Origin of the sequence: Pseudomonas sp. 18058 (assembly GCF_902706155.1) — a bacterium.
In the GTDB taxonomy this organism is placed as follows: domain Bacteria; phylum Pseudomonadota; class Gammaproteobacteria; order Pseudomonadales; family Pseudomonadaceae; genus Aquipseudomonas; species Aquipseudomonas rustica.
Map to the genome: position 1 here is coordinate 1 of NZ_CACSJY010000019.1, position 55305 is coordinate 55305.

Genomic DNA, 55305 nt, shown 5'->3' on the forward strand with positions numbered 1-55305 from the left:
AATTCTTCAACAACTTCAACCACTTGCGCTTCAGATCTCTCGTCAGCGGGAGGCGAATTCTACAGCGTTACACGCTGCTGTCAACACCTCTTTTTCAACTTCCTTTTGGCTTCGATGAACTGAAGCACTTGCTGCCGAAAACTGCGTAACTCATTGAATCTCAAGGAGTTTTCCGTTTCGACTGCGCCGGAAGTGGGGCGAATTATAGACGTCTGGGATTTGCCGTCAACCATTAATTTCGCTTTTCTTTCAATCACTTGCAGATTGGTTAAATAACGACCAAATGCACCTATATAAAGGAAGCAAACGCGATCCCTTCTATATAGAAGGGATCTTTAGAGCACCCCAGCCGCCTTCAACTCAGCCACCGCACCCGCGCCCAAGCCCAGCACACCTTGAAGAACCTCCAGCGTATGCTCACCCAATAATGGAGGGGCGCGTCGATACTCAACCGGTGTCTGCGACATGCGGATAGGGCTGGCCACCTGCGGCACCATTCCCGCCAGTGCATGCGGCAACTCTATCGCCAGGCCACGCGCCTTTACCTGCGGATCGTCAAACACCTGCGATAGATCATTGATCGGCCCACAAGGCACGCCCGCCTGCTCCAACTCGGCAACCCACTCGGCAGTCGTCTTGAACACCGTCGCCTGGCGAATCAGCGGAATCAACACCGCCCGGTTCGCCACCCGCAGCTTATTAGTAGCGAAGCGCGGATCGTCAGCCCACTGTGGCTGCCCCGCCACTTCGGCAAACTTGCGGAACTGCCCGTCGTTACCCACGGTAAGAATGAAATCGCCGTCGGCCGTAGGAAAGTCCTGATAAGGCACGATGTTCGGATGCGCATTACCCAAACGCTTAGGCGCATTGCCCGTGGTCAGATAATTCATCGCCTGGTTCGCCAGACACGCAACCTGCACATCCAGCAACGCCATATCGATGTGTTGGCCACCACCGTCGTGATCGCGATGAGCCAACGCTGCAAGAATTGCCACCGTCGAATACAGACCGGTAAGAATATCCGTCAACGCCACACCGACCTTTACCGGCCCGGCACCCTCATCACCCTCGGGACGACCGGTCAGGCTCATCAGCCCGCCCAGCCCCTGAATCATGAAGTCATAGCCAGCGCGCTTGGCATACGGCCCGGTCTGGCCGAACCCGGTGATCGAGCAATAGATCAGGTTCGGATTGATCGCCTTCAGCGATTCATAGTCCAGCCCATACGCCGCCAGACCACCGACCTTGAAGTTCTCGATGAGGATGTCCGACTTCGCCGCCAGCTCGCGCACCAGCTTCTGCCCCTCAGGACGCGTGAAGTCGATAGTCACCGATTGCTTGTTGCGGTTGGCCGACAGGTAATAAGCCGCTTCCGAGGTGTTCTCGCCATATGCGTCTTTAAGGAAGGGCGGCCCCCAAGCGCGCGTGTCGTCACCATTACCCGGGCGCTCAACCTTGATCACTTCGGCGCCAAGGTCGGCGAGGATCTGCCCGGCCCACGGCCCGGCCAACACTCGCGATAAATCCAGTACCCGCAGATGCGACAGCGCGCCCATGGTCGCTCTCCTATTAATAGAACGCCTGCAGACCGGTTTGCGCACGACCCAAAATCAACGCGTGAACGTCATGAGTACCTTCATAGGTATTCACCACTTCCAGATTGACCAGGTGACGGGCCACGCCGAACTCGTCGGAGATACCGTTGCCGCCAAGCATGTCGCGCGCCATACGGGCGATGTCCAACGACTTGCCGCAAGAGTTGCGCTTCATGATCGAAGTGATTTCGACCGCAGCGGTACCTTCGTCCTTCATGCGACCCAGACGCAGGCAGCCTTGCAGCGCCAACGTGATCTCGGTCTGCATGTCGGCGAGTTTCTTCTGGATCAATTGAGTAGCGGCCAATGGGCGACCGAACTGTTGACGATCCAGCGTGTACTGGCGAGCGGTGTGCCAGCAGAACTCGGCAGCGCCCAGTGCGCCCCAGGAAATGCCATAGCGCGCAGAGTTAAGGCAGGTGAACGGGCCTTTCAGACCGCGCACGTCCGGGAAGATGTTTTCTTCCGGCACGAACACGTTGTCCATGACGATCTCACCGGTGATCGATGCACGCAGGCCGACCTTGCCGTGAATCGCCGGAGCGCTCAGGCCTTTCCAGCCCTTCTCCAGGACGAAGCCACGGATGTCGCCGGCATCGTCCTTACCCCAGACCACGAACACGTCGGCGATCGGGCTGTTAGTGATCCACATTTTCGCGCCGGTCAGGCTGTAGCCGCCTTCGACTTTGCGTGCACGGGTGATCATCGCGCCCGGGTCGGAACCGTGGTTTGGCTCGGTCAGGCCGAAGCAGCCGATCCATTCGCCGGACGCCAGTTTCGGCAGGTATTTCTGTTTCTGGGCTTCGGTGCCGAATTCGTTGATCGGCACCATCACCAGCGACGACTGCACACTCATCATCGAGCGATAGCCGGAATCGACCCGCTCCACTTCGCGAGCAATCAGGCCGTAGCTGACGTAGTTGAGGCCGCTGCCACCGTACTGCTCAGGGATAGTCGCGCCCAACAGGCCGACTTCGCCCATTTCGCGAAAGATCGCCGGATCAGTCTTCTCATGACGGAAAGCTTCAAGAACACGCGGCGCGAGCTTCTGCTGAGCGAACTGCTCGGCGGTGTCGCGGATCATGCGCTCTTCTTCGGTGAGCTGTTGATCCAGCAGCAGGGGATCGATCCAGTTGAAGCTAGCTTTACCGCCCATGAGTGTTTCCTCGTAAATCGGGTGAATTAACGTGGCATTGATCCTAGGCGCGGTTCGCCGTCGCGGCAAACGAGGATTTCGCATTCTGTTGTGCTAATTTCTCACTCCGAAACGTCGCGAAATGCCTTTTATGCGGCGCATTAGTGAGGTTGACGTACATGCGCAGGAAGATCCCCAGCACCACCGCCCTGATCAGCTTCGAAGCCGCCGCACGTCACGAAAGCTTTACCCGCGCCGCCGAAGAACTTTCCCTCACCCAGGGTGCCATTTGCCGACAGATCGCCAGCCTTGAGGAGTTCCTCAGTGTCGAACTGTTCCGCCGTTCGCGACGCGGGGTGAAGCTGACCGAGGCAGGACTTTCCTACAGCCGCCGAGTCGCGACGCAACTTGATGCGGTTGAGCGCGACACCCTCTCAGTGATGGGCCAGCAAGGCACCAATGTGATCGAACTGGCGGTGGTGCCGACGTTCGGCACGCAGTGGCTGCTGCCTCGCCTGAAGGATTTCCAGCTCAAGCACCCGGAAGTCACAGTCAACCTGACCAATCGCACGCGGCCCTTCCTGTTTGCCGACACTGAGTTCGATGCGGCGATCTACTTCGGCGATGCCGACTGGTCGGGTACCGAATCCCACAGGCTGATGGGTGAAAATCCGATGCCGGTGTGCAGCCCCGCCCTACTCGGCAACAAGACGCTTCTGACCGCCGACGAGATTGCCGAGCTGCCGCTACTGCAACAGACCACCCGCCCTTACGCCTGGCGACAGTGGTTCAACTCGCAACACCTGAATATCCCCCGCGACATGACAGGTCCGCGCTACGAGCTATTCTCCATGCTCGCCCAAGCGGCCATGCACGACATGGGGATTGCGCTGATTCCACCGTTCCTGATTCAGCGGGAATTGGCAGAGAAACGTTTGGTGATTGCTAACCCCCAGGCACTCTCCAGCATCAAGGCCTATTACTTGATGATTCCCGAACGAAAGGTCGAATCGGCGTCTCTGAAGGCTTTTCGTGACTGGCTGGTAAATCAGGCACAGAGCTACAGCCTTGAAGGCTAAAGGCTTTCAGCGTTTGCTGACCTCGTAGTCAGAAAAACAAAAGCCCTACAGATATAACTATTTGTCGCATATGCACAGACTGTATCCGAAAGTCGTACAGACGTCCTACAAGCGCCTGCCGACGTGGCTTTGAGCCTCCATTCACGACGCATTGCGGCCTATTCACGTCACCGATGAGAAATTTTTCCATATTGCGCCAGAATCCTTGCAGGGCACGGCCTGTAAGGGATTCGACCAGGCATGTGCGACATTCGGTCACGGCATGACTTGTAGTTAATTTTCCGTCACCCGTCATAATCCCTTGAAGGGCATAAAGTTCGCCTGCAAAATGCCGCGCCCCGCCCTGATTTGGCGGGATCGTGCTGATCGGCCGCCCCAGTCGCACCATCCGTAGTGCATGGGTTTACTCAATAAGATCACGCAGGAGATTTGACGTGCACATTGGTGTTCCTCTCGAAACCCAGACCGGTGAAACACGGGTTGCTGCAACCCCGGAAACCATTAAAAAGCTGATCAGCCAAGGTCATAAGGTCACTGTGCAAACCGGCGCCGGCGTTAAAGCCAGTGTGGTCGACAGTGCCTATGAAGCGGCAGGCGCAATCATTGGCAGTGCCAATGACGCGTTTGGCGCCGAGCTGATTCTCAAAGTGGTCGCGCCAAGCGATGCCGAACTGACGCTGATCAAGCGCGGTACGGTGTTGGTCGGCATGCTCAACCCGTTCAACAACGAAACCATCGCGAAGATGGCCGAGTGCGGCATTACCGCGTTCGCCCTCGAAGCGGCGCCGCGCACCTCGCGCGCGCAGAGTCTCGATGTGTTGTCGTCGCAAGCGAACATTGCCGGCTATAAGGCTGTGTTGCTGGCCGCTCACCACTACCCACGCTTCATGCCGATGCTGATGACCGCTGCGGGCACCGTGAAAGCGGCGCGCGTGCTGATTCTTGGCGCCGGTGTGGCCGGGTTGCAGGCGATCGCCACGGCGAAACGTCTGGGTGCGGTGATCGAGGCGTCTGACGTGCGTCCGGCGGTGAAAGAGCAGATCGAATCCCTCGGCGCCAAGTTCGTCGACGTGCCTTACGAAACCGATGAAGAGCGCGAATGCGCCGTCGGTGTCGGCGGTTACGCGCGGCCAATGCCAGCCAGCTGGATGCAGCGTCAGGCGCAGGCCGTACACGAACGCGCCAAGCAGGCTGACATCGTCATCACCACCGCACTGATTCCGGGCCGCAAGGCACCGACGCTGTTGAGCGCGGACACCGTGGCGCAGATGAAACCGGGTTCGGTGGTCATCGACCTCGCGGCGGCTCAGGGCGGCAACTGCCCGCTGACCGTGGCTGACCAGGTCGTGGTCGAGAATGGCGTGACCATTTGCGGCCCGACCAATCTGGCCGGCGAAGTCGCTGCAGACGCTTCGGCGCTGTACGCACGCAACCTGCTGGACTTCCTCAAGCTGGTCTTCACCAAAGAAGGCCAGTTCGACGTCAACCTCGAAGACGACATCGTCGCCGCGTGCCTGATGTGCCGCGACGGCCAAGTCATCCGCAAAAACGCCTAAGCAGGGATTCAGACGATGGAAGAGCTTATCTCCCCCGGTATCTACAACCTGATCATCTTCGTGCTGGCAATTTATGTCGGTTACCACGTGGTCTGGAACGTTACACCTGCGCTGCACACGCCGTTGATGGCGGTGACCAACGCGATCTCGGCGATCGTGATCGTCGGCGCCATGCTGGCGGCCGCACTGACCGTCACGCCGCTGGGCAAAACCATGGGCACCCTCGCCGTGGCACTGGCCGCGGTCAATGTCTTCGGTGGCTTCCTGGTCACCCGCCGCATGCTTGAGATGTTCAAGAAGAAAGCCCCGAAAGTAAAAGAAGAGGCGCCGAAGTAATGAGCATGAATCTCGTCACGACGCTCTACCTGATCGCGTCGATCTGCTTTATCCAGGCCCTCAAAGGCCTGTCGCACCCGACTACATCGCGGCGCGGCAACCTGTTCGGCATGCTCGGCATGGCGTTGGCCATCCTGACTACCGTCGGCCTCATTTATAAGTTGGGCGCTGAGCTCGCGACTGCCGGTATCGGTTACGTGATCGTTGGCCTGCTGGTCGGCGGCACCGCCGGTTCGATCATGGCCAAGCGCGTTGAAATGACCAAGATGCCGGAACTGGTCGCCTTCATGCACAGCATGATCGGCCTCGCGGCAGTCTTCATCGCCATCGCTGCGGTGGTTGAGCCGCAATCGCTGGGCATCGTTAAACAGTTGGGCGACTCGATCCCGGCGGGCAATCGTCTGGAGCTGTTCCTCGGCGCGGCGATCGGTGCAATCACCTTCTCCGGTTCGGTGATCGCGTTCGGCAAGTTGTCGGGCAAGTACAAGTTCCGCCTGTTCCAGGGCGCACCGGTACAGTTCACCGGTCAGCACAAGTTGAATGCGGTACTGGGCCTGGCGACACTGGCGCTCGGCCTGACCTTCATGTTCACCGGCAACCTCACCGCGTTCGCGCTGATGCTGGCGCTGGCGTTCGTGATGGGCGTGCTGATCATCATCCCGATTGGCGGTGCAGACATGCCGGTCGTGGTGTCGATGCTCAACAGCTACTCGGGCTGGGCGGCGGCAGGTATCGGCTTCTCGCTGAACAACTCGATGCTGATCATTGCCGGCTCGCTGGTGGGTTCGAGCGGTGCGATCCTCTCGTACATCATGTGCAAGGCGATGAACCGTTCCTTCTTTAATGTACTGCTCGGCGGTTTCGGCAACACAGCCGATGCAGGCCCTGCCGGTGCGAAAGAAGCCCGTCCGGTGAAATCCGGTTCGGCTGACGACGCGACTTTCCTGCTGACCAACGCCGACACCGTGATCATCGTGCCGGGTTATGGCTTGGCAGTAGCACGAGCACAACATGCGCTGAAAGAGCTGACCGAGAAGCTGACCCACCGTGGCGTGACCGTGAAGTACGCGATCCACCCGGTTGCCGGCCGTATGCCGGGGCACATGAACGTTCTGCTCGCCGAGGCCGAAGTGCCTTACGATCAGGTGTTCGAGATGGAAGACATCAACTCCGAGTTCGGCCAGGCCGACGTGGTGTTGGTGCTCGGCGCGAACGACGTGGTCAACCCGGCCGCGAAGAACGATCCGAAGTCGCCGATTGCCGGCATGCCGATACTCGAAGCGTTCAAGGCCAAGACCATCATCGTCAACAAGCGCTCGATGGCCAGCGGCTATGCCGGCCTGGACAACGAACTGTTCTATCTGGACAAGACCATGATGGTCTTCGGCGACGCGAAGAAAGTCATCGAAGACATGGTTAAAGCGGTCGAATAATTCCCCGCTGCAACACCGAACGCCCCGACTTGTCGGGGCGTTTTTGTTTGCGCAAACAGTCGGACAATTTGCCGCGTTGTTGCAGATCCAGTAACGGTGTTTTACTTGAAACCCGCTGAATAGACGCCTCGTTTGCGACCTTGGTAGCGGGACAGGCGCCCGTCAAATTCACTAGACTGCGCATCCTGCTACTCGCTTCCCGAGATAATAATCCATGTACCGTGACCGTATTCGCCTGCCTTCGTTGTTGGACAAAGTGATGAGCGCCGCCGACGCAGCCGCTCTGATTGAGGACGGCATGACCGTTGGCATGAGCGGTTTCACCCGTGCCGGCGAAGCCAAAGCCGTCCCTCACGCATTGGCCGAGCGCGCCAAGGTCACGCCGCTGAAGATCAGCCTGATGACCGGCGCCAGCCTGGGCAACGACCTCGACAAACAACTGACCGAGGCCGGCGTACTGTCGCGGCGCATGCCGTTCCAGGTCGACAGCACCTTGCGCAAGGCGATCAACGCCGGCCAGGTGATGTTCATCGATCAGCATCTGTCGGAAACCGTCGAGCAACTGCGCAATCAGCAACTGAAGCTGCCGGACATCGCGGTCATCGAAGCCGTGGCCATCACCGAACAGGGCCACATCGTGCCGACCACCTCGGTGGGCAACTCGGCGAGCTTCGCGATTTTCGCCAAACAGGTGATTGTCGAGATCAACCTGGCGCACAACGCCAACCTCGAAGGCCTGCACGATATCTATATCCCGACCTACCGCCCGACGCGCACTCCGATCCCGCTGGTAAAAGTCGACGACCGCATCGGCAGCACGGCGATTCCGATTCCGCCGGAGAAGATTGTCGCCATCGTTATTACCCAGCAGTCGGATTCGCCGTCCACCGTGTCAACGCCGGACGTCGATACCAACGCCATCGCCGAGCATCTGATCACCTTCTTCAAGCAGGAAGTCGACGCCGGGCGCATGACCAACAAGCTCGGCCCGTTGCAGGCGGGGATCGGCAACATTGCCAACGCAGTGATGTGCGGCCTGATTGACTCGCCGTTCGAAGACCTGACCATGTACTCCGAAGTGTTGCAGGATTCGACCTTCGACCTGATCGACGCCGGCAAGCTGAGCTTTGCTTCGGGCAGCTCGATCACCTTGTCGGAGCGCCGCAACAGCGACGTGTTCGGCAATCTCGAGAAGTACAAGGACAAACTGGTACTGCGTCCACAGGAGATCTCCAACCACCCGGAAGTGGTTCGTCGTCTGGGCATTATCGGGATCAATACGGCGCTGGAGTTCGACATCTACGGCAACGTCAATTCCACCCACGTCTGCGGTACGCGGATGATGAACGGCATCGGCGGTTCGGGCGACTTCGCGCGCAATGCGCACCTGGCGGTGTTCGTGACCAAGTCGATCGCCAAGGGCGGCGCAATTTCCAGCGTGGTGCCGATGGTCAGCCACGTTGACCACACCGAGCATGACGTCGACATTCTGGTGACCGAAGTCGGCCTGGCCGACCTGCGTGGCCTGGCGCCACGGGAGCGCGCGCGGGTCATCATCGACAACTGTGTGCACCCGGACTTCCGCCAGGCGCTCAACGATTACTTCACGGCGGCCTGTGCGATCGGTGGTCACACCCCGCACATCCTGCGTGAAGCGTTGAGCTGGCACATGAATCTGGAAGAAACCGGGCGCATGCTCGCGGTGTAATTCACACAGATAAACCGCTGATGCAAACACAGTTTGTGTCAGCGGACTCTCGCAAGTCCCCCGCGTTACAAAAACTGTACTGCTGTACTGGTCATTTCCTACAGTATTTGCCTACCTTTCCTGACGAATTGAGCAAAAACGCACTACTTAAGTGCGGACAGGTACAGTTTGCTCTATTTCGACCCGTACACCGCCTATAAACAGTTAACTGGTCACTCACAATACAGTTGAACTGTATCTAGAGAGACTAGGCAAACGAGAGGATCATGGGCACCAGTCAAACCACTACCTGATCCCGCCACAAGCGGAAGGATGTCAACCATGGAACGTACACTCAGTTCCGAACTGTTCTTCGAAGACAAAGCTGCAAAAAACCAGGCTTCCATGCCTCTGCGCGTTCTCGCCAACCTGATGTTGTGGCAGCGCCGCATCTCCAGCCGCCACCAATTGGCCCGTCTGGATTCGCGTTTGCTGGCAGACGCCGGTATCAGCGAAGCTCAACGCTACGAAGAGCTGAGCAAGCCGTTCTGGCGCTAAGCAGCGTCGCTGGCTCTGGTCGTTAGACCCACCGCCAGCAACCCGAATTGCACAAACAAAACCCGTAGTGGGAAACCACGACGGGTTTTGTCGTTTCAGCGCTCAGAAAAACCCAAACCAGTACAGTTCATATACGCTGAATAACAACCAGTACAATTGTAGGAGCTGCCGAAGTGCGATCTTTTGATCTTGAAAATCCAAAGATCGCAGCCTTCGGCAGCTCCTACAGGTTTTTCGTCTGGATGCTGGTTTGGCGAACGCATCTGCGCCTAATATCCACACAGAACGTGGCGAATGATGCGCAACAGGCGTCTGACTCCTCAGATACCGAGCCACCTCTCAATACGGTTTATTCACAGGAGTTACATCATGTCCCGTCTTCGCCTGCTCAGCGCTGCTGCCCTTTTGGCCGTTGCTGCCAACGCCAGCGCCACCAGTTTCATCGTTACCACTGACGCCGTCGTCGGTGCGCTGAAATCTTCGTCCGACGCCACTTCCGATGTGACCTCGTCGTTCCGTGACGACAAAATCGTCCTCGCTGCCCGTGATGACGCGGCCAGCTTCGTCGCTACCCAAGGCGATATCCGTGGCGTGAAACTGGAAAGCGCGCTGGATCACATCCGCCACCAGGCTCCACAACTGAACGCGACCGACGCAGAGCTGGCTCAGGCCATTCTGACGATCTAAGCGATTCGAGCATTGCGGGACACGCCAGCCGTGTCCCGATGTTTCGAGACTGGCTCTGGCCCGGGCATTGCGCTAGCCTTGCGGCTCGCTAACAGTTACCGAGTCCGATGCGTTTTCTTCCAAATCTGCTGATCCCTTCCGTATTGCTGAGCGCCTGTTGGGCGACGTCGGTCGATGCCTATGATGCTTTCAATGCGTCGACCCAAGGCATTGTCGTCAGTGGTTACGCCACCAGCATGGTGTCTTCCGCGCCTTTCGACCGTAAACTGCTGTTCGCCGCTCACGATGACGCGGCAGCGTTCGTGGCCACTGACGGCCAATTGCGTGGGGCGCAGCTGGAATCCGCGCTTAATTACCTGCGTAAAAAACGGCCGAAACTTCATGTCTCTGACCTTGAACTGGCAGAAGCAATTCTCGTCCAATAGTTAACCTAGCCCTTAGTTAACCTGTCCTTCCGGAGTCGTTCCATGCGTAGCCCGCTGATTGCTGCCGCCCTTGGCCTGTTTTTGTTGGCCGACGTGGCCCAGGCGCACACCCTGGTAGCCACCAGTAACATCATCGTTCGTGCCTCCCAGCGCACCATCGATTTCACCTCCGATACCACCACCTCGATCCGCGACTCGAAAATCATCCGCGAAGCGCATGATGACGCCGCCAGCTTCGTCGCCACCAACGGTGATATCCGTGGCGCGCACCTTGAAGCCGCCCTCAACACATTGCGCACGCGCGTCCCGGAAGCCCGCGACGCCAGTGATCAGGTACTCGCCGAAGCCATCCTCGCACTGTGAAGTCACTCGGCGCCTGGCTGCTGGCCGGCGCGTTGTTGCTACTTGGCAACAGCGCCCACGCCAGCCTGCAATTGCGGCTCAAGACCGACGGTCTGAGCCCCGCCCAACAACAGGCCAGCCAGGCGCTGATCGATGAGGCGATGCAAAAACTGCCGCCGAGCTTTATCGAGCGGCTGGATCGGCGCATCGATGTCGGCTGGACCGACGACATGCCTTCCAATGCCTACGGCCAGGCGACGCTGGTTGCCGAACTCGATCTGAACCGCAAACTGCTCGCCGGCCTCACCGATGGCAGCGCCGCGAAAGAGAAAACCAATCGCCCCCACGGCACTGTGCGCCAGGAATTGCTCGCCACGGTGCTGCACGAAATTACCCACATTTATGACCGCGCCCGCTTGTGGCCGGACGCCGAGCGCACGCTGATCCAGCGCTGCACCCGCCGCTTCAACAGCGCCGGGCTGATAGGCATCCCAGATGAATGCCGTGGCCAGAACGGCCGTCGCTTTACCCTCAGCGATGATCCGCGCTTGCTCGACCTCGCCGGTTGGCAGCAATACGTCGGCCGTCGCGGTGAGCGTGAGCAGCACAATCGGCAGATCGCCCGCAGCCCCGATCTCTACGAGATTTCCAGCCCGAAAGAGTTCGTCGCGGTCAACATGGAGTACTTCCTCCTCGACCCGAGCTACGCCTGCCGCCGCCCCGCGCTGTACCGCTATTACCAACAACATTTCGGCTGGGCGCCACCGGCCAAAGACACTTGCAGCAAGACCTTCGCGTTTTTGAACGCCGGTAACGACTTCGCCAAGCAGCCACTGGGGCACGTCGATCCGGAGCGGGTTTACGCGGTTGATTACTTGCTCGCAGAGGCCAATCAGAACTGGGTCAGCCGCTGGGGCCACAGCATGTTGCGGCTGGTAATCTGCGCGCCGGGCCGTCCGCGTGGGCCGGATTGCCGACTCGATCTCGATCAGCATCTGGTGTTGTCGTACCGCGCCTTTGTCGGCGATGTGCAGCTATCGAGCTGGGACGGACTGGTCGGCAAATACCCTTCGCGACTGTTTGTGCTGCCGCTCGCACAGGTGATCGACGAATACACCAAGACCGAATTACGCAGCCTCGCCTCCGTGCCGATCAACCTGACACGGGAAGAGATCGAAGGCGTGGTCGAACACGCTGCCGAGATGCATTGGAGCTACGACGGCAACTACTTTTTCCTCTCCAACAACTGCGCGGTGGAAGGTTTGAAACTGTTGCGCAGCGGCAGCGATAACAGCCAGTTCGTCGGACTCGACAGCATCATGCCCAACGGCTTGCTGGAAGTGATGAAGGGCCGCGGGTTGGCCGATACCAGCGTGTTGGATGATCCGAAAGAAGCACTGCGTCTGGGTTATCGTTTCGACTCGTTCCGCGATCGCTATCAGGCGATGTTTGATGTGTTGAAGAAGCAGCTGCCGATCAAACAGACCACCGTTGAGGAATGGCTGTCGCTCACCGCCGAAGAACGCCGCGAGTGGTTCGAGCGTGCGGATCTGCGCACCAGCGCCGCCTTGTTGTTGCTGGAGCAGGCGAGTTATCGACGTCAGTTGTTGCTGGCGCAGGATGAGGTCAAGCAGCGTTACCTCGGCGCGCGTGAGCTGGAGAACGGCGGCATGGACAAGGCCAACGCGACGCTGCAGGAAATCCTCGCCAACAGTGGTTTCCTCAGTCGTCCGGCGGAGCTTCTTGATAGTCGTGGTTATGGGTTGCCACAGCCGAGCGAGTTCAAGCGACTGGAAGATGAAAGCAGCCAGCGGCAGAAGAAGTTGCTGGTGCTGTCGGGTGATCTGGATGCCGAAGTGCGCAAGTTGCTGGAGCCGAAGCGCGCTGCCGAGATTGCCGCGAGTGAGGAGAATGTGAAGCAGATTGGTGCGCATTTGCGCAAATTGCACAAGGCATCGGGTGGACTTGAATTGCCTTGAAAGCAAAAGATCGCAGCCTGCGGCAGCTCCTACAGGGATTTGTGGATATTCCTGTAGGAGCTGCCGCAGGCTGCGATCTTTTGACTGACTAACGATTAATACAGCACGCCATCGAGGATTTCGTAAACGATCCCGGTGCCCACCGCGATCAGCACGATATCGCCGCCAGTCCGGCGCCATTCGTAGCCCGGATACACCGGCAAGCGACCCAACGCACGACTGTCCAGACGCTCGCCGTAATAGCCGTGCGGCAGCGGCCGGCCACGCTCCAGATGAATCCCCGGAGGCGGCGGTGCACCGCGCACAAAGTAGCCATGATTGTCACGAATGGTCTGGCGCACCGGGCCGAAGTCGTGCGGTGGCGGGCCGCCACGGTGATCGTTCTGCGGGCCACGGTGATCGTCGCGATGATCATCACCATGGTTATCGTAATGGCCCTGCTGCGAGCCGCCTTGGTCGTGATCATCGCGCTGATCGGCGCTGGCCAGCAGCGGTGTCGCACTGATCAACAGCACGCCCAATCCGGCTATCAGACGTTTCGGCATTTTCATCGGGTCTTTCCTCACGGCACAAACAGCAAAAAGGGCTGCAGAACGATGTTCTGAAGCCCTCGGTCTTGCTGGATTAGTCTGCGCTTTGAGGTGCTAATTCCTCTGTATCAGGAACTTTACCTTCAGCTGACGCGAGCCTTACGCACGCCTTCGGACAGCGCTGAGCACAGGCCTAACACACCGTCGATGGCTTGCGCAGGAGTGGTCGCGTTGGCGATGTGATCGATCAGCGCCGAGCCCACCACCACACCATCAGCCAGACGCGCGATGGCCGCCGCTTGCTCCGGCGTACGGATGCCGAAACCAATGCTGATTGGCAGATCGGTGTGGCGACGCAGACGGGTCACCGCCTCTTCGACGTGCTCCAGCGTTGCAGCGCCAGCACCGGTCACACCGGCCACCGACACGTAGTAAACAAAACCGGAGCTGCCATTGAGCACTCGCGGCAGACGCGCATCGTCAGTGGTCGGCGTGGTCAGACGGATAAAGTCCAGACCGGCAGCCTGCGCCGGGTCGCAGAGTTCTGCGTTGTGCTCAGGCGGCATGTCGACCACGATCAGGCCATCGACGCCGGCCTCTTTCGCATCAGCGATGAAGCGCTCAACGCCATACATGTGGATCGGGTTGAAGTAACCCATCAGCACCAGCGGCGTGTCGCTGTTGCCTTCGCGGAATTCGCGAACCATTTGCAGGGTTTTCACCAGGTTCTGTTTGGCGCCCAAGGCACGGATGTTCGCCAACTGGATCGCCGGGCCGTCGGCCATCGGGTCGGTGAACGGCATGCCCAACTCGATCACGTCGGCGCCGGCACCCGGCAAACCTTTGAGGATCGCCAGCGAAGTGTCGTAGTCCGGATCACCGGCGGTGACGAAGGTCACCAGCGCGGCGCGGTTCTGTTCTTTGAGGTCGGCAAAACGGGTTTGCAGGCGGCTCATCAGTGTTTCTCCTGCTTTGACTGTTCCATGTGATGCATGACGGTCTGCATGTCTTTGTCGCCACGGCCCGACAGGTTGACCACCATCAGGTGATCCTTCGGCAGCTTCGGTGCGCGTTTGAACACTTCGGCCAAGGCGTGGGCGCTTTCCAGTGCAGGAATAATCCCTTCCAGGCGGCAGCATTTGTGGAACGCATCCAGCGCTTCGTCGTCGGTCACCGAGGTGTACTGAACGCGGCCGATGTCATGCAACCACGCGTGTTCCGGGCCGATACCCGGGTAGTCGAGACCGGCGGAAATCGAGTGGGCGTCGATGATCTGGCCATCGTCGTCCTGCAACAGGAAAGTACGGTTGCCGTGCAACACACCCGGAACGCCGCCATTCAGGCTCGCCGCGTGCTTGCCGGTTTCGATGCCGTAACCGGCGGCTTCAACCCCGATGATCTCAACGCTCTTGTCGTCGAGGAACGGGTGGAACAGGCCCATCGCGTTGGAACCACCACCGATGCACGCCACCAGGCTGTCCGGCAGACGACCTTCCTGCGCTTGCAACTGATCGCGGGTTTCCTTGCCGATCACGGCCTGGAAGTCGCGAACCATCGCTGGGTATGGATGCGGGCCGGCCACGGTGCCGATCAGGTAGAAGGTGTTGTCGACGTTGGTCACCCAGTCACGCAAGGCTTCGTTCATCGCGTCTTTCAGGGTGCCAGTGCCGGCAACAACCGGAATCACTTCAGCGCCCAGCAGTTTCATGCGGAAGACGTTGGCCTGCTGACGTTCGATGTCAGTGGTGCCCATGTAGATCACGCAATCCAGACCGAAACGTGCGGCGACGGTGGCAGTGGCCACGCCGTGCATGCCAGCGCCGGTCTCAGCGATGATGCGTTTCTTGCCCATGCGCCGCGCCAGCAGAATCTGGCCGATGCAGTTGTTGATCTTGTGCGCGCCGGTGTGGTTCAGCTCTTCGCGCTTGAGATAAATCTTCGCGCCGCCGCAGAATTCAGTGAGGCGCTCAGCGAAATACAGAGGGCTCGGACGTCCGACGTAGTCACGCTGGAAGTAGGCCAATTCTTCTTTGAATGCCGGATCTTCCTTGGCCGCTTCGTATTCGCGGGCCAGATCGAGGATCAACGGCATCAGGGTTTCCGCCACGTAGCGGCCACCGAACGAGCCGAACAGGCCGTTATCGTCCGGGCCGTTACGCAGATCAGAGGTGTTCGAAGTCTGGGTCATGAGTCGCTCCAGGTGAATTCGGGTCAAAAGACAATGACGACCACTCTACCCCTGACCTACTACGCTGAAAACCGATAAGATCGCCACAACCTGTCAGGAAAACTCACAGATACCATGAGCCACGATCTTCCCCCGCTGAACGCCCTGCGCGCGTTTGAAGCCACCGCCCGTCTGAACAGTGTCAGTCAGGCCGCCGAGCAGCTACACGTTACTCACGGTGCGGTCAGTCGTCAGCTCAAAGTGCTCGAAGAACACTTGGGCGTCAGCTTGTTCGTCAAGGATGGTCGCGGCTTGAAACTCACAGATGCCGGCATGCGTTTGCGTGATGCCAGTGGCGAAGCTTTTGATCGGCTGCGCAGTGTTTGCGCCGAATTGACGCAAAGCACCGCCGATGCGCCGTTTGTACTCGGCTGTTCTGGAAGCTTGCTGGCGCGCTGGTTTATTCCACGTTTGGGGCGATTGAATGCTGATCTGCCGGATTTGCGCCTGCATCTGTCGGCGGGTGAAGGCGATCTCGATCCACGACGTCCGGGGCTGGATGCTTTGCTGCTGTTCGCCGAGCCGCCATGGCCGGCAGACATGCAGGTTTACGAACTAGCTGCAGAACGCATCGGCCCGGTGATGAGCCCCCTATTCAGCGGCTATCGGCGCCTGCAAGCCGCGCCAGCCTCGGCACTGCTCAATGAACCGCTGCTGCACACTACCTCGCGCCCACAAGCGTGGCCAAGCTGGGCACAGCAAAGCGACCTCGACGCAAAAGCGTTGAAGCTCGGGCAAGGTTTTGAGCATTTGTATTATTTACTGGAAGCCGCAGTGGCCGGTCTCGGTGTCGCCATCGCGCCGGAGCCGCTGGTGACGGAAGATTTGAAGGCCGGTCGCCTGGTTGCGCCGTGGGGCTTCAGTGAAACCCCGGCGCAACTGGCGTTGTGGCTACCCAAGCGCGCCGCAGACGGACGCGCTCGGCAACTGGCGCAATGGCTCAAGAACGAGCTGCGCCAGAGCGATCACTCGCCGCGCTTGAACAGCAAGTAAGCGGCCAGCAGACCGATCGCACCGACCGCGACACCGGCGGTCGTCCACGGATGTTCCTGCGCGTAATCGCGGGTGGCGATCCCGGTTTCGCGGGTTTTCACTTTGACTTCTTCATAGGCATCGCTGAGCAGGTGACGCGAATGTTTCAGCGCGCTTTCGGCATTGCTTTTCAGCGCCTTGAGGGTCTTGCGCGACTCGTCCGAAGCGTCGTCCTTCAGGCTTTCCAACGACTTGAGCAGACTCTCGATCTCGGCTTCCATGCTTTGCAACGAGGCTTTACGTAAAGAGGTGTTGGCCATGGTGGCTCTCCTGCATTGGTGATGAGTGGCGTGTGTTGGTTGGGACTTCAGCGGTTCGAGAAAGTGCAGAAAATCTGAACTTCGCCTGCTCAGCGCCGCCGAAATCAACAGTGCAGATTCACTGCTAGTCTCAATCCCACACGCCAAGGAGTTCGTTATGAGTGACCATCACACGTACAAGAAAGTCGAGCTGGTCGGTTCGTCGACCACCAGCATCGAAGACGCTATCAACAACGCAATTGCCGAAGCCAACAAGACCATTCGCAACCTGGAATGGTTTGAAGTCACCGAAACCCGTGGTCATATCGAAAACGGTAAGGCTGCGCACTTTCAGGTGACGCTGAAAGTCGGCTTCAAGATTGCCAGCAGCTGAGTTTGGTCTAGTCTTCTGAACTTGCGCGCTGGCCGAGTGCCATAGGAATGGCAAAGCGCTATAGGGTGAGCGCATCGGGTGGATGACCCGATGCCCGCCTCTTTCAATCCGACCAGGGAGTGCGACCGATGAAGAAGTTTATGTTGGCGGTAGGTTTGTTGAGCCTTGCGGGTGGTGCGTTTGCTGCCGGTAAGCCATGTGAAGAGCTGAAAAGCGAGATTGCGGCGAAGATTGATGCCAAAGGTGCTTCCGGGTATTCGCTGGAGATTGTCGACAAGGGCGCAGATGCTGGCGCTAAAGTTGTTGGCACCTGCGAAGGTGGTACCAAGGAAATCGTCTACAAGCGCGGTTGATTGCGTGTGAAATACAAAAGCCGACGTGAATGCGTCGGCTTTTTTGTGGGCAACGGTTTTCCAATGTGGGAGCGGGCTTGCTCGCGAAGGGGGCGTGTCAGTCGACATTTTTTGTGCCTGACACGCCGCCTTCGCGAGCAAGCCCGCTCCCACAAGGGATCTAAGCAGAAACGTCAGCCCTTCATCACCTGCGCCAGCAGTTCGTACGAATGCACGCGATCAGCATGCTCATACAAATCGCTGGTAAAAATCAGCTCATCCGCCTGCGTCTGCTCAATCAGCACTTCCAGCTTCGCGCGGATCTTCTGCGGGCCACCCACCATCGCCAGCCCAAGGAAATCACCCACCGCCTCACGCTCATGCGGCAACCACAGGCCATCCATGGTTTTCACCGGCGGACGCTGCACCAGACTTTGCCCGCGCATCAGCGCCAGAATGCGCTGGTACACCGACGTCGCCAGATAATCCGCCTGCTCATCGGTATCTGCGGCCACCAATGGCACCCCGAGCATCACGTACGGCTTGTCGAGCACTGCCGACGGTTTGAAGTGATTGCGATAAACGCGGATCGCCTCATGCATGAAGCGCGGGGCGAAGTGCGAGGCGAAGGCGTACGGCAAACCGCGTTCACCGGCCAGTTGTGCACTGAACAGACTGGAACCGAGCAACCAGATCGGCACATTGGTGCCCGTGCCCGGCATCGCGATCACCCGTTGATCCGGGGTGCGCGGGCCGAGGAAGCGCGCCAGTTCGGCGACATCTTCGGGGAAATCATCAGAGCTGCCTGAACGCTCGCGGCGCAGCGCACGCGCGGTCATCTGATCGGAACCAGGCGCACGGCCCAGACCCAGATCAATCCGTCCCGGGTACAGGCTTTCCAGGGTGCCGAACTGCTCGGCGATCACCAGCGGCGCATGGTTGGGCAGCATCACGCCGCCGGAGCCGACGCGAATGGTCGACGTACCGCCGGCCAGATAGCCGAGCAGCACCGAGGTCGCCGAGCTGGCGATGCCGTCCATGTTGTGGTGTTCCGCCACCCAAAACCTTGTGTAGCCGAATTTCTCGACGTGCTGCGCCAGATCCAGCGAATTGCGCAGCGCTTGCGCCGGGCTGCCGCTTTCGCGCACTGGCACCAGATCGAGGGTGGAAAATTTTACGTCGGACAGTTGTTTCATAAACCTGCGTCTCCGAGTGAGGCGGCAGGTTTTTCTTAGCGAACGAAATCCTGCCAAATCGATAAGCGTGTTTCATGCAATGAGGGCATATACCCGAGTTTCAATAGCAGCGAAGATATTTCCTACTAAAAAAGTCAACGATTCAGACGGGCTGAACTTTGTTCCGACGTCTATCCTCAGAAGCCTTGCAAGCAAAAACCACGACGACGCGGCGTTTCCGCGTCAGATCTTGAGGAGGCAGACATGGCTATCGTGAAGAAAGCATCCGCACATTGGGCAGGCGATCTGAAAACCGGCATCGGCTCGATCTCCACCGAAACCGGTGTCCTCAGAGAAGCACCCTACGGCTTCAAGGCCCGCTTCGAGGGCGGCAAGGGCACCAACCCGGAAGAACTGATCGGCGCTGCACATGCCGGTTGTTTCTCCATGGCGTTCTCGATGATTCTCGGCGATGCGGGCCTGACGGCTGACAGCATCGATACTCAGGCTGAAGTGACCCTTGATCAAGTGGACGGCGGGTTTGCGATCACTGCGGTGAAGCTGATTCTCAAAGCGAAAATCCCTGGGGCGACCCAAGCGCAGTTTGATGAACTGAGCAAAAAGGCCAAGGAAGGGTGCCCGGTGTCGAAAGTGCTGAATGCGCAGATCAGCCTTGAGGCGACGTTGGTCAGCTGATTCGGAGTTAGCAGGTCTGACGCTATCGCGAGCAAGCTCGCTCCCACATTGGAATGCATTTCAAATGTGGGAGCGAGCCTGCTTGCGAAGGCCATTCACAAAACACCGCAGCACCTGGATCAGACTGCACATCTTGTGCGCAAAGTCAGAACTCGCTTCACCAAAATATGGTCGAATACGTGACAGCAGCTTCAGCGCACGCCCGTGCGCGCTGCCTCAGGGAGCTTCACTCATGAAACGTATTGGCTTGGCCATCCTCTGCAGTGCATTGGCCACTTCGGTTGTTGCGGCACCGAAAGACTGCGAAGAACTGAGAAAAGAAATCGAGATCAAGATCCAGGCCAAAGCCGTGCCCTCGTACACGCTGGAAATTGTCAGCAAGGAAGAGGCGGCCAAGCACGATATCGCCATGGTGGTGGGTTCGTGTGAGAACGGCACCAAAGCGATCATCTATCAGAAGAACGACTCCTGATAACGCTTACGGCACGCAGTTGATCTGCCGTTCTTCGGCAACGATCTGCCCCTGACGATTGATCAACCGGGCGCTTGGCGTGAAGGCCAGCGACCGTGCTTCGAGCCGGTAACGTTGCCCGGCTTCGAAGTGGTCATAGGGTACGGTCATGTAACACAGGCGTTCCTGCGGATCGGTATCCATGCCCTGACCGCCGCCGAAAATCTCGAAATCGAAACGCACCGTCAGTTCATGGCTGCCCGGCGTGACCTGGAAAAAACGCCCGTCGCGTAGACGCTGGTTATCCAGGCGTTCAGCCATCAACACTTTGCCGCCGGGTGTCGGCATCGAAAAGTCGACCCAGGCCATTTGCGGATCGACCGCTGGCAGCGGGCTCTGACAGCCGGCAAGCACACTTCCTACCAGCAACAACGTCAACCTGCGCATGATCAATGTCCTTTGATGTGGACAGCCAGCATACCGCCGATCAGGTCTTCTGGCAGCCCGCCGGTGTGCCCTGCCCGACGACTTTGCGCTGCTCGTCATAAAGTTTGGCCCATGGCCGGAAACCGATACTGCCCGCCTGCAACTGATAGCGTTGGCCGGCGTTGAAATCCTTGAATTTCACGTTCAACTGGCAATCGCGCCACAGCGGTTCAGCGTCGGGGCCGATGTTGCTGGCATCGACCGGAAACTGATAGCGCACCTTCAGCTCATGGCTGCCGGGCTCAACTTCAAAATAGCGTTTATCAATCGCGGCCTGGCTGTCGACCTTCAGCGCTTGCAGGGTCGTGTCCTGTTGCCGGGCATCGAGATCGATCCAGGCTTGTGAAGGGTCAGGGTCGGGCATTCCGAAATTGGCACAACCGGCCAGCGTCAGCAAGCCTCCCGTCAGCATCAACATGCGCATAGCGGTGCTCCTTAAGGCGGGATAGTCTTGCGAGCAGACTTTCCGGGGGGATTTCTTATTGTGATCAGGCCGTTTGCAAGCCATGGGTTACTTGATCGCGTTTTTCGGATTTTGTTTCCGGGTGTGATGTTTTTGTTGCTCAACGGTTGCGCCAGCGTCAGCTATTACAGCCAGTTAGCCAGCGGTCAGCTGCAACTGCTGCGGGCGCGCGAGCCAGTGGCCGAGGTGATTGCCGACCCGGGCCGCGATGCGAAGTTGCGCGCACACCTGAGCCAATCGCAAAAGGCTCGTGCCTTCGCCAGCGAACATCTGCACTTGCCCGACAACCAAAGCTATCGCCTGTACGCCGACATTGGCCGGCCGTTCGTGGTGTGGAATGTGTTCGCCACTCAGGAGTTTTCCCTGACGCCGCAGAACCATTGCTTTCCGATTGCCGGGTGTGTGGCTTATCGCGGCTATTACAGCCAAGGCGCGGCACGGGGCGAGGCGGCGATCCAGCGGTTGCAGGGCATGGACGTGTCGATTGGCGGCGTCGAGGCCTACTCGACGCTGGGTTGGTTCAACGATCCGATCATCAACACGATGATGGGCTGGGGCGACGAACGCCTGGCCACGCTGATCTTTCATGAACTGGCGCATCAGCGCTTTTATGTGAAAGACGACACCGAGTTCAACGAGTCTTTCGCCACGTTCGTCGAACAGGAAGGCACGCGGCAATGGCGCGCGTTTCGCGGGTTGCCGGCGGATACCGACTCGCGGTTGCAGCAGCGGGATCAATTCATTGAGCTGGTGCTGGATGTGCGATCACGGCTGGAGAAGCTGTACGCACAGCCATTGCCGGCTGAGCAAATGCGCGAACGTAAAGCGGCTGAGTTCGAACAGTTTCGTCGGGATTATCGTGTGATGCGCGATAGCCAGTGGGTTGGGGATAAACGCTATGACGCCTGGGTGAACGCGCCACTGAACAATGCGCGGTTGTTGCCGTTTGGACTGTACGACCAGTGGGTGCCGGCGTTTTCGGCGTTGTTCAAACAGGTCGGGGGAGATTGGCTGAGGTTTTATGCCGAGGTTGAGCGGTTGGGTAGGTTGCCGGTGGCGGAGCGTAAGGCGGCGCTCAAGGCATTGGCGCAATCCTGATTTTGCATTGGCTAGGCCGGCCCTTTCGCGAGCAAGCCCGCTCCCACAGGGGGAATGCATTCCAAATGTGGGAAGCGGGCTTGCTCGCGAAGACTGACTGATCAGCGCCGCAGGAATGCCTGATGCAACTCATCCAGCGTTTCAAAGTGATAAGCCGGCGCTTCGGCATTCAGCTCTTCAAAACTGCCAAATCCATAACCGACCGCCGCCGCGTCCAGCCCATTGCTGCGTGCGCCAATCAGGTCGTGCTTACGGTCGCCGATCATCAGCGTATTCGCTGGATCCAGCCCTTCTTCCTTCACCAGATGCGCAATCAGCTCAACCTTATTGGTGCGGGTGCCATCCAGTTCGCTGCCGTAAATCACTTTGAAGTGCCGGGCGAAATCAAAGTGCCGGGCGATCTCGCGGGCGAATATCCACGGTTTCGACGTCGCGATATACAGCTGCCGGCCTTGGCCACTGAGGGTTTCCAGCAACGGCGTAACGCCATCAAACACGCGGTTCTCATACAGACCGGTGACCTTGAAGCGCTCGCGATAGAAATTCACCGCCTCCCACGCTTTAGCTTCATCAAAATCGTAGAACTGCATGAACGCCTGCAACAGCGGCGGGCCGATGAAGTGTTCGAGCTTGGTCAGATCCGGCTCATCGATGCCAAGTTTGGCCAAGGCAAACTGAATGGAACGGGTGATGCCTTCACGCGGGTCGGTGAGGGTGCCATCGAGGTCGAACAGTACGGTTTGGTAATGCATGGGAATTCCTGGGCAGTCGCCAATTCGATTCAGAGTGTGTCGTAGCCTTCGGCCAGATGCAGATCCTTGAGTTTCACGTAATTGGCCGCGCTGTAGGTGAAGAAGGCGCGTTCCTTGTCGCTCAGCGGGCGAATCTGTTTTACCGGGCTACCGACATAAAGGAAGCCACTTTCCAGACGTTTGCCCGGCGGCACCAGACTGCCGGCGCCGATGATCACGTCATCTTCAACCACTGCGCCGTCCATGACGATGCTGCCCATGCCGATCAGCACGCGGCAGCCGACGCTGCAGCCGTGCAGCATGACTTTGTGGGCGATGGTCACGTCGTCGCCGATCAGCAGCGGAAAGCCGTCAGGGTTGAACGGGCCGGCGTGGGTGATGTGCAACACGCAGCCGTCCTGCACACTGGTGCGCGCACCGATGCGGATGCGGTGCATGTCTCCACGGATCACGGTCAGCGGCCAGACCGAGCTGTCTTCGCCAATTTCCACATCGCCGATCACCACCGCCGAGCGGTCGACAAACGCGCCTTTGCTCAGGCTGGGGGTGTGATTCTGGTACTTGCGAACGGACACGATAATTTCTCTCTCTGTCGCCGATAGCTGCGGTGAATGCCGATTGTAATTAAGATGGGGCAATGTTTCCCCAGCCAAGGTGCCAACCGTGAGCGTGAACAACCCTCTGCTGCAGTCCTACGACCTGCCACCGTTCTCCACGATCCGTGCCGAACACGTCCTGCCAGCCATTGAAACCATCCTGGCCGACAACCGCGCCGCCATCGCCGAAATCCTCAAGACTCAGGTTCAGAATCCAACCTGGGCCGGGCTTGTACTGGCGATGGACGAACTCAATGATCGCCTCGGCGCTGCCTGGAGTCCGGTCAGCCACCTTAACGCCGTGTGCAACAGCGCGGAATTGCGTGAAGCCTACGAGTCGTGCCTGCCGGCCTTGAGCGCCTACTCCACCGAGATGGGCCAGAACCGCGAGCTGTTCCAGGCGTTTGAAGCGCTGGCCAACAGCCCGGAAGCCGCCGGTTTCGACGTGGCGCAGAAGACTATTCTGGAACACGCTCTGCGTGACTTCCGTCTGTCGGGTATCGACCTGCCGGAAGCCGAACAGAAACGCTACGCCGAAGTGCAGAGCAAACTGTCCGAGCTGGGCAGCCGCTTCTCCAACCAACTGCTCGACGCCACTCAGGCGTGGACCAAGCACGTCAGCGACGAAGCCGCGCTCGCCGGCCTGACCGATTCGGCCAAGGCGCAAATGGCCGCCGCCGCTCACGCCAAAGGCCTCGACGGCTGGCTGATCACCCTGGAATTCCCGAGCTACTACGCGGTGATGACCTACGCGCAAGACCGTGCGCTGCGTGAAGAAGTCTACGCCGCCTACTGCACTCGCGCCTCGGATCAAGGCCCGAACGCCGGCCAGAACGATAATGGCCCGGTGATGGAAGAGATCCTCGACCTGCGTCAGGAACTGGCCAGGCTGCTGGGTTTCGCCAGCTTCTCCGAACTGAGCCTGGCCACGAAAATGGCTGAATCCAGCGATCAGGTACTGAGCTTCCTGCGCGATCTGGCCAAGCGCAGTAAACCGTTCGCCGCACAAGATCTGCAACAGCTGCGCGCTTACGCCGCCGAACAGGGCTGCGCCGATCTGCAAAGCTGGGACAGCGGTTTCTACGGTGAAAAACTTCGCGAACAACGCTACAGCGTTGCTCAGGAAACCCTGCGCGCCTACTTCCCGATCGATAAAGTCCTGGGCGGTCTGTTCGCCATTGTTCAGCGCCTGTACGGCATCGAAATCGCCGAACAGAAAGGCTTTGACACCTGGCACCCGGACGTTCGCCTGTTCGAGATCAAGGAAAACGGCCAGCACGTCGGCCGCTTCTTCTTCGACCTCTACGCCCGCGCCAACAAGCGTGGCGGTGCATGGATGGACGGCGCCCGCGATCGTCGCCGCACCATCGACGGCGTGCTGCAAAGCCCGGTGGCCAATCTGGTGTGCAACTTCACTCCGGCTGACAGCGGCAAGCCTGCGCTGCTGACCCACGATGAAGTGACTACGCTGTTCCACGAATTCGGTCATGGCCTGCATCACCTGCTGACCCGCGTTGATCACGCCGGTGTTTCCGGGATCAACGGTGTGGCGTGGGACGCGGTCGAGCTGCCAAGTCAGTTCATGGAAAACTGGTGCTGGGAGCCGGAAGGCCTCGCGCTGATTTCCGCTCACTACGAAAGCGGCGAGCCGCTGCCGCAGGATCTGCTGGAAAAAATGCTCGCGGCGAAGAACTTCCAGTCCGGCCTGATGATGGTGCGTCAACTGGAGTTCTCGCTGTTCGACTTCGAACTGCACGCCACCCACGGCGACGGCCGCAGCGTTGCGCAGGTACTCGAAGGTATCCGCGACGAGGTGTCGGTGATGCGTCCGCCAGCCTACAACCGCTTCCCGAACAGCTTCGCGCACATCTTCGCCGGCGGTTACGCGGCGGGTTACTACAGCTACAAGTGGGCTGAAGTGCTGTCGGCGGATGCCTTCTCGAAATTCGAAGAAGACGGCGTACTCAACGCAGAAACCGGTCGCGCCTTCCGCGAAGCGATTCTGGCGCGCGGCGGTTCGCAGGCACCGATGGTGCTGTTCGTCGACTTCCGTGGCCGTGAGCCGTCGATTGACGCACTGTTGCGCCACAGCGGCCTGAGTGAGGACGCGGCAGCATGAGTGAGGGGCCTGTGATTACCAAAAAACGCTTTATCGCCGGGGCGGTCTGCCCGGCGTGCAGCGAGCCGGACAAGTTGATGATGTGGAACGAAGACAGCGTGCCGCACCGCGAATGTGTGGCTTGCGGTTACTCCGACACGCTCAACGAGCAAGGGTTGTCGGTGCCGAAAGAACTGGGCACGCGGGTCAACACCAGCGCTATCAGCAAACCTGCGCCGGACAAAACCGTGCAAGCCGTACAGTTTTTCCCCAACCCGAAGCTGAAGAAAAAGCCTGACGAGCAACACTGACGTGTCACCCACCTTTCACCGTTTTGGCGGTGAAAGGTGGTAACTATGTACCGCCCTTCCCCCGCGCTTCCTGATTAGGCTGGCTCTTTCAGCCATCCTCAAGGAAGACGCCATGCCTGACTCCAATCCGCTATTACAACGCTGGACGCTGCCGCCGTGGTCGAGCGTGCGCGCTGAACATCTGCTGCCTGCGATCACAACGATTGTGGCCAACAACCAACTGATCATTGAACAAGTAATCGCTAGCCAGACCGAGCAGCCGAACTGGGACGATCTGATCCTCGCCGTCGATGAAGCTGATGCCACATTGGCTGAAGCCATGGCGGTGATCGAATACCTTTCGATGGGCAAATCCGCCGATAGCGCGTGGGAAAAAGCCAGCGCGCAGTGCAGCCAGATCGCCGGGCAATACCGGACTGACACGTTGGCGAGCGTGCCGTTGTTCCGTACGTTTCAACGCTTGGAAGACAGTGCGGTCGCCGTTCATTTCGATGCTTCACGCAAAGCGTCACTGGCCAAAATCCTGCGCAGGTTGCGCTTGTCCGGGGTTGAGTTACCGGCGGCGCAACAGGAGAAACTCGCCCGTTTAAATCGCGTCATCGGCCTGCTCGAACAGCTGTTCGCCAGCCAGATCGATCTCGCCAACGCTGCATGGACAAAACACATCACCGACGCCGCGCGGCTCGACGGTCTGAGCCCGCACAGCCAGGCGCAACTGGCACTCAAGGCCAGACAGGCCGGGCTCGACGGCTGGCTACTCACGCTGGATCAAAACACCTGCCACCAAATCATGACGTATGCGCGCGACCGCACTTTGCGCGAGGAATATTTCATTGCCTGGACGACCCGCGCATCCGATCAAGGCCCGCAGGCGGATCAGTTCGATAACGAGCCGGTGCTGAGTTTGCTGCTGATGTTGCGGCATGAGAAAGCCGAAATTCTCGGCTTCGATAACTTCGCGCAACTGCGCCTCAACGATCGGATGGTCACCTCCACCGCACAAGTCAGCGCCTTCCTGCAGCGACAAGTCGCACAAGCCAAACCGCTGATGGAGCAAGAGTCGAAAACGCTGCAGGCGTTCGCCGATCAGCAGGGCTTTGGAACCATTCAGGCCTGGGATCAGGAATTCCTCGCCGAACGGTTACGCGTGCAGCAACTGGACGGCGCGCTGCAAGGCTTGCGGCAGTATTTCCCGCTGGACGCAACCGTGCAGCGGTTATGCCGGTTCAGCGAACATTTGTTCGGCATCACGATTCACGAGCAGCGCACGTTTGATCGCTGGCATGAGCATGTCCGCTTGTATGAAGTCAGCGAACATGGCCAAGTCATCGGGCATATCTACCTCGACCCTTACGCGGGCAAACACGCTGCGGACTATGCCTGGACGGGCACGGTGCGCAATCGGCGAATCGATGCCGAAGGTCGGGCGTCGACGCCGATCGCCGTGCTGTCCAGTAACTTCACCGCCCCCACGCCCGAACACCCGTGCCTGCTGTCGCATCAGGATTTGCGGGTGCTGTTCCATGAATTCGGGCATTGCCTGCAACACGTGCTGACGCGCTCGCCGCATCACAACCTGTCGGGCATTTCCCAGTTCCCACGCGACACCGCAGAATTCGCCGGGCAGTTATTTGAGCAATGGTGTTTGTCGCGAGAATTTATCTTGTGGCTGGCGGCGCATCATCAAACCGGAGAGCGGCTGTCTGAAGCGCGCGTGAACACCGCGCTCACGGCTTTGAGCGCGCAATCCAGTCGAGCAACCGGGATGTTGCTGATGGGCGCTTTGTTCGATTTCGAGTTGCACCACCGCCACAGCGACGGCCGCAGCATTTCGCAGGTGTTCGATGGGGTGCAGCGCCAGTTTGCCGAACTGCAAATGCCGGACTACTGCCGGTTTGCCAACAGCTTCGACTATTTGGTCACCGGTTATGAAGCTTCGGTGTACGCCTATAAATGGTCAGGCGTGCTGGCGACCGAGGCGTTCAAACGCTTCGAGCACGACGGCGTGTTCAACCCGCAAACCGGCCGGGCGTTTCGCGAGGCATTTTTTTCCGGCGACTCGCCGACGTTGCTGAGTGCTCTGGAAAAATTTCTCGGGCGCCCCGTCAGCGCGGAGTTGTTTGAAACCGCGCCCGATCCAACCACTGTTACTTCAAATTGACCGACTGAAACCAGCTCTTCATCGAGCACGTGGCGAACGCGCTGGTGCTGCAATCACCATTGGCCAGCGCGGTGCGCAGCTTGTCAGCATCGGCCTGCATCACGTAGCGCACGCTGTCGCGGAAATGCCCACTCTCGCCGAATCCGCCTTGGGTCATTTCGCTCAGCGCGTCTTCTTTGCTCCAGCCTTGCACAACCACACGGTACATCGCCGCCATCAATCCGGTGCGGTCGGAGCCGTGTTTGCAGTGCAGCAACACTGGGCCGTTGGCTTCGGCAGCTTGAATGGCGCGCAGGGTTTTCAGCACGTCAGCGTCGTCGACGTGGTTGGTGCGGTAAGGCAGTTGCACCTGATTGATGTCGGAGTCCGACAGCCAGTTCTGGTCGGATTCCGGCAAAAAGGTAATCACCGTGGCGACTTTGAGATTTTTCAGCAACGGCACCGCGCCACTATCGGGCAAGGCACTGCGGTAGAGGGTCGGTGACATCTGAAACAGGTTGTATTGCACTTCAACCGGTTGCGCCCATTCAGTCGGGCGAACCGGGGTGGCGGCGTCAGCCGGAGTAGGCATCCACTGCAACAGCGCTACAAGCGATAAACACAAAACAGGAAACAAACGCACTGGGGACATGCTGAGGTGACCGTGTCGGAATTCTTCAGGAATAGGAGCCGCAGCTTCGTCGTTGGGCGGTCAAAGCCCCGTGAGGCGTTTGTCAAAGAAACGTGAATCCGCGTTGTTTCATCGATTTCATCCAAGAAATCCGGGCTTTTTTTCACTGAATCGGTTCATCCCGATGCTTAGCCTGCTACCATTTGTCACATGATGTTGCAGACGCTTTCCCTCCTCCGGGTCTTCCACCGGCCACGTCGCGACGAAAAATCCTCAAGCCGTTCGCAGAAACAGCTGACCACCATTGATGCCTGATGAGGTACACCTTCCATGTCTGATCAAGATCGAGACAACCCGCGGCGTGAGTTTTTGCGCAAATCCCTGACCCTGATCCCGGTCGTGACCCTTGCCGGCACCGGCCTGGGCAGCAGCGTCCTGCAAGCCGCGCCTGAAGCGGCGCCTGAAGCGGCGCCCGCTGCACCGGCCGCGCCAGCCGCTCGCGCTGACGCCGAGGTGTATCAACCGAGCTATTTCACCGCCGAAGAATGGGCATTCATCAATGCCGCCGTCGCGCAGTTGATCCCCAACGATGCCCAGGGCCCGGGCGCGCTTGAAGCCGGTGTGCCGGAATACATCGACCGTCAAATGAACACGCCGTACGCCGCCGGTGCCCTTTGGTACATGCAAGGCCCGTTCAATGCCGAAGCTGCGCCGGAAATGGGCTGGCAGAGCAAACTGGTGCCGAAAGAAATCTATCGCCTCGGCATCGCCGCCACGGATCAGTGGGCAAAATCCCTCAACGGTAAAGTATTTGCCGACCAAGACAGCGCTACCCGAGAAGATTTGCTCAAGCAACTCGAAGCCGGCAAGCCGCAGTTCGATGCGGTTCCGGCGAAGATTTTCTTCAACCTGCTGCTGCAAAACACCAAGGAAGGCTTCTTCTGCGACCCGATCCACGGTGGCAATAAAGGCATGGTTGGCTGGACGATGATCGGTTTCCCCGGCGCCCGCGCCGATTTCATGGATTGGGTGGAACGCAATGAGCAGTACCCCTTCCCGGCAGTATCGATTCGCGGCGAGAGGGCGTAAGCATGGCAACGGTATTGAAGAAAGTAGACGCAGTCATCATCGGCTTCGGCTGGACTGGCGCGATCATGGCCAAGGAGCTGACCGAAGCGGATCTCAATGTGCTGGCGCTGGAGCGCGGGCCGATGCAGGACACTTACCCCGACGGCAACTATCCACAGGTGATCGACGAACTCACCTACAGCGTGCGGAAAAAACTCTTTCAGGACATCTCCAAAGAAACCGTCACCATCCGCCACAGCGTCAACGACATCGCCCTGCCGAACCGCCAGTTGGGCGCGTTCCTGCCGGGCAACGGTGTTGGCGGCGCCGGCCTGCACTGGTCGGGCGTGCACTTCCGGGTCGATCCGATCGAGTTGCGCATGCGCAGCCATTACGAAGAGCGCTACGGCAAAAGCTTTATCCCCAAGGACATGACCATCCAGGACTTCGGCGTCAGCTACGAAGAGCTGGAGCCGTTCTTCGATTACGCCGAAAAAGTCTTTGGCACCTCAGGCCAGGCCTGGACGGTGAAAGGCCAACTGGTCGGTCAGGGCAAGGGCGGCAACCCCTACGCGCCGGATCGCTCCAACCCGTTCCCGTTGGAAGCGCAGAAGAATACGGTTTCCGCACAGCTGTTCGGCAAAGCGGCTACAGAAGTCGGTTACAAACCCTACAACCTGCCGTCCGCGAATACGTCGGGGCCTTACACCAACCCTTACGGCGCGCAGATGGGCCCGTGCAACTTCTGCGGTTTTTGCAGCGGCTATGTTTGCTACATGTACTCCAAGGCGTCGCCGAACGTGAACATTTTGCCGGCGCTGAAGCCGCTGCCGAATTTCGAGTTGCGCGCCAACGCTCACGTGCTGCGGATCAACCTCGACAGCACCAAGAGCAAAGCCACCGGCGTCACTTACATCGACGCACAGGGTCGCGAAATGGAGCAACCGGCGGATCTGGTGATCCTCGGCGCGTTCCAGTTGCACAACGTGCGTTTGCTGCTGCTGTCCGGCATCGGCAAACCGTACGACCCGAAGACCGGCGAAGGCGTGGTCGGGCGTAACTTCGCCTACCAGAACATGGCGACCATCAAGGCGTTCTTTGACAAGGACACCCACACCAACAACTTCATCGGCGCTGGCGGCAATGGCGTGGCGCTGGACGACTTCAACGCCGACAACTTCGACCACGGCCCGCACGGCTTCGTCGGCGGCTCGCCGATGTGGGTCAACCAGGCCGGCAGCCGACCGATCGCCGGCACCTCGAACCCGCCGGGCACGCCGGCCTGGGGCAGTGCGTGGAAACGTGCGACCGCCGATTACTACACCCACCAAGTGTCGATGGACGCCCACGGCGCGCATCAGTCCTACCGTGGCAACTACCTCGATCTCGACCCGGTGTACCGCGATGCCTACGGTTTACCGCTGCTGCGCATGACCTTCGACTGGCAGGAAAACGACATCAAGATGAACCGCTTCATGGTCGAGAAAATGGGCAAGGTCGCCGAAGCGATGGGCCCGAAAGCCATTGCGGTGATCGGCAAACAGGTCGGTGATCACTTCAACACCGCCGCGTACCAGACCACCCACCTCAACGGCGGCGCGATCATGGGCACCGACCCGAAGAAGAGCGCGCTGAACCGCTACTTGCAGAGTTGGGACGTACATAACGTCTTCGTTCCGGGCGCCTCGGCGTTCCCGCAAGGCCTGGGCTACAACCCGACCGGACTGGTGGCTGCACTGACCTACTGGTCGGCAAAAGCGATCCGCGAGCAGTACCTGAAAAACCCCGGCCCGCTGGTTCAGGCTTAAGGAGCGATGACCATGAAGAATTTCGTTATCGCGACCCTGGCCCTGCTCGGCAGCGCCTCGATCCATGCGACTGAGGTTGATCAAGCCTTGATCAAACAAGGCGAATACCTCGCCCGCGCCGGTGACTGCGTGGCTTGCCACACGGCCAAGGGCGGCAAGCCGTTCGCCGGTGGTCTGCCGATGGAAACGCCGATCGGCACGATCTACTCGACCAACATCACCCCGGATAAAACCGGCGTCGGTGAATACAGCTTCGAAGACTTCGATCAGGCCGTGCGCCATGGCGTCGCCAAAAACGGCAGTACCTTGTACCCGGCGATGCCGTATCCGTCCTATGCGCGTGTCAGCGAAACCGACATGCAGGCGCTGTACGCGTACTTTATGCACGGCGTAGAACCGGTCGCGCAAGAGAACAAGGCCAGCGACATTCCGTGGCCGTTGAGCATGCGCTGGCCGCTGATGGGCTGGCGCTGGATGTTTGCGCCGAAGGTCGAGGACTACCAAGCAACAAGTATCGACCCGGTGATCGACCGTGGCGCGTATCTGGTTGAGGGCCTCGGCCATTGCGGTGCCTGTCACACGCCACGGGCGCTGACCATGCAGGAAAAATCCTTGAGCGCAGCCGATGGCAGCAACTTCCTCGCCGGCAGTGCGCCGCTGGAAGGCTGGATCGCCAAGAGCCTGCGCGGCGATCACAAGGATGGCCTCGGCGGCTGGAGCGAAGAGCAACTGGTGCAATTCCTCAAAACCGGTCGCAGTGATCGCAGCGCGGTGTTCGGCGGCATGAGCGACGTGGTCACCCACAGCATGCAATACATGACCGACGCCGACCTGACCGCCATCGCTCGCTATCTCAAGTCGCTGCCGGCCAATGATCCTGCCGATCAGCCGCATCAGTACGAAGAGAAAGTCGCCAAAGCCTTGTGGAATGGCGACGACAGCCAGCGCGGTGCTTCGGTGTACATCGACAACTGCGCGGCCTGCCACCGCACTGACGGCCACGGTTATACGCGTGTGTTCCCGGCACTGGCGGGCAATCCGGTGCTGCAATCGGAAGATCCGACCTCGCTGATTCACATCGTGCTCAAGGGCGGCACCCTGCCCGCGACGCACACCGCGCCTTCTACTTTCACCATGCCGGGTTTCGCCTGGCGTTTGTCGGATCAGGAAGTGGCAGACGTGGTGAGTTTTATTCGTGGGAGTTGGGGTAATAAAGGCTCGGCCGTTAATGCCGATGAAGTCGCCAAGTTGCGCAAAGGTGATTTAAGCCAGGCCACCATCGACACTCGTTGATGAGCCGACACTAAAAACCCCTGCTTGAGCAATCAAGCAGGGGGTTTTTTATAAATATGAAAACTATCTTAGTTACGGATTGATGATACTTGCATAGGCTTTTGCGAGCGCCGCCAGTTTGGCTTTGTCTGCATCGCCAATCACACCGTCGCGATCCACATCTTGATTGAGACGCCCGATGGTGAAGGTCTTGCCCCCGTCTTTAGAGGTTGCGGTGACCATGATCGAATCAACCAGCAATTCGCTTTCGGTCGAAGTTTGCGCATCCCACGCCAATTCCTTGCGTGCCAGTTGCATGGAAACCAGTGTATTAGGCTCCGAAGGGCCAGGTTGCATCAGTTGCAGAAAAACACCGCGAGCATTGAAAAACGACATAACTAAATCCTTTTATTTAATAAGTTTTGAACACAACCAAAGACTACAAATTCAAGAACCGAATAACCAGCCGATAGTTGTTTCGCTAGTTTGCAAATAACAACTTACTAATTGTCGGCAATAGCCGAAGCGCAGCATTTCTTGCCGGCCAGCCAAACGGTAGTGGCCAAAAACCGGCGAATGCGATTACTGTATGGATATACAGAAAAAAGGATCCGACTGATGTCCATCGCCCTGCCCCCACGCGGCCGCGGCACCGCGACCAACCCGCACAACCGCTTCGCGCCGAGCCGTTCGGTAGCTGAGGACGATGGCTGGTATCAGGAAGTGCCCGAAACACAGAACACCGAGGTGATGATCGAAACCGCGAAAACCATCATCACTCGTAACACATCGCCCGACCTGCCCTTCGATCGCTCGATCAATCCCTACCGAGGCTGCGAACACGGCTGTATTTATTGCTACGCACGGCCCAGTCACGCCTATTGGGATATGTCGCCGGGACTGGATTTCGAAACTCGGCTGATCGCCAAGACCAACGCCGCGCAAGTGCTGGAAGAACAGTTGAGCAAACGCGGTTATCAATGTGCGCCGATCAATCTGGGCTCCAACACCGATCCGTATCAGCCGATCGAACGCGAACACAAAATCACCCGGCAGATCCTCGAAGTGCTGCTGCGCTACCGGCATCCGGTGACCATCGTCACCAAGGGTTCGCTGATTCTTCGCGATCTCGATCTGCTGACTGAATTGGCGCAGCAGCGGCTGGTGGCGGTGATGATCAGCCTGACCACGCTGGACGATGAACTCAAACGCATTCTCGAACCTCGCGCCGCTGCGCCGAAAGCGCGGTTGCGGGCGATCCGGGTCATGCGCGAAGCAGGAATTCCGGTCGGCGTGTTGTGCTCGCCGATGATTCCGATGATCAACGACAGCGAAATCGAAAACCTGCTCAATGAGGCGCACGCCGCCGATGCGCAAAGTGCCGCTTACATGATGTTGCGCCTGCCGCTGGAAGTGGCGCCGCTGTTCGAAGAATGGCTCGCCGCGCACTACCCGCAACGCGCTACCCATGTGCTGAGCCTGATCCGCCAGAGCCGTGGCGGCGAGCTTTACGACAGCCGTTTCGGTGCCCGCATGCGTGGCGAAGGGCCGTTTGCCGACCTGCTCGCACAACGTTTTGCCAAAGCGATTAAACGGCTTGGCCTCAATCATCGCGAAGGCTATAACCTTGATTGCACAGCCTTCTGTCCGCCGGGTCGCCAGATGTCGTTGATTTAGCGACAATTGACGCTGGGTTGAGGGGTTGGAGTCCTTCCGTCGAAAACTGTCAGTCACGTTTTTTGTGACCTGGAACACACGTTCTAGAGCGTTTGATTCAGTTTGAGTTAAGTTTCGGCGGCTACCTTGTTCATCGAGTGACTGACCGGTCGGGATGACCGGAAAAGTTTAAACAGCCACTGGCTTCATACCGGAATACCGGGGAAGATTCCCTGAATCCGCCTAAGAGGATGAATCATGAGTGATAAGGATAAACAGCCGCTGGCTGCGTCGGCGCCGTCCCCAGAAGCGGAATCTGCCGATGCAGCGCTGCGCCAGATCGTAGATGGCTTTTTGCATTTTCATCATGAGATTTTTCCGCAGCAGGAAGAACTCTTCAAGAAACTCGCCACGGCCCAGGCGCCGAAAGCGATGTTCATCACCTGCGCCGACTCGCGCATCGTCCCCGAGCTGATCACGCACAGCTCGCCCGGCGATCTGTTCGTGACCCGTAACGTCGGCAACGTGGTTCCGCCTTACGGCCAAATGAACGGCGGCGTTTCCACCGCGATCGAATACGCCGTACTGGCACTCGGCGTGCAGCACATCATCATCTGCGGCCACTCCGATTGCGGCGCCATGCGTGCAGTGCTCAACCCGGACAGCCTGGAAAAAATGCCAACGGTCAAAGCCTGGCTGCGCCACGCTGAAGTCGCGAAAACCATGGTGCATGAAAACTGTAACTGCGCCGACGAAAAAGAAAGCATGCCGATCCTCACCGAGGAAAACGTCATCGCCCAACTGCAGCACTTGCGTACCCATCCTTCGGTAGCCTCGCGCATGGCGAACGGTCATCTGTTCATCCATGGCTGGGTTTACGACATCGAAACCAGCGAAATCAAAGCTTACGACGCGGATCAGGGACGCTTCCTGCCGCTCGACGGCAGCCATCCGATTCCGGTGGCGACGCCCAAAGCGCGCTTCTAAATCTTCCAAAACATCTGTGTGGTTTGACGCCGGTCGCTGATTCAGCGACCCGGCCTTGCCATGCCTGAAGAAAACGTCGGGAGAATCGCCATGCGTGCGGCTCAATTGAAAGCGGTGTTGCCACGGGAGCTGCTCGCTTCCGTGGTTGTGTTTCTGGTCGCTCTGCCGCTGTGCATGGGCATTGCGATTGCGTCAGGGTTGCCGCCGGCAAAGGGTTTGATCACCGGGATCATCGGTGGTTTGGTGGTCGGTTGGCTGGCGGGTTCGCCGTTGCAGGTCAGTGGGCCGGCGGCGGGGCTGGCGGTGTTGGTCTTTGAACTGGTGCGCCAGCACGGCATCGAGATGCTCGGGCCGATTCTGCTGCTCGCCGGTTTTCTGCAACTGGTGGCCGGACGCTTGAAGCTCGGTTGCTGGTTCCGGGTGACGGCGCCAGCGGTGGTCTACGGCATGCTCGCCGGGATCGGCGTATTGATCGTGCTCTCACAGGTGCACGTGATGCTCGATGCGTCACCGAAACCTTCCGGGCTGGATAACCTCGCCGCATTCCCGGCGGCGGTGGCGCAGGCCGTGCCGTCGTTCGGCTGGCAGGCGGGGTTGCTCGGGCTGTCGACGATTGCGGTGATGTGGTTGTGGGAAAAATTCCGTCCGCATTCGCTAAGGTTTATTCCCGGGGCGCTGCTTGGCGTGGGTCTGGCGACGGGCGCTAGCCTGATGCTGGCCTTGCAGGTGAAACGCGTTGAGGTGCCGGCGAATCTCGCGGAAGCCATCGACTGGTTGAAGCCGACAGATCTGCTCAGTCTGGCTGATCCGACGTTGTTGATCGCGGCGTTCGCCGTAGCGTTTATTGCCAGCGCCGAAACTCTGTTGTCCGCTGCTGCGGTGGATCGCATGCACAGTGGCGTGCGATCTGATTTCGACCGTGAACTGTCGGCGCAGGGTGTAGGCAATATGCTCTGCGGACTGGTCGGCGCGCTGCCGATGACCGGGGTGATCGTGCGCAGTTCGGCCAACGTCCAGGCCGGGGCGACCACGCGTTATTCGACGATTTTCCATGGCTTGTGGCTGCTGGCGTTCGTGCTGTTGCTGTCGAGTGTGCTGCAAAGCATTCCGGTGGCGAGTCTGGCTGGTGTGCTGGTGTATACCGGTTTCAAACTGGTCGACCTGAAAGCCTTTCGCGGTCTGAGTCGATATGGGCGGATGCCGATGTTTACCTATGCGGCGACGGCGCTGGCGATCATCTTCACCGACCTGCTGACCGGTGTGCTGCTGGGTTTCGGTCTGACGTTGTTGAAGCTGGCGTTCAAGGCGTCGCGCTTGAAGATCAGCCTGATCGATCTGCCGCAGGACGGGGAGATGGAATTGCGCTTGATCGGTGCGGCGACGTTCCTGAAGGTACCGGCGCTGACCCAGGTGCTCAACAGTGTTCCGGCAGGCGTGACGGTGCATGTGCCGCTCAATAATTTGAGCTACATCGACCATTCGTGTCTGGAGTTGCTGGAGGAATGGGGCCGGGCGAATGCGGCGAAGGGGTCGAAGCTGTTGATCGAGTCGCGCGGGTTGAAGCGACGGCTTGAAGGACGGATTCGCACAACAACAGGCATCGGCGCGGCCGGCTAAAAACTCCCTGTTGCGAACACAAAACCTGTGGGAGGGGGCTTGCTCCCGAAAGCGGTGGATCAGTCGACATTGTTAGTGACTGACACACTGCCTTCGGGAGCAAGCCCCTCCCACATTGAAATTTGCACAAGGCTTCAAATCAGGCGGCGGGCTGGTCGAGTTCCAGGCCTACGCCCAATCGGCGGCTCATGCATGGCCAGCGTTTCCACGCGGCGCCGGTGTCCGGGCTGCTGAGTTTTTCGCGGTAGGCTTCTACCGATTCCAGCGCAAAACTTTCGTCGTTGAGCATCTCGTCGATCGCGTGATGCACCGCTTCGTCCAGTTGGTTGGCAAATTCCTCACCGATCAATTGGTGAGCAATCAAGTTGGCGACCGTCATGTCCAAGGGGATCAGTGGCTGGCCGAAATGCTTGATGTACAGGTCGTTGACCTCTTCGACAAAACGGTGCGCCAGATAGGCTTCATCCAGCAGGCTATCCAGGCCAACATGCCCGGCCATGATGGCGGGTGGCTGGAGGAAATACTGCTCGGCGATTTTCAGCACCGGTTTGATCTGCGATTCGATTCCCGCTTCCCTGGCGACTTCATTGGCTGCATCCAGCAGGTCTGGCACTTCATCGATGTAGGCGGCGACAAAACGCGTCAGCACGCCTTGGGCGTCGGCTTCCGGCAATTGAATGGCCGGGTGTAAATGAGGCAGCTTGCTTTCCAGCTGACGGGTCAGCAGGCCGGTGTCTTTCTCGTGCTGTTGGGCTGTTTGGATCTGCTCGCGCAATGCGGCGGTGTTCATGAAAACTCCAGGGAACAAGGCAATGAATTAGGGAAGACATAAGTTAGCTGGCTTACGAAAATTGCTAAGACGCATTTGTCATAATTATTTCATCCTTGATGCAGCTGCGTTATATCGATTTGCCACCACTCGTCTGCATCCTTCTCCATTCGTGCCCTTGAACGCAAGTTCCAGCTGTTTCAGATCATTTACCTCGCCACGTTGCAATTCTCAGCCGCTGACTATACTCGCCAGTGAATGGAGTTAGCTGATGACGCCCGACTGCACCCGCAGCAAGGCCCGGCGATTCAAGTTCGTAGTCTGATGCAGCCGCTCCCTTGCCGCAGGCGAAAGCCGGCGGGATAACAAGAACGATAAGGGGAACCCGCAATGATGCGACATCCACACGTCTGGATGGGCCTCCTGTTGTGGTCGATTTTCAGTCCGGCACACGCCGCATGGACTGTGAATATGGCGCCTGGAGCGACTGAAATCAGTCACGCAGTATTCGACCTGCACATGACCATTTTCTGGATCTGTGTGGTGATCGGGATCATCGTCTTCGGCGCCATGTTCTGGTCGATGATGGTGCACCGCCGTTCTACCGGGCAGGTCGCCGCAAAATTCCACGAAAGCACCACCGTCGAAATTCTCTGGACCGTCGTGCCGTTCCTGATTCTGGTAGCGATGGCCGTGCCGGCGACCGCCACCCTGATCAAGATGTACGACACCAGTGAGCCGGATATCGATATCCAGATCACCGGTTATCAGTGGAAGTGGCACTACAAATACCTGGGTCAGGACGTCGAGTTCTTCAGCAACCTGGCCACCCCCGCCGAGCAAATCCACAACAAGGAAGCCAAGGGCGAGCACTACTTGCTCGAGGTCGACAAGCCGTTGGTGCTGCCGACCGGGGCCAAGGTGCGCTTCCTCGTGACCTCCGCCGACGTTATCCACTCGTGGTGGGTGCCGGCCTTCGCGGTCAAACGCGATGCGATCCCGGGGTTCGTCAACGAAGCGTGGACGCGCATCGACAAGCCCGGCATCTACCGTGGCCAGTGCGCCGAACTGTGTGGCAAGGATCACGGCTTCATGCCGATCGTGGTTGAGGTCAAGGAGAAGGCCGACTACGACAAGTGGCTCGCTGAGCGCAAAGCCGAAGCCGCGCAGCTTAAAGAGCTGACCAGCAAGGAGTGGACACTCGACGAACTCAAAGAGCGCGGCGACAAGATTTATCACACCACTTGCGTGGCCTGTCACCAGGCCGAAGGTCAGGGCCTGCCGCCAATGTTCCCGGCGCTTAAGAGCTCGAAAATCGCCACCGGACCGAAAGAAGGCCACTTGAGCATCGTCTTCCACGGCAAGCCCGGCACCGCCATGGCGGCGTTCGGCAAGCAGCTGTCGGAAGTCGATATCGCAGCGGTCGTGACCTACGAACGTAACGCCTGGGGCAACAACAAGGGCGACATGGTCACGCCAAAAGAAGTGCTGGAGCTGAAACAGGCGGAAAGCAAATGAGCCGGTCTATCGCGTACTTCGTGAACCGGCCGGGGCAGCGCGCCCCGGCCCGCCCCGCCCACTCACGTAAAGGAGACCGGCCATGAGCGCTGTAATCGATGACCATGGTCATGCCGACCACGCCCACGGCCCCGCCAAAGGCCTGATGCGCTGGGTGCTGACCACCAACCACAAGGACATCGGCACACTGTACCTGTGGTTTGCGTTCTGCATGTTTTTGCTCGGCGGTACGTTCGCGATGGTGATTCGCGCCGAACTGTTCCAGCCGGGGCTGCAAATCGTCGAGCCGGCGTTCTTCAACCAGATGACCACCATGCACGGTCTGGTGATGGTCTTCGGTGCGGTGATGCCGGCCTTCGTCGGTCTCGCCAACTGGATGATCCCGTTGATGATCGGCGCGCCGGACATGGCCCTGCCCCGGATGAACAACTTCAGTTTCTGGCTGTTGCCGGCGGCGTTCCTGATCCTGGTATCGACCCTGTTCACCCCCGGTGGCGGGCCGAACTTCGGCTGGACGTTCTACGCGCCGCTGTCGACGACGTACGCGCCGGAAAGCGTGACCTTCTTCATCTTCGCCATCCACTTGATGGGCATCAGCTCGATCATGGGCGCGATCAACGTGATCGCGACCATTCTCAACCTGCGCGCCCCCGGCATGACGCTGATGAAAATGCCGCTGTTCGTCTGGACCTGGCTGATCACCGCGTTCCTGCTGATCGCGGTGATGCCGGTACTGGCCGGGTGCGTGACGATGATGCTGATGGACATTCACTTCGGCACCAGTTTCTTCAGTGCCGCCGGTGGCGGTGATCCGGTGTTGTTCCAGCATGTGTTCTGGTTCTTCGGGCACCCCGAGGTGTACATCATGATCCTGCCGGCCTTCGGCGCCGTCAGCTCGATCATCCCGACCTTCTCGCGCAAGCCGCTGTTTGGCTACACCTCGATGGTTTATGCGACTGCGAGTATCGCGTTTCTGTCGTTCATCGTCTGGGCGCACCACATGTTCGTGGTCGGCATTCCGTTGGTGGGTGAGCTGTTCTTCATGTATGCGACGCTGCTGATCGCGGTGCCGACCGGGGTGAAGGTGTTCAACTGGGCGAGCACCATGTGGCAAGGCTCGCTGACCTTCGAGACGCCGATGCTGTTTGCCGTGGCGTTCGTGATCCTGTTCTCCATCGGCGGTTTCTCCGGGCTGATGCTGGCCATCGCCCCGGCGGACTTCCAGTATCAGGACACCTACTTTGTCGTCGCGCACTTCCACTACGTGCTGGTGCCGGGGGCGATCTTCGGGATCTTCGCGTCGACCTATTACTGGCTGCCGAAATGGACCGGCCACATGTACGACGAAACCCTCGGCAAACTGCATTTCTGGCTATCGTTTGTCGGCATGAACCTGACCTTCTTCCCGATGCACTTCGTCGGGCTGGCGGGGATGCCGCGACGGATTCCGGACTACAACCTGCAATTCGCCGACTTCAACATGGTCTCGTCGATCGGCGCGTTCATGTTCGGTGCGACGCAGATTTTCTTCCTGTTCATCGTGATCAAAACCATTCACGGCGGCCCGCCAGCACCGGCCAAACCTTGGGATGGCGCGGAAGGTCTGGAGTGGAGCGTGCCGTCACCGGCGCCGTATCACACCTTCACCACACCGCCGGAAGTGAAATGAATATCCAGCCTTTTGTGAAATTGGTGCAAAGGCACAGATCCCCTGTGGATGCTTACAAATCTTCTCTGGATGCACACAGATCCCCTATGGATGTTCACAACTCTTATTGGGCAGTACACAGATCCTTTGTGGCGAGGGGATTTATCCCCGTTGGGCTGCGCAGCAGCCCCAAAATCTGCAACCGAGATTTATCAGGCAAACCGTGTGCGCTGGATTCAGGGCTGCTGCGCAACCCAACGGGGATAAATCCCCTCGCCACAAAGGCATCACCGATAAGGGGTGGAAGCCATGGCTGATTCGATCTCGATGAAGAAGCTCGTCACCCGCCTGCTCGGCGTGGTGGTGGCGATGTTCGTGTTCGGTTTTGCCCTGGTGCCGATCTACGACGTGATGTGCAAAGCCTTCGGCATCAACGGCAAGACCGGTGGGCAGTACGAGGGTGAGCAAGTGGTCGACACTTCGCGCCAGGTGCGCGTGCAGTTTCTGTCGACCAACAACGTCGACATGCCGTGGGACTTTTACCCCAAGCATGACGAACTCACCGCTAACCCCGGCGCAGTCAACGAAATGATCTTCATCGCGCGCAACCCCACCGACAAACCGATGAGCGCGCAAGCCGTGCCGAGCATCGCGCCGAGCAACGCGGCGGCGTATTTCCACAAGACCGAATGCTTTTGCTTTACCCAGCAAGTGCTGCAGCCCGGTCAGCAGATCGAGATGCCGGTGCGTTTCATTGTTGACCGCGACATGCCCAAGGATGTGAAGCACCTGACGCTGTCCTACACGCTGTTCGATATCACCGCCCGACATCCACCGGTGGCTGTAAACACTGGCGGTTGAGCGTGCCCGATAAGGAGAACAATAAATGGCAACTCATGAGCATTATTACGTTCCGCCGCAAAGCAAATGGCCGATCATTGCGACCTTCGGCATGGCCATCACCGTGTACGGCCTGGCCGTCTGGTTCAACGATCTAAAGGCGGCGCGCCCGGAATCCCACGGCCCGTACATCTTTTTCGTCGGTGGCCTGTTGCTGGCGTACATGCTGTTCGGCTGGTTCGGCGCGGTGATCAAGGAAAGCCGCGCGGGGCTCTACAGCGCGCAGCTGGATCGCTCGTTTCGCTGGGGCATGAGTTGGTTCATCTTCTCCGAGGTGATGTTCTTCGTCGCCTTCTTCGGTGCGCTGTTTTACGTACGACACGTCTCCGGCCCGGCGCTCGGCGGGGAAGGCACCAAAGGCATCGCGCATATGCTCTGGCCGAACTTCCAGTTCACCTGGCCGCTGCTGCACACGCCGGATCCGAAACTGTTCCCGCCACCCAAGGACGTCATCAGCCCGTGGGGCCTGCCGCTGATCAACACGATCCTGCTGGTCAGCTCCAGCGTGACCATCACCATCGCCCACCATGCCTTGAAAAAGGGCCATCGCGGCGCGCTGAAAATCTGGCTGGCGATCACCGTGCTGCTCGGTTGCGCGTTTCTTGGTTTCCAGGCTGAGGAATACATTCACGCCTACCACGAACTGGGCCTGACCCTCGGCTCGGGCATTTATGGCGCAACGTTCTTCATGCTCACCGGTTTCCACGGCGCTCACGTGACCATCGGCACGATCATTCTGTTTGTGATGCTGATGCGGATCATGAAGGGCCACTTCGACAACGAGCACCAGTTCGGCTTCGAAGCGGCGAGCTGGTATTGGCACTTCGTCGACGTGGTGTGGATCGGCCTGTTTATCTTCGTTTACGTGCTCTGAGGATCAACGCTACCAAGGCGCATGCGAGACCAATTGGCCGCTGTAAAAGCCCCAGGCGATCAAGCCGACGGTGGCAGCGGCCAATGCCACCCGAACACTCAAGGCGATGACCAGGCGATTGGAACTGCTGTCGTCCTTGACCAGGAAAAACAGGCCGCTGAACAGGCTGATCACCGTGGCAATCAGCATCAGGACGATCGCTGTTTTGAGCATGGGAAGAACTCCGGGGGACAGGCGATGCAGTTGAGTATAGCGAGCGCAACGACTGACTTTGTGGCGCGGCCATGAAGCGCTTTCGTCCGGGCGTGATTCCGACCGTGGTGGTGGCGTTGTTGCTGCCGCTACTGGTGTCGCTGGGCTTCTGGCAACTGAGTCGGGGCGCGGAGAAAACCGCCCTGCTCGCCAGTTACGCCGAACGTCGCGCGGCCGAGCCGATGGCCAGCACCGAGTTGCCACACATATCCGATCCGGCCTATCGCCGCGTGCATCTGCACGGCCAGTTCGATGCCGCGCACAGCTTGCTGCTGGATAACCGCCAGCGTAACGGCAAGGTCGGCGTCGAGTTGCTGCAACCGTTTCAGGATCAACGCAGCGGTTTGTGGCTGCTGGTCAATCGCGGCTGGTTGCCGTGGCCGGATCGCCGTGTACCGCCGCAATTCACCACGCCCACTGAGGCATTGAATGTCGATGCCTGGGTCTACGTCGCCCCGGGCGCCACTTTCCAGTTGCACGCCGATCCGGTCAGCAGCACCTGGCCACAAACCATCACCGCCGTCGAACCGGACAAGCTGTGGAGAACCCTCGACCGTGACGGCTTCGCCTACGAATTACGCGCCGAACCCGGCCCGGCCAGCTACGAGGCCGATTGGCCGGTGGTTGCGATGGGCCCGGAAAAACACCTCGGTTACGCCGTGCAGTGGTTCGCCATGGCCACCGCCCTGCTCGGTCTCTACGTCTATTTGGGCTTGCACAACGCAAAGGAGAAACACCATGGGAACGGCCATGAATCCACCCAGCATGTCTGAGGCGAAACCTGCCGCCAGCCGCCGTCGCGGGCGCATTCAGTTATTGCTGATTTTGCTCGGCGTGATTGGCCCGATGGTGCTCGCCACCGGCATGTACAAATTGCAGTTCTGGGTGCCGGAGGGTCGCAGCTATCACGGTGAACTGATCGGCAACGGCCAGACCCGCGCCGACCTCGGTGTGCAGGCCGACGAGGATCGTTGGCAGATCCTGGTCACCGCGCCGAAAGATTGCGCGGTGGATTGCCAGCAACTGGTGTATCTGGCGCGGCAGATTCAGATCGGCCTCGGCCGCGATGCCGGCCGCGCCAGCCATGCCCTCGCCGCTGCTCAACCGGTCAGCGCTGATTACGACGCCAAGCTCAACCGCGAATATCCACAGCTGCAACGCTATCCGCTGGACGCCGCTGTGTTCAGTAAAACCACGGGCGACAAAGCCACGCCGCAACTGTGGATCATCGACCCGCACGGCAATCTCGTGCTGCGTTACGAGCCAAATGTGAAGGGCAAGGATCTGCTCAACGACCTGCGTCATCTGCTGAAACTGTCGAACATCGGATAAAGGGCATCGTCATGGCCAAACCTGGATTTCGCCTCGCGCTGTTTGCCACCCTGCTGGCCCTGATTGTGGTGCTGCTCGGCGCCTACACGCGCCTGACCCACGCCGGCCTCGGCTGTCCGGACTGGCCGGGCTGCTACGGTTTTATCAGCGTGCCGAAAAGCGAAGCGCAACTGGCCCATGCCGAACTGCATTACCCCGACTCGCCGGTGGAGGCGCACAAGGGCTGGAACGAGATGATCCACCGCTACTTCGCCGGCACTCTCGGCCTGCTCATTTCGATTCTGGCCGGGCGCGCGTGGGTTAACCGTCGCCATCCGGGGCAGCCGTTGAAGCTGCCGCTGTTTCTCTTGGCGGTGGTGTTTGCGCAAGCGGCGTTCGGCATGTGGACGGTGACGCTCAAGCTCTGGCCGCAGGTGGTCACCGGGCATTTGCTTGGCGGTTTTGCGACGTTGAGTCTGTTGTTTTTGCTGACCTTGAGATTGTCCGGCGTGCTGCCGGCGCTGACCGTGCCCAAGCGTTTGCAGTATTGGGCGACGGCGGGATTGTTGTTGGTGATTGGCCAGATCGCGCTGGGTGGCTGGGTCAGTTCCAACTACGCGGCGGTGGCCTGCATCGACTTCCCTACCTGCCACGGACAATGGTTGCCGCCGGCGGATTTCGCCAATGGCTTTCATCTGACGCAACACATCGGCCCGAATTATCTCGGCGGGCAACTCGACAGCGATGCGCGCACGGCGATTCACCTGACTCATCGGATCGGCGCGCTATTGGTGACTTTGGTGCTCCTCGGTTTGGCGTGGCAATTGAAAGTGGTCGGCATGACGCGGCTGGCCGGTCTGGTGCTGATTGCCCTCGCGGCGCAGATCACCCTCGGCATCAGCAACGTGTTGTTCCATCTGCCGCTGCCAGTGGCGGTCGCGCATAACGCCGGCGGGGCCGCGCTGTTGTTGACCATGGTGCTGGTCAATTATCACGCGCGCACCAGTCTGGTTCGGGTCAAGCAACCGGTGCTTGCACGCTGGCGCCTGAGCCCGCGTAAACACTCGGCCGCGCCCATCACTATTAAAGGAGAAACGCCGTGGCGATTCTGATTGGCGAACGTCCCGCCCAAGCGCTGTGGCGTGATTATCTGGAACTGACCAAACCGAAAGTCGTGGTGTTGATGCTGATCACCTCGCTGGTCGGCATGTTCCTCGCGACCCGCGCCGGGGTGCCATGGACGGTGCTGGTGTTCGGCAATCTGGGGATTGCGCTATGTGCCGGTGGCGCGGCGGCGGTCAATCATGTGGTCGATCGGCGCATTGATGCGGTGATGGCGCGTACGCATAAACGGCCACTGGCCGAGGGCCGGGTTTCGCCCGCAGCGGCGCTGACCTTTGCGTTGGTGCTGGCGCTGCTCGGTCAGGCTTTGTTGCTGACCTTCACCAATCCGCTGACGGCGTGGCTAACGCTCGCTTCGCTGCTCGGTTACGCGGTGATTTACACCGGTTTCCTCAAACGTGCGACGCCGCAGAACATCGTCATCGGCGGCCTCGCCGGCGCCGCTCCGCCGCTGCTCGGCTGGACTGCCGCCACTGGCCACGTCAGCGCCGAACCGTTGTTGCTGGTGCTGATCATCTTCGCCTGGACGCCCCCGCACTTCTGGGCGCTGGCGATCCATCGCAAAGAGGAATACGCCAAAGCCGACATCCCGATGCTGCCGGTCACCCACGGCGAGCACTACACCAAAGTGCACATTCTGCTGTACACCTTCGCGCTGCTGGCGGTGAGTCTGCTGCCGTACGTGATCCACATGAGCGGCGTGCTATACCTGATTTGCGCGCTCGCTCTGGGCGCAAGGTTTCTGCAATGGGCCGTGGTGCTGTACCGTGGCACTCGGCCGCACGCGGCGATCAACACCTTCAAGTACTCTATTTGGTACTTGTTTCTGCTGTTCATCGCCCTGCTCGTAGACCACTACTTACTGTTGAACCTATGACTCGAACCCAGAAAACCGTCTTCATCCTCGTCGCCGTGATCGCGCTGATCCTCGGCCTGACCGTCAACAAAGTGCTGAGCGGCAAGGGCCAGGGCGACCCGACTGCTCTGATTGATGCCGGCATTATCCTGCTGCCGCAGAGCAGGAATCTACCGGACGTAACGATGACCGATCAGGACGGCAAACCGGTGGCGATCAATGAGTTGAAAGGTAAGTGGAGTCTGTTGTTCTTCGGCTACACCTTCTGCCCGGACATCTGCCCGACCACGCTCGCACAGCTGCGGCAGATCAAGAGTGAACTGCCGAAAGACGCTGTGGATAAATTGCAGATCGTGCTGGTCAGCGTTGACCCGAACCGCGATAACCCGAAGCAGTTGAAGCAGTATCTGGGCTACTTTGATCCGCAGTTTATCGGCCTGACGCCGACCTCGATTGAAGAGCTGCAGAAGGTGGCGAATGCGGTGAGTATTCCGTTTATTCCGGCGGATACCAGTAAGCCGAATTACACGGTGGATCACAGCGGTAACCTCGCGGTGATTGGCCCGGATGGCACCCAGCGTGGGTTTATTCGTGCGCCATTGAACAACACCAAACTGGTTGCGCAACTCCCGGTCATGCTTAACCGTAAGTGACAGTTTAAAAGCCAAGAGCCCCTCACCCTAACCCTCTCCCGGAGGGAGAGGGGACTGACCCAGGTGTTTTTTCGAGTTGCGCCGACCTGCAATTGTGAGTCGAGCTCAGGCTCGAAAAGCTTGAAGATCGGCCCCCTCTCCCTCGGGAGAGGGCTGGGGTGAGGGGCAGCTTCACAACAGTTCCAAAGCCGAACACCAGACACAAAAAAGGGGACGCTCATGGCGTCCCCTTTTTTCGTTGCAGCAATCTAAATCAGAACGCCGGCAATACCGCGCCTTTGTACTTCTCGGTAATGAATTTCTTCACTTCCGGACTGTGCAGCGCAGCAGCCAGTTTCTGCATCGCGTCGCTGTCCTTGTTGTCCGGGCGGGACACGAGGATGTTCACGTACGGCGAGTCATTACCTTCAATCACCAGCGCATCCTTGGACGGATCGAGCTTGGCTTCCAGCGCGTAGTTGGTGTTGATCAGCGCCAGGTCAACCTGAGTCAGCACGCGCGGGATGGTCGCGGCTTCCAGTTCACGGATTTTCAGGTCTTTCGGGTTGGTCGCGATGTCTTTGACGGTCGACAGAATGTTGGTCGGATCCTTCAACGTGATCACGCCAGCCTTGGCCAGCAGCAACAGCGCACGGCCGCCGTTGGTGGCGTCGTTCGGGATCACCACGTTGGCGCCGCTTGGCAGGTCTTTCAGGTCTTTGATCTTGCTCGAGTAAGCACCCAGCGGCTCCAGGTGCACACCGGTCACGGCGACCAGATTAGTGCCTTTGGCCTTGTTGAACTCATCGAGGTACGGCTGGTGCTGGAAGAAGTTGGCGTCCAGACGCTTTTCGGCGACCTGTACGTTCGGCTGAATGTAGTCGGTGAAGACCTTGACCTTCAGATCCACGCCTTCTTTGGCCAGTGCTGGCTTCACGAACTCGAGGATTTCTGCGTGCGGCACCGGAGTGGCGGCAACGGTCAGGGTTTCGGCGTGGGCCGAAAATGCTGCAACGGCAGCGAAAGCAGCGATCAGTTTTTTCATTCAGCTAACTCCTTATGAGGCGCCCGTCTGGCGCCTGCCAGCGAATGGCCGGCTCATCTGTTCAATACAAAACCGCTTATTTGCGCGAGAAATGCACGACCAAACGGTCGCCCACCATCTGCAGCACTTGCACCAGAATCAGCAGCAACACCACGGTGACGATCATCACGTCAGTCTGGAAACGCTGGTAGCCAAAACGGATCGCCAGGTCACCCAGACCACCGGCGCCGACCACACCGGCCATTGCCGTGTAGGAAACCAGTGTAATCGCCGTCACCGTAATCGCTGCATAGATGCCCGGACGGGCCTCTGGCAGCAATGCGTTGAGAATGATCTGCCGCGTGGTCGCGCCCATGGCCTGGGTCGCTTCGATGATGCCGCGATCGACTTCACGCAGCGCGGTTTCCACCAGACGCGCGAAGAACGGCGTGGCACCCACCACCAGCGGCGGAATCGCACCGGCCACGCCCAGCGACGTGCCAGTGATCAGCACGGTGAGCGGGATCATCACGATCAACAGAATAATGAACGGCAGCGAACGCAGGATGTTCACCGCCAACGACATGATCGCGTAGAGAACGCGGTTTTCCAGCAACTGGCGCGGGCTGCAGAGAAACAGCAGCACGCCCAGCGGCAGGCCGAGCAACACGGTGAACAGCAGCGAGCCGCCGAGCATCATCATGGTGTCGTTGGTCGCCAGGCCGATTTCCAGCCAGTCGATGTTCTGGAAGAACAGCTTGATGGCTTCTATCGCGGCGTCGTAGTTCTTGATTGCAGCGTCGAACATTTCCATTAACGCAGCACCTCCATGTGGACATCAGCGGCGGTGAAGCGGGCGAAGGCCGCTTCCATGTCGCCACCGGTGACGGCCAGGGTCAATTGCCCGTAGGGGATGTCTTTGATGCGGTCGATACGACCGGCGAGGATGCTGTAGTCGACCCCGGTTTCCCGGGCGACAGTACCGAGCAAAGGCGCGTAGGTCGCTTCGCCCTGGAAGGTCAGACGGACGATACGGCCCGGCACGTGCGCGAAATCATCACGCTGCTCGCCTTCATCGACCTGCTCGTCTTCCTGAACAAAACGCTTGGTGGTCGGGTGCTGCGGATGCAGGAACACATCGGCCACCGAACCTTGCTCGACGATCACGCCAGCGTCCATCACCGCCACTTGATCGCAGACGCGACGGATCACGTCCATCTCGTGGGTGATCAGGACGATGGTCAGTTTCAGCTCGCGGTTGATCTCGGCCAGCAGTTGCAGCACCGAGGCCGTGGTCTGTGGGTCGAGGGCACTGGTGGCCTCGTCGCACAGCAGAATCTTCGGCTTGGTCGCCAGAGCGCGGGCGATGCCGACGCGCTGCTTCTGACCGCCGGACAATTGCGCCGGGTACTTCTTGGCGTGGTCAGACAAACCAACGCGCGCCAGCAGTTCAGCTACGCGCTGATTGATCTCGCTGGTCGATAATTCACCGGCCAGGGTCAGCGGCAACGCAACGTTGTCGGCGACGGTCTTGGAGGCCAACAGGTTGAAGTGCTGGAAGATCATCCCGACTTGCTGACGGAAACGGCGCAGGCCTTTGGCGTCGAGCGCGGTGACTTCTTCACCGTCGACGAAGATCTTGCCGCCGCTGGAATCTTCCAGGCGATTGATCAGACGCAGCAGGGTACTTTTTCCCGCACCGGAATGGCCGATCAGGCCGTAGACCTGACCGTTCTCAATCGAGAGACTGGTCGGGTGCAGCGCGGGAATATCCTTACCGGCGACGCGGTAAGTCTTGTGGACGTTTTGAAACTCGATCACGTAGCGAACCTTGTGGGGCGCGTTAGAAAAGGATCAGCGGTTAGCCGGGCGCGCATTTTAGCCTGTCCGTATAGAGGTTCTTAGCATTTATTTCGCAATTAACCTTCGATTTGGCAATAACAAGATCAAAGGTCATAAAAAAGGAACGCTCCGAGCGCCTCATCAGTCACTAGTTAAGCGACTTGAAAACCCTGGGTGCCGTGCCCGGGAACCACTCAAGAGTCCCCGGCAAACAACGGGGTCAACCGAGGAGTTTACGACTGATGAGCAAGAAGCCTACGTCCGATAAAAGCCAGATGGCCGGAACCGATGCCCCGGATCGAGCCAACACCAACGCCAAACTCGACAGCCTGGAGAAATTCCGCTCCGACGCCACTGGCCAAGCCCTGCGCACCAATCAGGGCGTCAAGATTGCTGACAACCAGAACACCCTGAAGGCCGGCCCGCGCGGGCCATCGCTGCTTGAAGACTTCATCATGCGTGAAAAAATCACGCACTTTGACCATGAACGCATCCCGGAGCGCATCGTCCACGCGCGCGGCACTGGCGCGCATGGTTTCTTTCAGGCTTACGAGAACCATTCGACACTGACCAAGGCCGGTTTCCTACAGGATCCGGGGAAAAAGACGCCGGTGTTTGTGCGCTTTTCCACGGTGCAGGGCCCGCGTGGCTCCGGCGATACCGTACGCGACGTGCGCGGTTTCGCGGTGAAGTTCTTCACCGATGAAGGCAACTTCGACCTGGTCGGCAACAACATGCCGGTCTTTTTCATTCAGGACGCGATCAAATTTCCCGACTTCGTCCACGCAGTGAAACCCGAGCCGCACAATGAAATCCCGACTGGCGGCTCGGCCCACGACACATTCTGGGATTTCGTCTCGCTGGTGCCGGAATCGGCGCACATGGTCATCTGGGCGATGTCTGACCGGGCGATCCCGAAAAGCCTGCGCAGCATGCAAGGCTTCGGCGTGCACACCTTCCGGCTGATCAACGCCGAGGGTAAATCGCGCTTCGTCAAATTCCACTGGCGCCCTACTGCCGGCACGTGTTCGCTGGTGTGGGACGAGGCGCAGAAGCTCGCCGGTAAAGACACCGACTACCATCGCCGCGACCTCTGGGAAGCGATCGAGATGGGCGACTACCCGGAATGGGAACTCGGCGTACAGATCATCGAGGAGGAAAACGAGCACGACTTCGATTTCGACATCCTCGACCCGACCAAGCTGATCCCCGAAGAAATCGTGCCGATCACGCCGCTGGGCAAAATGACCTTGAACCGCAACCCGGACAACTTCTTCGCCGAGACCGAGCAGGTTGCGTTCTGCCCTGGTCACATCGTGCCGGGCATCGACTTCTCCAATGACCCGCTGCTGCAAGGTCGGCTGTTTTCCTACACCGATACGCAAATCAGCCGACTTGGTGGGCCGAACTTTCATGAGCTGCCGATCAACCGTCCGGTCGCGCCCTTCCACAACGGCCAGCGCGATGCGCAGCATCGTACGGTGATCGACAAGGGTCGTGCCTCTTACGAGCCGAACTCGATTGATGGCGGCTGGCCGAAAGAAACCCCGCCTGCCGCGCAGGACGGTGGTTTTGAAAGTTATCCAGAGCGTATCGACGCGAACAAGATCCGCCAGCGCAGCGAGTCGTTCAGCGATCACTTCTCTCAGGCAACGTTGTTCTTCAACAGCATGAGCGACCACGAGAAAGAGCACATCATCGCGGCCTATAGCTTCGAGCTGGGCAAGGTTGAACGCGAGTTCATCCGCGCGCGCGAGGTGAACGAGATTCTGGCCAACATTGATCTGGAACTGGCCAAACGTGTCGCGGCCAACCTGGGTCTGCCTGCGCCTACCAAAGGCACGGTGGATGCACGCAAGGTGTCGTTCGATCACTCGCCAGCGTTGAGCCAGGCGAATCTGCTGCCAGAGAACATCAAAACCCGCAAAGTGGCGATTCTTGCTGCTAACGGCGTCGATGGTGCGGCGATTGATGCAATGAAGAAGGCATTGGCAGCGGAAGGTGCGCACGCGAAATTGCTCGGCCCGACTTCGGCGCCGGTGAAAACTGCGGACGGCAAAATGTTGCCTGTGGATGCTTCGATGGAAGGCATGCCGTCGGTGATTTTCGATGCGGTGTTTGTGCCGGGCGGCGCGGCGTCGGTCAAGGCGTTGAGCGGTGACGGCGTGGCGTTGCACTACGTGCTGGAGGCTTACAAGCATTTGAAGGCGATTGCGTTGCAGGGTGATGCCAAGCAACTGCAGGATCTGCTGAAACTGGAAGCGGATGCCGGGTTGTTGCAAGGCAAGGATGTACCGGCGCTGACCAAGCCGTTCTTTGCTGCGATTGGGCAACATAGGGTTTGGGCTCGTGAGCCTAAGGCCAAGGCCATTCCAGCTTAAGTTGTTGGCTGCCTGAAAGGACGCCTTCGCGAGCAAGCCCGCTCCCACATTGGTTCTGTTTCGTACACGAATCCAATGTGGGAGCGGGCTTGCTCGCGAAGCTCTTAAGGTTTACGCGGACTCAAAACCATTTGCGCTGGCACGGTGCGCACGATCTGCTTCTCAATCTTCAGATCAAAATCCGGGTTGAGCTTCTTGACCCGTTTGGTCAGCAACGTCGACAACCAAGGATAGTCATTCGTCCGTGGAGCCTGAATCGTCACCCCACACTCATAATTCACCACATCGGCGGCGATCGCATCCAGTTGGCGGCGAAGTTTATGGCTATCGGTGATGTTCAGCGCAACCGTGGTGCTCTCGGCGGTCGGATCGATTACCTTGGCTTTCGGCTTGGCCTCAGCGGCCAGCAGCGCTGCTTCAGCCTTCTCCAGCTCAGCCTTGCGCGCTTCAGTAATCGCGCCGTTGACGCCACCGGTCAGCGCCGGCGCTTTTGGCATCAGCACGCGGGCACGGCTCAGCGCCGTAGCGGCGGCATTCACATCACCCTTCTGCAACACGATCTGGCTGCGACGCAGATACGCTTCGGCCAATTGCCGCTGGTATTGCTCAAGGGATTGATCATTGGGAGTTTCTTTCTGCAAAGCGGCCAATTGGTCTTCGGCAGTGGCCAGTTCGCTGCTGGCCAGGCTTTGCTCCAGCTGTGCGATGGCCGTAGCCCGCGCATCGGGGGTTTCAACCACCGGTGGGGTACTTTGGCAGGCGCCCAGTAGCACTGAAAATGCGACAAGGAGCAGATAACGGGAGGCGAACGGCTTCATTCCTGCGACTCTCTATTTGCGCAAAAAGCGGCCAAGTCTACACCCCACGACGGGGCAGAACAAAACTCAGCAGAAACAGTGCGGCCGCCGTCACAACGATTGACGGGCCTGCCGGGGTGTCCTTGAACCATGACAAAGCAAGGCCGCCACACACCGCGACCATACCCAGCAGGCTCGCGCCGACCGCCATTTGCTCCGGCGAACGGGCGTGACGCTGTGCCGCAGCCGCCGGAATGATCAGCAGTGAAGTAATCAGCAACACACCGACGATTTTCATCGCCACCGCGATCACCACCGCAATCAACAACATCAGCGCCATGCGCAGACCTGCAACCGGCAGGCCTTCGACCTTGGCCAGTTCTTCGTGCACGGTGATCGCCAGCAATGGCCGCCACAATGTCACCAGCAACACCAGCACCGCCGCGCTGCCGCCGAGAATCCACGCCAGATCAGTCGGGCTGATCGCCAGCAGGTCGCCGAACAGATAGGCCATCAGGTCGATCCGCACTTCATGCATGAAGCTTAGTACCACCAGGCCGAGAGAGAGCGTGCTCGGTGCGAGAATTCCCAAAAGCGTGTCAGACGCCAGCGGTTGGCGCTGTTGCAAAGTCACCAAAAGCACCGCCAGCAGCAGACAGCCTACGGTGACCGCGACCGTCGGGCTGACATCCAGCAAAAAGCCCAGCGCCACACCGAGCAGCGCAGCGTGGGACAAGGTGTCGCCGAAATAGGCCATGCGCCGCCAGACCACGAACGAACCCAGCGGACCTGCAACGATCGCCAGCGCCAGACCTGCAAGCAGGGCATACAACAGAAAATCAGCCATGCTTGCAGTTGTCTCCGTGAACGTGAGGCTGGCCAATCACCGGCCCTTTGACCACCGAACCGTGCAGGTCGTGAGCGTGATCGTGATGGTGGTGATAGACCGCCAGGCTCTGCGCGTTCTTGCCGAACAGCTCGACAAACGCCGGATCGCCGCTGACCTGCTCGGGATGCCCGGAGCAGCAGACGTGACGGTTGAGGCAGACCACCTGGTCAGTAGTGCTCATCACCAAATGCAAATCGTGGGACACCATCAGCACGCCGCAGCCATGGCGATCGCGCAGACGGGTGATCAGGCTGTACAACTCGGCTTGCCCAGCGACGTCGACGCCTTGCACCGGCTCGTCGAGCACCAGCAATTCCGGCTCGCGCAGCAATGCCCGCGCCAGCAATACGCGCTGCATTTCACCTCCGGAAACGCTTTGCACCGGGCTGTCGATAACGTGCTCGGCGCCGACTTCTTTCAACGCAGCCAGCGCACGCGGACGGTCAACGCCCGGCACCAGACGCAGAAAGCGCAGCACCGACAGCGGCAAGGTCGGATCGACGTGGAGTTTTTGCGGCATATAGCCGACGCGCAGTTTCGGCTTGCGCCAGACGCTGCCACTGTTCGGCTTCAACAGCCCGAGCACGGCGCGCACCAGCGTGGTCTTGCCGGCGCCGTTGGGGCCGATCAGTGTAACGATCTGCCCCGGCTCGACGCTCAGCTCGATGTTGTCCAGCACGGTCTGCCCGGCAAATGTGACGGCGACCTGTTCCAGACGGATCAGCGCATTGCTCATCAAGCCCCCTGGCAACCGGAGCACAGGCCGACGACTTCGACGGTCTGCGCTTCGACGATGAAACCAACGTCTTTGGCGCTGTTGATGATCGCGTCGCTGATCACTTTTTGCTCAAGTTCGATGGCGGCGTGGCATTCGCGGCAAATCAAGAACTGGCCCTGATGCGCGTGCTCCGGATGGACGCAGCCTACGAAGGCGTTCAGCGAAGAGATGCGGTGCACCAGGCCGTTTTCCAAAAGGAAATCCAGCGCGCGGTACACGGTCGGCGGCGCGGCGCGGCGGCCGTCCTGCTCACTGAGCACGGCGAGAATGTCGTAGGCGCCCAGCGGTTTGTGGCTTTGCCACACCAATTCCAGCACCCGGCGGCGCAACGCGGTCAGGCGCAAGCCTTTCTGAGCGCACAAGGTATCGGCCTCGGACAAAGCGCTGTGCACGCAATGTGAGTGGTCGTGGGGACGGCTGGCAATCGGTGTAATAGGCATGGGCGGCGACGAGTTTTGATAGAGACGTTATTATGTTACCCGTTCTCGCCTCCTTGAGTGGTCATCGTGTCCCGACTTTTTTCTGTTTTTGTGGCTTTTGTCGCCAGTTTTCTGCTGATCGGTTCGGCTCAGGCCGAGGTCAAAGTCCTCACCAGCATCAAGCCGTTGCAGCTGATTGCAGCGGCCGTGCAGGACGGTGTGGCGATTCCCGAAGTGCTGCTGCCGCCGGGTGCCTCGCCGCACAATTACGCGCTGCGGCCATCCGACGTACGGGAGGTGCAATCGGTCGATCTGCTCTACTGGATCGGCCCGGACATGGAAGGTTTCCTGCCGCGCGTGCTGAACAGCCGTACGCTGCCGAGCGTCGCCGTGCAGGATCTGCCAGGGATGAAACTGCGGCG

At 59.2% G+C, this 55305-nt stretch carries 58 protein-coding genes (1 of these 58 only partly in view); 36 read left to right on the forward strand and 22 right to left on the reverse strand.

Features of this window, described 5'->3' with window-relative positions:
• Window positions 1–335 precede the first annotated feature (335 nt).
• A complete protein-coding gene (locus GVL50_RS12585) occupies window positions 336–1556 on the reverse strand; it encodes a CaiB/BaiF CoA-transferase family protein (RefSeq protein WP_159813313.1) in 1221 nt (406 codons plus the stop codon).
• 13 nt (window positions 1557–1569) lie between these two features.
• Window positions 1570–2751 (reverse strand): acyl-CoA dehydrogenase, encoded by a 1182-nt coding sequence (locus tag GVL50_RS12590; protein WP_159813315.1) that lies wholly within the window; start codon window positions 2749–2751, stop codon window positions 1570–1572.
• 158 nt (window positions 2752–2909) lie between these two features.
• On the opposite strand from GVL50_RS12590, the gene GVL50_RS12595 reads away from it, so the two are divergent.
• From GVL50_RS12595 to GVL50_RS12640, 10 genes are all read left to right on the forward strand, one after another.
• Entirely contained in the window at window positions 2910–3809 is a 900-nt protein-coding gene (locus GVL50_RS12595) for a LysR family transcriptional regulator (protein ID WP_159813317.1), read from the forward strand.
• A 434-nt stretch (window positions 3810–4243) separates the two neighbouring features.
• Complete coding sequence (locus GVL50_RS12600; protein ID WP_159813319.1) at window positions 4244–5365, forward strand: Re/Si-specific NAD(P)(+) transhydrogenase subunit alpha; 1122 nt, start codon at window positions 4244–4246, stop codon at window positions 5363–5365.
• Window positions 5366–5380: 15 nt separating this feature from the next.
• Entirely contained in the window at window positions 5381–5701 is a 321-nt protein-coding gene (locus GVL50_RS12605; RefSeq protein ID WP_003187417.1) for an NAD(P) transhydrogenase subunit alpha, read from the forward strand.
• Window positions 5701–7134, forward strand: coding sequence for an NAD(P)(+) transhydrogenase (Re/Si-specific) subunit beta (locus GVL50_RS12610; RefSeq protein WP_008081130.1), 1434 nt, complete (start codon window positions 5701–5703; stop codon window positions 7132–7134). Before GVL50_RS12605 ends, GVL50_RS12610 begins: the two co-directional genes overlap by 1 nt.
• Window positions 7135–7348: 214 nt before the next feature.
• Window positions 7349–8842 carry an acetyl-CoA hydrolase/transferase family protein gene (locus GVL50_RS12615; RefSeq protein WP_008081132.1) on the forward strand — a complete coding sequence of 498 codons (1494 nt, stop codon included), beginning with the start codon at window positions 7349–7351 and terminating at the stop codon, window positions 8840–8842.
• A gap of 321 nt (window positions 8843–9163) precedes the next feature.
• A complete protein-coding gene (locus GVL50_RS12620) occupies window positions 9164–9379 on the forward strand; it encodes a DUF1127 domain-containing protein (RefSeq protein ID WP_053116413.1) in 216 nt (71 codons plus the stop codon).
• A gap of 369 nt (window positions 9380–9748) precedes the next feature.
• Entirely contained in the window at window positions 9749–10066 is a 318-nt protein-coding gene (locus GVL50_RS12625) for a DUF2388 domain-containing protein (RefSeq protein WP_008081137.1), read from the forward strand.
• Window positions 10067–10173: 107 nt separating this feature from the next.
• Window positions 10174–10491 (forward strand): DUF2388 domain-containing protein, encoded by a 318-nt coding sequence (locus GVL50_RS12630; RefSeq protein WP_159813321.1) that lies wholly within the window; start codon window positions 10174–10176, stop codon window positions 10489–10491.
• A gap of 42 nt (window positions 10492–10533) precedes the next feature.
• Entirely contained in the window at window positions 10534–10854 is a 321-nt protein-coding gene (locus GVL50_RS12635; RefSeq protein WP_007911662.1) for a DUF2388 domain-containing protein, read from the forward strand.
• The gene (locus tag GVL50_RS12640; RefSeq protein ID WP_159813323.1) at window positions 10851–12812 is read left to right on the forward strand and encodes a DUF4105 domain-containing protein; all 1962 of its coding nucleotides are present in this window, start codon (window positions 10851–10853) and stop codon (window positions 12810–12812) included. The genes GVL50_RS12635 and GVL50_RS12640 overlap by 4 nt, the downstream gene beginning before the upstream one ends.
• 95 nt (window positions 12813–12907) lie before the next feature.
• Here GVL50_RS12640 and GVL50_RS12645 read toward each other — a convergent pair whose 3' ends face one another.
• The 3 genes from GVL50_RS12645 to trpB form a co-directional block, all read right to left on the reverse strand.
• Complete coding sequence (locus GVL50_RS12645; protein WP_159813325.1) at window positions 12908–13363, reverse strand: anti-virulence regulator CigR family protein; 456 nt, start codon at window positions 13361–13363, stop codon at window positions 12908–12910.
• Between the two features lie 122 nt (window positions 13364–13485).
• Window positions 13486–14298, reverse strand: a complete 813-nt coding sequence (gene trpA, locus GVL50_RS12650) for a tryptophan synthase subunit alpha (protein ID WP_159813327.1) — start codon at window positions 14296–14298, stop codon at window positions 13486–13488.
• Complete coding sequence (gene trpB / locus GVL50_RS12655) at window positions 14298–15530, reverse strand: tryptophan synthase subunit beta (protein WP_038365117.1); 1233 nt, start codon at window positions 15528–15530, stop codon at window positions 14298–14300. Before trpB ends, trpA begins: the two co-directional genes overlap by 1 nt.
• Window positions 15531–15644: 114 nt before the next feature.
• On the opposite strand from trpB, the gene GVL50_RS12660 reads away from it, so the two are divergent.
• Window positions 15645–16562, forward strand: a complete 918-nt coding sequence (locus tag GVL50_RS12660) for a LysR family transcriptional regulator (protein ID WP_159813328.1) — start codon at window positions 15645–15647, stop codon at window positions 16560–16562.
• On the opposite strand, the gene GVL50_RS12665 is transcribed toward GVL50_RS12660, so the two are convergent.
• On the reverse strand, window positions 16535–16861 hold the full coding sequence (locus GVL50_RS12665) for a YqjD family protein (RefSeq protein WP_007911686.1): 327 nt from the start codon (window positions 16859–16861) through the stop codon (window positions 16535–16537). The two genes, GVL50_RS12660 and GVL50_RS12665, sit on opposite strands and share 28 nt — an antisense overlap.
• Window positions 16862–17018: 157 nt before the next feature.
• Here GVL50_RS12665 and GVL50_RS12670 point away from each other — a divergent pair, with 157 nt between their 5' ends.
• Both GVL50_RS12670 and GVL50_RS12675 read left to right on the forward strand, forming a co-directional pair.
• Window positions 17019–17234 (forward strand): dodecin, encoded by a 216-nt coding sequence (locus tag GVL50_RS12670; RefSeq protein ID WP_159813329.1) that lies wholly within the window; start codon window positions 17019–17021, stop codon window positions 17232–17234.
• Window positions 17235–17362: 128 nt separating this feature from the next.
• Entirely contained in the window at window positions 17363–17587 is a 225-nt protein-coding gene (locus GVL50_RS12675) for a DUF1161 domain-containing protein (RefSeq protein WP_053116405.1), read from the forward strand.
• A 173-nt stretch (window positions 17588–17760) separates the two neighbouring features.
• Here the strand turns inward: GVL50_RS12675 and GVL50_RS12680 are convergent, their stop codons facing one another.
• Complete coding sequence (locus tag GVL50_RS12680) at window positions 17761–18762, reverse strand: LLM class flavin-dependent oxidoreductase (protein ID WP_159813331.1); 1002 nt, start codon at window positions 18760–18762, stop codon at window positions 17761–17763.
• 243 nt (window positions 18763–19005) lie between these two features.
• On the opposite strand from GVL50_RS12680, the gene GVL50_RS12685 reads away from it, so the two are divergent.
• Together GVL50_RS12685 and GVL50_RS12690 are read left to right on the forward strand one after the other, a co-directional pair.
• A complete protein-coding gene (locus GVL50_RS12685) occupies window positions 19006–19437 on the forward strand; it encodes an OsmC family protein (protein ID WP_053116403.1) in 432 nt (143 codons plus the stop codon).
• Between the two features lie 232 nt (window positions 19438–19669).
• Window positions 19670–19909 carry a DUF1161 domain-containing protein gene (locus GVL50_RS12690; RefSeq protein ID WP_008081158.1) on the forward strand — a complete coding sequence of 80 codons (240 nt, stop codon included), beginning with the start codon at window positions 19670–19672 and terminating at the stop codon, window positions 19907–19909.
• A 6-nt stretch (window positions 19910–19915) separates the two neighbouring features.
• Here GVL50_RS12690 and GVL50_RS12695 read toward each other — a convergent pair whose 3' ends face one another.
• Together GVL50_RS12695 and GVL50_RS12700 are read right to left on the reverse strand one after the other, a co-directional pair.
• Entirely contained in the window at window positions 19916–20335 is a 420-nt protein-coding gene (locus GVL50_RS12695; RefSeq protein WP_008081161.1) for a hypothetical protein, read from the reverse strand.
• Window positions 20336–20375: 40 nt separating this feature from the next.
• Window positions 20376–20798 carry a hypothetical protein gene (locus GVL50_RS12700; protein ID WP_053116402.1) on the reverse strand — a complete coding sequence of 141 codons (423 nt, stop codon included), beginning with the start codon at window positions 20796–20798 and terminating at the stop codon, window positions 20376–20378.
• A gap of 60 nt (window positions 20799–20858) precedes the next feature.
• Between GVL50_RS12700 and GVL50_RS12705 the strand changes: the two genes are divergently transcribed.
• Window positions 20859–21935 (forward strand): aminopeptidase, encoded by a 1077-nt coding sequence (locus GVL50_RS12705; protein ID WP_159813333.1) that lies wholly within the window; start codon window positions 20859–20861, stop codon window positions 21933–21935.
• Window positions 21936–22036: 101 nt separating this feature from the next.
• Here GVL50_RS12705 and GVL50_RS12710 read toward each other — a convergent pair whose 3' ends face one another.
• Both GVL50_RS12710 and GVL50_RS12715 read right to left on the reverse strand, forming a co-directional pair.
• The gene (locus GVL50_RS12710) at window positions 22037–22687 is read right to left on the reverse strand and encodes an HAD family hydrolase (RefSeq protein ID WP_159813335.1); all 651 of its coding nucleotides are present in this window, start codon (window positions 22685–22687) and stop codon (window positions 22037–22039) included.
• Between the two features lie 29 nt (window positions 22688–22716).
• A complete protein-coding gene (locus tag GVL50_RS12715; RefSeq protein ID WP_159813337.1) occupies window positions 22717–23262 on the reverse strand; it encodes a gamma carbonic anhydrase family protein in 546 nt (181 codons plus the stop codon).
• Between the two features lie 88 nt (window positions 23263–23350).
• Here GVL50_RS12715 and prlC point away from each other — a divergent pair, with 88 nt between their 5' ends.
• From prlC to GVL50_RS12730, 3 genes are all read left to right on the forward strand, one after another.
• Entirely contained in the window at window positions 23351–25402 is a 2052-nt protein-coding gene (gene prlC, locus GVL50_RS12720; protein WP_159813339.1) for an oligopeptidase A, read from the forward strand.
• Window positions 25399–25692, forward strand: coding sequence for a YheV family putative zinc ribbon protein (locus tag GVL50_RS12725; protein WP_053116396.1), 294 nt, complete (start codon window positions 25399–25401; stop codon window positions 25690–25692). The genes prlC and GVL50_RS12725 overlap by 4 nt, the downstream gene beginning before the upstream one ends.
• 112 nt (window positions 25693–25804) lie before the next feature.
• Window positions 25805–27853: a M3 family metallopeptidase gene (locus GVL50_RS12730; RefSeq protein WP_159813341.1), complete on the forward strand. Its 2049-nt coding sequence runs from the start codon at window positions 25805–25807 to the stop codon at window positions 27851–27853.
• On the opposite strand, the gene GVL50_RS12735 is transcribed toward GVL50_RS12730, so the two are convergent.
• Window positions 27840–28484, reverse strand: a complete 645-nt coding sequence (locus tag GVL50_RS12735) for a dual specificity protein phosphatase family protein (protein WP_159813343.1) — start codon at window positions 28482–28484, stop codon at window positions 27840–27842. The two genes, GVL50_RS12730 and GVL50_RS12735, sit on opposite strands and share 14 nt — an antisense overlap.
• Before the next feature lie 309 nt (window positions 28485–28793).
• On the opposite strand from GVL50_RS12735, the gene GVL50_RS12740 reads away from it, so the two are divergent.
• Genes GVL50_RS12740 through GVL50_RS12750 form a run of 3 tightly spaced genes read left to right on the forward strand, consistent with a single transcriptional unit; the run spans window position 28794 to window position 32632 of the window.
• Window positions 28794–29552, forward strand: a complete 759-nt coding sequence (locus GVL50_RS12740; RefSeq protein WP_159813345.1) for a gluconate 2-dehydrogenase subunit 3 family protein — start codon at window positions 28794–28796, stop codon at window positions 29550–29552.
• Between the two features lie 2 nt (window positions 29553–29554).
• Window positions 29555–31339, forward strand: coding sequence for a GMC family oxidoreductase (locus tag GVL50_RS12745; RefSeq protein WP_159813347.1), 1785 nt, complete (start codon window positions 29555–29557; stop codon window positions 31337–31339).
• A 12-nt stretch (window positions 31340–31351) separates the two neighbouring features.
• Complete coding sequence (locus tag GVL50_RS12750) at window positions 31352–32632, forward strand: cytochrome c (RefSeq protein ID WP_159813349.1); 1281 nt, start codon at window positions 31352–31354, stop codon at window positions 32630–32632.
• A 72-nt stretch (window positions 32633–32704) separates the two neighbouring features.
• Here GVL50_RS12750 and GVL50_RS12755 read toward each other — a convergent pair whose 3' ends face one another.
• Window positions 32705–33007 (reverse strand): hypothetical protein, encoded by a 303-nt coding sequence (locus GVL50_RS12755; protein WP_159813351.1) that lies wholly within the window; start codon window positions 33005–33007, stop codon window positions 32705–32707.
• 222 nt (window positions 33008–33229) lie between these two features.
• On the opposite strand from GVL50_RS12755, the gene GVL50_RS12760 reads away from it, so the two are divergent.
• The 3 genes from GVL50_RS12760 (at window position 33230) to GVL50_RS12770 (ending at window position 36871) form a co-directional block, all read left to right on the forward strand.
• On the forward strand, window positions 33230–34288 hold the full coding sequence (locus GVL50_RS12760) for a PA0069 family radical SAM protein (protein ID WP_159813353.1): 1059 nt from the start codon (window positions 33230–33232) through the stop codon (window positions 34286–34288).
• A gap of 237 nt (window positions 34289–34525) precedes the next feature.
• Window positions 34526–35254, forward strand: a complete 729-nt coding sequence (locus tag GVL50_RS12765; RefSeq protein WP_053116387.1) for a carbonic anhydrase — start codon at window positions 34526–34528, stop codon at window positions 35252–35254.
• 90 nt (window positions 35255–35344) lie between these two features.
• Window positions 35345–36871, forward strand: a complete 1527-nt coding sequence (locus GVL50_RS12770; RefSeq protein ID WP_159813355.1) for a SulP family inorganic anion transporter — start codon at window positions 35345–35347, stop codon at window positions 36869–36871.
• A 139-nt stretch (window positions 36872–37010) separates the two neighbouring features.
• Here GVL50_RS12770 and GVL50_RS12775 read toward each other — a convergent pair whose 3' ends face one another.
• Window positions 37011–37661, reverse strand: coding sequence for a hypothetical protein (locus GVL50_RS12775; protein ID WP_053125446.1), 651 nt, complete (start codon window positions 37659–37661; stop codon window positions 37011–37013).
• 369 nt (window positions 37662–38030) lie between these two features.
• Between GVL50_RS12775 and coxB the strand changes: the two genes are divergently transcribed.
• From coxB to GVL50_RS12795, 4 genes are all read left to right on the forward strand, one after another.
• A complete protein-coding gene (gene coxB / locus GVL50_RS12780) occupies window positions 38031–39158 on the forward strand; it encodes a cytochrome c oxidase subunit II (protein WP_159813357.1) in 1128 nt (375 codons plus the stop codon).
• 82 nt (window positions 39159–39240) lie between these two features.
• The gene (gene ctaD, locus GVL50_RS12785) at window positions 39241–40827 is read left to right on the forward strand and encodes a cytochrome c oxidase subunit I (RefSeq protein WP_159813359.1); all 1587 of its coding nucleotides are present in this window, start codon (window positions 39241–39243) and stop codon (window positions 40825–40827) included.
• Between the two features lie 288 nt (window positions 40828–41115).
• Window positions 41116–41667 (forward strand): cytochrome c oxidase assembly protein, encoded by a 552-nt coding sequence (locus GVL50_RS12790; RefSeq protein WP_053125438.1) that lies wholly within the window; start codon window positions 41116–41118, stop codon window positions 41665–41667.
• Between the two features lie 25 nt (window positions 41668–41692).
• Window positions 41693–42580 carry a cytochrome c oxidase subunit 3 gene (locus GVL50_RS12795; protein WP_053125435.1) on the forward strand — a complete coding sequence of 296 codons (888 nt, stop codon included), beginning with the start codon at window positions 41693–41695 and terminating at the stop codon, window positions 42578–42580.
• 9 nt (window positions 42581–42589) lie between these two features.
• Here GVL50_RS12795 and GVL50_RS12800 read toward each other — a convergent pair whose 3' ends face one another.
• Window positions 42590–42793: a twin transmembrane helix small protein gene (locus tag GVL50_RS12800; RefSeq protein WP_007911731.1), complete on the reverse strand. Its 204-nt coding sequence runs from the start codon at window positions 42791–42793 to the stop codon at window positions 42590–42592.
• A 71-nt stretch (window positions 42794–42864) separates the two neighbouring features.
• Between GVL50_RS12800 and GVL50_RS12805 the strand changes: the two genes are divergently transcribed.
• The 5 genes from GVL50_RS12805 to GVL50_RS12825 are packed head-to-tail and all read left to right on the forward strand — an operon-like array spanning window position 42865 to window position 46774.
• Window positions 42865–43605: an SURF1 family protein gene (locus GVL50_RS12805; protein WP_159813361.1), complete on the forward strand. Its 741-nt coding sequence runs from the start codon at window positions 42865–42867 to the stop codon at window positions 43603–43605.
• Window positions 43571–44164, forward strand: coding sequence for a hypothetical protein (locus GVL50_RS12810; RefSeq protein ID WP_159813363.1), 594 nt, complete (start codon window positions 43571–43573; stop codon window positions 44162–44164). The genes GVL50_RS12805 and GVL50_RS12810 overlap by 35 nt, the downstream gene beginning before the upstream one ends.
• Window positions 44165–44175: 11 nt before the next feature.
• Window positions 44176–45255, forward strand: coding sequence for a heme A synthase (locus GVL50_RS12815; RefSeq protein WP_159813365.1), 1080 nt, complete (start codon window positions 44176–44178; stop codon window positions 45253–45255).
• A complete protein-coding gene (gene cyoE, locus GVL50_RS12820) occupies window positions 45243–46142 on the forward strand; it encodes a heme o synthase (protein WP_159813367.1) in 900 nt (299 codons plus the stop codon). Before GVL50_RS12815 ends, cyoE begins: the two co-directional genes overlap by 13 nt.
• The gene (locus tag GVL50_RS12825) at window positions 46139–46774 is read left to right on the forward strand and encodes an SCO family protein (protein WP_159813369.1); all 636 of its coding nucleotides are present in this window, start codon (window positions 46139–46141) and stop codon (window positions 46772–46774) included. The genes cyoE and GVL50_RS12825 overlap by 4 nt, the downstream gene beginning before the upstream one ends.
• 253 nt (window positions 46775–47027) lie before the next feature.
• Here GVL50_RS12825 and GVL50_RS12830 read toward each other — a convergent pair whose 3' ends face one another.
• The 3 genes from GVL50_RS12830 to GVL50_RS12840 form a co-directional block, all read right to left on the reverse strand.
• Window positions 47028–47798 (reverse strand): MetQ/NlpA family ABC transporter substrate-binding protein, encoded by a 771-nt coding sequence (locus GVL50_RS12830; RefSeq protein WP_159813371.1) that lies wholly within the window; start codon window positions 47796–47798, stop codon window positions 47028–47030.
• Between the two features lie 76 nt (window positions 47799–47874).
• The gene (locus GVL50_RS12835) at window positions 47875–48585 is read right to left on the reverse strand and encodes a methionine ABC transporter permease (protein WP_172680176.1); all 711 of its coding nucleotides are present in this window, start codon (window positions 48583–48585) and stop codon (window positions 47875–47877) included.
• Between the two features lie 5 nt (window positions 48586–48590).
• The gene (locus GVL50_RS12840; RefSeq protein WP_007911748.1) at window positions 48591–49598 is read right to left on the reverse strand and encodes a methionine ABC transporter ATP-binding protein; all 1008 of its coding nucleotides are present in this window, start codon (window positions 49596–49598) and stop codon (window positions 48591–48593) included.
• Between the two features lie 260 nt (window positions 49599–49858).
• Between GVL50_RS12840 and katE the strand changes: the two genes are divergently transcribed.
• The gene (katE, locus tag GVL50_RS12845) at window positions 49859–52000 is read left to right on the forward strand and encodes a catalase HPII (protein ID WP_159813445.1); all 2142 of its coding nucleotides are present in this window, start codon (window positions 49859–49861) and stop codon (window positions 51998–52000) included.
• 104 nt (window positions 52001–52104) lie between these two features.
• Here the strand turns inward: katE and GVL50_RS12850 are convergent, their stop codons facing one another.
• Genes GVL50_RS12850 through GVL50_RS12865 form a run of 4 tightly spaced genes read right to left on the reverse strand, consistent with a single transcriptional unit; the run spans window position 52105 to window position 54904 of the window.
• On the reverse strand, window positions 52105–52818 hold the full coding sequence (locus GVL50_RS12850; protein WP_159813373.1) for a PA5502 family lipoprotein: 714 nt from the start codon (window positions 52816–52818) through the stop codon (window positions 52105–52107).
• A 37-nt stretch (window positions 52819–52855) separates the two neighbouring features.
• The gene (gene znuB, locus GVL50_RS12855; protein ID WP_159813375.1) at window positions 52856–53644 is read right to left on the reverse strand and encodes a zinc ABC transporter permease subunit ZnuB; all 789 of its coding nucleotides are present in this window, start codon (window positions 53642–53644) and stop codon (window positions 52856–52858) included.
• On the reverse strand, window positions 53637–54422 hold the full coding sequence (gene znuC, locus GVL50_RS12860) for a zinc ABC transporter ATP-binding protein ZnuC (protein WP_053125416.1): 786 nt from the start codon (window positions 54420–54422) through the stop codon (window positions 53637–53639). The genes znuB and znuC overlap by 8 nt, the downstream gene beginning before the upstream one ends.
• On the reverse strand, window positions 54422–54904 hold the full coding sequence (locus GVL50_RS12865; RefSeq protein ID WP_053125415.1) for a Fur family transcriptional regulator: 483 nt from the start codon (window positions 54902–54904) through the stop codon (window positions 54422–54424). The genes znuC and GVL50_RS12865 overlap by 1 nt, the downstream gene beginning before the upstream one ends.
• Window positions 54905–54970: 66 nt before the next feature.
• Between GVL50_RS12865 and GVL50_RS12870 the strand changes: the two genes are divergently transcribed.
• Window positions 54971–55305, forward strand: partial view of a zinc ABC transporter substrate-binding protein gene (locus GVL50_RS12870; RefSeq protein WP_159813377.1) — the beginning only. It continues 586 nt past the right edge of the window; 335 of the gene's 921 nt are visible here — the first part of the coding sequence; the start codon lies at window positions 54971–54973; its stop codon lies off the right edge, out of view.

What these genes read in the sequence shown, in the direction of transcription:
- GVL50_RS12735 (WP_159813343.1), bottom strand. Translation starts at nt 28,484, where the DNA reads ATGTCCCCAGTGCGTTTGTTTCCTGTTTTGTGTTTATCGCTTGTAGCG.
- ctaD (WP_159813359.1), top strand. Translation starts at nt 39,241, where the DNA reads ATGAGCGCTGTAATCGATGACCATGGTCATGCCGACCACGCCCACGGC.
- GVL50_RS12765 (WP_053116387.1), top strand. Translation starts at nt 34,526, where the DNA reads ATGAGTGATAAGGATAAACAGCCGCTGGCTGCGTCGGCGCCGTCCCCA.
- GVL50_RS12760 (WP_159813353.1), top strand. Translation starts at nt 33,230, where the DNA reads ATGTCCATCGCCCTGCCCCCACGCGGCCGCGGCACCGCGACCAACCCG.
- GVL50_RS12865 (WP_053125415.1), bottom strand. Translation starts at nt 54,904, where the DNA reads ATGCCTATTACACCGATTGCCAGCCGTCCCCACGACCACTCACATTGC.
- znuC (WP_053125416.1), bottom strand. Translation starts at nt 54,422, where the DNA reads ATGAGCAATGCGCTGATCCGTCTGGAACAGGTCGCCGTCACATTTGCC.
- GVL50_RS12805 (WP_159813361.1), top strand. Translation starts at nt 42,865, where the DNA reads ATGAAGCGCTTTCGTCCGGGCGTGATTCCGACCGTGGTGGTGGCGTTG.
- GVL50_RS12830 (WP_159813371.1), bottom strand. Translation starts at nt 47,798, where the DNA reads ATGAAAAAACTGATCGCTGCTTTCGCTGCCGTTGCAGCATTTTCGGCC.
- GVL50_RS12595 (WP_159813317.1), top strand. Translation starts at nt 2,910, where the DNA reads ATGCGCAGGAAGATCCCCAGCACCACCGCCCTGATCAGCTTCGAAGCC.
- GVL50_RS12795 (WP_053125435.1), top strand. Translation starts at nt 41,693, where the DNA reads ATGGCAACTCATGAGCATTATTACGTTCCGCCGCAAAGCAAATGGCCG.
- GVL50_RS12670 (WP_159813329.1), top strand. Translation starts at nt 17,019, where the DNA reads ATGAGTGACCATCACACGTACAAGAAAGTCGAGCTGGTCGGTTCGTCG.
- GVL50_RS12850 (WP_159813373.1), bottom strand. Translation starts at nt 52,818, where the DNA reads ATGAAGCCGTTCGCCTCCCGTTATCTGCTCCTTGTCGCATTTTCAGTG.
- GVL50_RS12585 (WP_159813313.1), bottom strand. Translation starts at nt 1,556, where the DNA reads ATGGGCGCGCTGTCGCATCTGCGGGTACTGGATTTATCGCGAGTGTTG.
- GVL50_RS12680 (WP_159813331.1), bottom strand. Translation starts at nt 18,762, where the DNA reads ATGAAACAACTGTCCGACGTAAAATTTTCCACCCTCGATCTGGTGCCA.
- GVL50_RS12835 (WP_172680176.1), bottom strand. Translation starts at nt 48,585, where the DNA reads ATGTTCGACGCTGCAATCAAGAACTACGACGCCGCGATAGAAGCCATC.
- trpB (WP_038365117.1), bottom strand. Translation starts at nt 15,530, where the DNA reads ATGACCCAGACTTCGAACACCTCTGATCTGCGTAACGGCCCGGACGAT.
- GVL50_RS12810 (WP_159813363.1), top strand. Translation starts at nt 43,571, where the DNA reads ATGGGAACGGCCATGAATCCACCCAGCATGTCTGAGGCGAAACCTGCC.
- GVL50_RS12730 (WP_159813341.1), top strand. Translation starts at nt 25,805, where the DNA reads ATGCCTGACTCCAATCCGCTATTACAACGCTGGACGCTGCCGCCGTGG.
- GVL50_RS12755 (WP_159813351.1), bottom strand. Translation starts at nt 33,007, where the DNA reads ATGTCGTTTTTCAATGCTCGCGGTGTTTTTCTGCAACTGATGCAACCT.
- GVL50_RS12700 (WP_053116402.1), bottom strand. Translation starts at nt 20,798, where the DNA reads ATGCGCATGTTGATGCTGACGGGAGGCTTGCTGACGCTGGCCGGTTGT.
- GVL50_RS12790 (WP_053125438.1), top strand. Translation starts at nt 41,116, where the DNA reads ATGGCTGATTCGATCTCGATGAAGAAGCTCGTCACCCGCCTGCTCGGC.
- GVL50_RS12610 (WP_008081130.1), top strand. Translation starts at nt 5,701, where the DNA reads ATGAGCATGAATCTCGTCACGACGCTCTACCTGATCGCGTCGATCTGC.
- GVL50_RS12660 (WP_159813328.1), top strand. Translation starts at nt 15,645, where the DNA reads ATGAGCCACGATCTTCCCCCGCTGAACGCCCTGCGCGCGTTTGAAGCC.
- GVL50_RS12695 (WP_008081161.1), bottom strand. Translation starts at nt 20,335, where the DNA reads ATGCGCAGGTTGACGTTGTTGCTGGTAGGAAGTGTGCTTGCCGGCTGT.
- GVL50_RS12800 (WP_007911731.1), bottom strand. Translation starts at nt 42,793, where the DNA reads ATGCTCAAAACAGCGATCGTCCTGATGCTGATTGCCACGGTGATCAGC.
- GVL50_RS12625 (WP_008081137.1), top strand. Translation starts at nt 9,749, where the DNA reads ATGTCCCGTCTTCGCCTGCTCAGCGCTGCTGCCCTTTTGGCCGTTGCT.
- GVL50_RS12740 (WP_159813345.1), top strand. Translation starts at nt 28,794, where the DNA reads ATGTCTGATCAAGATCGAGACAACCCGCGGCGTGAGTTTTTGCGCAAA.
- GVL50_RS12825 (WP_159813369.1), top strand. Translation starts at nt 46,139, where the DNA reads ATGACTCGAACCCAGAAAACCGTCTTCATCCTCGTCGCCGTGATCGCG.
- GVL50_RS12665 (WP_007911686.1), bottom strand. Translation starts at nt 16,861, where the DNA reads ATGGCCAACACCTCTTTACGTAAAGCCTCGTTGCAAAGCATGGAAGCC.
- GVL50_RS12620 (WP_053116413.1), top strand. Translation starts at nt 9,164, where the DNA reads ATGGAACGTACACTCAGTTCCGAACTGTTCTTCGAAGACAAAGCTGCA.
- GVL50_RS12745 (WP_159813347.1), top strand. Translation starts at nt 29,555, where the DNA reads ATGGCAACGGTATTGAAGAAAGTAGACGCAGTCATCATCGGCTTCGGC.
- GVL50_RS12630 (WP_159813321.1), top strand. Translation starts at nt 10,174, where the DNA reads ATGCGTTTTCTTCCAAATCTGCTGATCCCTTCCGTATTGCTGAGCGCC.
- GVL50_RS12770 (WP_159813355.1), top strand. Translation starts at nt 35,345, where the DNA reads ATGCGTGCGGCTCAATTGAAAGCGGTGTTGCCACGGGAGCTGCTCGCT.
- GVL50_RS12815 (WP_159813365.1), top strand. Translation starts at nt 44,176, where the DNA reads ATGGCCAAACCTGGATTTCGCCTCGCGCTGTTTGCCACCCTGCTGGCC.
- GVL50_RS12710 (WP_159813335.1), bottom strand. Translation starts at nt 22,687, where the DNA reads ATGCATTACCAAACCGTACTGTTCGACCTCGATGGCACCCTCACCGAC.
- GVL50_RS12615 (WP_008081132.1), top strand. Translation starts at nt 7,349, where the DNA reads ATGTACCGTGACCGTATTCGCCTGCCTTCGTTGTTGGACAAAGTGATG.
- znuB (WP_159813375.1), bottom strand. Translation starts at nt 53,644, where the DNA reads ATGGCTGATTTTCTGTTGTATGCCCTGCTTGCAGGTCTGGCGCTGGCG.
- GVL50_RS12635 (WP_007911662.1), top strand. Translation starts at nt 10,534, where the DNA reads ATGCGTAGCCCGCTGATTGCTGCCGCCCTTGGCCTGTTTTTGTTGGCC.
- GVL50_RS12605 (WP_003187417.1), top strand. Translation starts at nt 5,381, where the DNA reads ATGGAAGAGCTTATCTCCCCCGGTATCTACAACCTGATCATCTTCGTG.
- GVL50_RS12750 (WP_159813349.1), top strand. Translation starts at nt 31,352, where the DNA reads ATGAAGAATTTCGTTATCGCGACCCTGGCCCTGCTCGGCAGCGCCTCG.
- GVL50_RS12590 (WP_159813315.1), bottom strand. Translation starts at nt 2,751, where the DNA reads ATGGGCGGTAAAGCTAGCTTCAACTGGATCGATCCCCTGCTGCTGGAT.
- GVL50_RS12690 (WP_008081158.1), top strand. Translation starts at nt 19,670, where the DNA reads ATGAAACGTATTGGCTTGGCCATCCTCTGCAGTGCATTGGCCACTTCG.
- coxB (WP_159813357.1), top strand. Translation starts at nt 38,031, where the DNA reads ATGATGCGACATCCACACGTCTGGATGGGCCTCCTGTTGTGGTCGATT.
- GVL50_RS12685 (WP_053116403.1), top strand. Translation starts at nt 19,006, where the DNA reads ATGGCTATCGTGAAGAAAGCATCCGCACATTGGGCAGGCGATCTGAAA.
- GVL50_RS12645 (WP_159813325.1), bottom strand. Translation starts at nt 13,363, where the DNA reads ATGAAAATGCCGAAACGTCTGATAGCCGGATTGGGCGTGCTGTTGATC.
- GVL50_RS12775 (WP_053125446.1), bottom strand. Translation starts at nt 37,661, where the DNA reads ATGAACACCGCCGCATTGCGCGAGCAGATCCAAACAGCCCAACAGCAC.
- GVL50_RS12675 (WP_053116405.1), top strand. Translation starts at nt 17,363, where the DNA reads ATGAAGAAGTTTATGTTGGCGGTAGGTTTGTTGAGCCTTGCGGGTGGT.
- GVL50_RS12725 (WP_053116396.1), top strand. Translation starts at nt 25,399, where the DNA reads ATGAGTGAGGGGCCTGTGATTACCAAAAAACGCTTTATCGCCGGGGCG.
- trpA (WP_159813327.1), bottom strand. Translation starts at nt 14,298, where the DNA reads ATGAGCCGCCTGCAAACCCGTTTTGCCGACCTCAAAGAACAGAACCGC.